We start from the raw sequence: 46,010 nt of genomic DNA, 5'->3' as shown, positions 1-46,010 counted from the left end.
CGGCCGCCCCGGCCGCGCCCGCCGCGCCCGCGTCGGCTCCGGTCAAGGCTGCGGCGCCCGTCGCCCCGGCCGCTCCGGCTCCGGTCGCTCCCGCCGCCCCTGCGGCCCCGGCCGCGGTCACCCCGGCCGACGACGGCGCGTACGTCACCCCGCTGGTGCGCAAGCTCGCCTCGGAGAACGGCGTCGACCTGGGCTCGGTCAAGGGCACCGGCGTCGGTGGCCGCATCCGCAAGCAGGACGTGCTCGCCGCCGCCGAGGCCGCGAAGGCCGCGGCTCCGGCCGCTGCCGCCCCGGCCGCCGCTCCCGCGGCCGCCGCCGCTTCGAAGGCTCCGGTCATCGAGGCGTCCCCGCTGCGCGGCCAGACCGTCAAGATGACCCGCATGCGCAAGGTCATCGGCGACAACATGATGAAGGCGCTGCACGGCCAGGCGCAGCTCTCCAGCGTGGTCGAGGTCGACATCACGAAGCTGATGAAGCTCCGTGGCAAGGCCAAGGACGCGTTCGCCGCCCGCGAGGGCGTCAAGCTGTCCCCGATGCCGTTCTTCGTCAAGGCGGCGGCGCAGGCGCTGAAGGCCCACCCGGTCGTCAACGCCCGCATCAACGAGGACGAGGGCACCATCACGTACTTCGACTCGGAGAACATCGGCATCGCCGTGGACTCCGAGAAGGGTCTGATGACGCCGGTCATCAAGGGCGCCGGCGGCCTGAACCTGGCCGGTATCGCCAAGGCGACCGCCGACCTGGCCAACAAGGTCCGGGCCAGCAAGATCACGCCGGACGAGCTGTCCGGTGCGACCTTCACCATCTCCAACACCGGCTCGCGCGGCGCGCTCTTCGACACGATCATCGTGCCGCCGAACCAGGTGGGCATCCTCGGCATCGGTGCCACCGTCAAGCGCCCGGTCGTCATCAACCACCCCGATCTCGGCGAGACCATCGCCGTGCGGGACATGACGTACCTGACGCTGTCCTACGACCACCGTCTGGTGGACGGCGCCGACGCCGCCCGCTACCTGACGACGGTCAAGGCCATCCTGGAGGCCGGCGAGTTCGAGGTCGAGCTCGGCCTGTAGTCGCCCGCATACGGCTGTAACACTCGTCTCATCAGCGAGTACGCCCCCGTCCGGAGGTTTCCGGGCGGGGGCGCAGCCGTATTGTCTAGTGGTCGTTGTCCTGTGATTAGGAGCCCTCATGACCGCGCCCGTCGTTCACTCGCTGCGCGAACAGATTCGCGAGCACATCGTGGAAGGCATCGTGAGCGGGCGCTGGAAGCCGGGCGAGCGGATCGTGGAGCGCAGGATCGCCGTCGAGCTGGAGGTCAGCCAGACGCCGGTGCGGGAGGCGCTGCGGGAGCTGGAGTCCCTGCGCCTCATCGAGTCCGCGCCCAACAAGGGCGTCCGGGTGCGGAACTTGACGGCCGCCGATCTGGAGGAGAGCTACCCCGTCCGGGCCGGTCTGGAGGCCATCGCCGCCGAGCTGGCGGCCGAGCGGCTCGCCGACGACTGCTCGGCCCTCGAACCCCATGTCGCGGCGCTGTACGAGGCCGACAGGGCCTCCGACGGCACCGGCCAGGTGCGGCACACCGTCGGCTTCCACCGCGAGCTGGTGCGGGCCGCGCACAACTCCGTGCTCCTGCACACCTGGGAGGGGCTCGGCATCGAGGTCTTCACCGCGCTTTCCATCCGCTGGCTGGGCACGGTGCAGCAGTCGTACGCGGAGGAGCACGAGGCGCTCGTCTCGGCGTTCCGCCGACGGGATCCGGCGATCGCGGAGCTGGTGAAGGCGCATGTGCTGGGGTGCGCGCCGCGGGCGTGAGGCGTGTGGCGGCGGTCGCGGTGGCGGTGGGGGCAGTCGCGGTGGCGGCGGTGGGGGCGGTCGCGCTCATTCTCCGATCACTGTGCTCATACGTCGCCCCACCTGCGTAAATCCTTCGATTTGAAGGCACTCCGTGCCTTTTGGCGCGGCACCCTGTGCCCACTTTTGTCGATCTGGGGAAGTTTTCCCTTCAAGACTTTGATCGATCATCGATCGCGGGCTTACAGTCGACGGCGGGCCCTCACCAGGGCCCTCGCCCTGTCCTGCCAAAGACCAAGGGCACCCCCGACCCTTTCCGTTTAGGGACCCCGCCCGACACGGGCACGGGAACCCCGTCCGACTCAGGAAGGCGGCGTCATGACCGACCCCCGCATCCAGCCGAGCGAGCTCGACCAGCTCCCGGACCGCGACCCGGAGGAGACCGCCGAATGGCAGGCCTCCCTGGACGCCGTGACCAAGGCGGCCGGGCCGCACCGTGCCGCGTATCTGATGCGCCGCACGCTGGAGCGCGCCGAGGGCGCGGGCCTGGCCCTGCCCAAGCTTCTTGAGACGGATTACGTCAACAGCATCCCCACCGCCACCGAGCCCGTCATCGACGGCGACGAGGCGATGGAGTCCCGCATCACCGCGTGGAACCGCTGGAACGCGGCCGCGATGGTCACCCGCGGCGCCAAGCACGGCGTCGGCGGCCACATCGCCACCTTCGCGTCGGCGGCCTGGCTGTACGAGACCGGCTTCAACCACTTCTTCCACGGCAAGGAGGGGGACGGCTCCGGCGACCAGCTCTACATCCAGGGCCACGCGTCCCCCGGCATCTACGCCCGCGCCTTCCTCGACGGCCGCCTCGGCGAGCAGCAGCTCGACAACTTCCGCCAGGAGTCGGGCGGCGACGGCCTGCCGTCCTACCCGCACCCGCGGCGGCTGCCCTGGCTGTGGGAGTTCCCGACCGTCTCCATGGGCCTCGGCCCGCTGTCGGCGATCTACCAGGCCCGCTTCAACCGGTACCTCACCAACCGCGGCATCAAGGACGTCTCGTCCTCGCACGTGTGGGCGTTCCTCGGCGACGGCGAGATGGACGAGCCCGAGTCGACGGCGGCCCTCGCACTGGCGGCGCGTGAGGAGCTCGACAACCTCACCTTCGTCATCAACTGCAACCTGCAGCGCCTCGACGGCCCGGTGCGCGCCAACTTCAAGATCGTGCAGGAGCTGGAGGCGCAGTTCCGCGGCGCCGGCTGGAACGTCGTGAAGTCGCTGTGGGGCAACGCCTGGGACGAGCTGTTCGCGCTCGACACCACGGGCGCGCTGGTCCGCCGCCTGCGTGAGGTCCCGGACGCGCAGGTGCAGACGTACCAGACGCGTGACGCCGCCTACATCCGCGAGGACTTCTTCGGCAAGGACGCGGCGCTCGTCGAGATGGCGAAGCTGCTGAGCGACGACAAGATCCTCGAGTGTTTCCACCTCTCCCGCGGTGGCCACGAGCCGCGCAAGGTCTACGCCGCGTACAAGGCCGCGCTGTCCCACAAGGGCGCGCCGACCGTCATCCTGGCGCAGACCGTCAAGGGCTTCACCCTCGGTGAGGGCTTCGCGTCCAAGAACGCGAACCACCAGATGAAGAAGCTGTCGACGGACGAGTTCAAGAACATGCGGGACCTTCTTGAACTGCCGATCAGTGACAGTCAGTTCGTGGACGGGGTCGTGCCCTACGGCCACCCCGGCGCCGACTCCCCCGAGGTCCGCTACCTCCAGGAGCGCCGCGCGGCCCTCGGCGGCCCGGCCCCGGCCCGCCGCACGCACGCCCTCGCGCCGCTGCCCGCCGCGGCCGACAAGACCTTCGCCTCCTTCGACAAGGGCTCCGGCTCCCAGTCGCTGGCGACGACCATGGCGCTCGTACGGCTGGTCAAGGACCTCGTACGCGACAAGGAGACCGGCAAGCGCTGGGTCCCGATCGTCCCGGACGAGGCCCGCACCTTCGGCATGGAGTCGCTGTTCCCCTCGCTCGGCATCTACTCGCCGAAGGGGCAGACGTACGAGCCGGTCGACCGCGACCAGCTCATGTACTACAAGGAAGCCAAGAACGGCCAGATCCTCAACGAGGGCATCACCGAGGCCGGTTCGATGGCGGACTTCATCGCCGCTTCGTCGTCGTACTCGACGCACGGCGAGGCGATGATCCCCTTCTACATCTTCTACTCGATGTTCGGCTGGCAGCGCACCGCCGACCAGATGTGGCAGCTCGGCGACCAGCTCGGCCGCGGCTTCCTCATCGGCGCCACCGCCGGTCGTACGACGCTGACCGGTGAGGGTCTGCAGCACGCCGACGGCCACTCGCCGGTGATCGCCGCCACGAACCCGGCCGCTCTCTCGTACGACCCCGCGTTCGCCTACGAGATCGCGGCGATCGTCAAGGAGGGTCTGCGCCGGATGTACGGCGAGGCCGCTCCGGGTGAGGACCAGGATGTCTTCTACTACCTGACCGTCTACAACGAGCCGATGCCGCAGCCCGCGAAGCCCGCGGGTGTGGACGAGGGCATCGTGAAGGGTCTGTACCGCTTCAACACGGCCGAGACCGCGGGGCTTTCCCCCGCCGCCAACGCCGCGCGGATCCAGCTCCTCGGCTCGGGTACGGCCATCCACTGGGTCCTCAAGGCCCAGCAGATGCTCTCCGAGGAGTGGGGTGTGGCCGCCGACGTGTGGTCCGCGACCTCCTGGACCGAGCTGCGCCGGGACGCCCTTGAGGCGGACGCGGCCGTGCTGCGCGGCGAGGAGCGCACGCCCTTCATCCGCCAGGCGCTCGACGGCGCCCAGGGCCCGGTCCTGGCCGTCTCCGACTACATGCGCCAGGTGCCGGACCAGATCGCCCAGTGGATCGAGCAGGACTACTCCTCGCTCGGCGCGGACGGCTTCGGCCTCTCCGACACGCGTGACGCCGCGCGCCGCCACTTCGGCGTCGACGCCGAGTCCATCGTCGTCGCGGCCCTTGCCCGCCTGGCCGTCCGCGGCGAGGTGCCTGCGGCCGCGGTCAAGGAGGCTCGGGCCAAGTACGGCCTGTAAGGCCTGCTGGGCCGGGGTTAGCCTCCGGCTCTGTACGCAGGGTGGGGTCCCGTCGGGGTGACGGGACCCCACCTTTGCGTTGCCCGTACGCCGGCCCCGGTGCCGGGCACCGTCGGGTGACGGCGCGCGGCATCATGGGAACATGCGCGCTGCCCGGCTCATCAAGATGGTGCTCCTGCTTCAGGCTCGGGCCTCCATGACCGCGGCCGAGCTCGCGGAGGAGCTCGAGGTCTCGGAGCGCACCATCACGCGGGACGCCCAGGCCCTGTCCGAGGCGGGTGTGCCCGTGTACGCGGACCGGGGCCGGACGGGCGGCTACCGCCTCATCGGGGGATACCGGACCCGTCTCACGGGGCTGGCCCGCAGCGAGGCCGAGGCCCTGTTCCTGTCCGGAGTCCCGGGCGCCCTGCGGGAGATGGGCCTGGAGGACGCCGCGTCCGCCGCCCGCCTGAAGGTCTCCGCCGCCCTGCTCCCGTCCCTGAGCGACGCCTCCCAGAACGCCTCCCAGCGCTTCCACCTCGACGCCCCGGGCTGGTTCAAGGAGACCCCGGCCCCGGCCCTGCTGCCCGCCGTCGCCGACGCCGTGTGGGACGACCGCCCCATGGTGGCCCGCTACCGGCGTCAGGACTCCGAGGTGGAGCGCGAACTGGAGCCCTACGGCCTCGTCCTGAAGGCAGGCGTCTGGTACCTGTGCGCCCGCGTCCCGGACTCCGGCTCCCACCGCGTCTACCGCATCGACCGCTTCACCTCCGTCGAACCCGCCGCCACCGACCGCTTCGTACGCGACGAGGAGTTCGACCTCCCCGCCTTCTGGGAGGAGCGCGCCGCCCAGTTCGCCCGCGCCATCCTGCGCGAGAAGGCCGTCCTCCGCCTGTCCCCGGACGGCGCCCGACAACTCCCCTACGTCACCGACCGCGCCGCCGCCCGCGAGGTCCTCGCGGACGCCGAACCCGACGACCAGGGCCGGGTCACCGTCACCCTGCCCGTCGAGTCCACCGTCGTCGCGTACTCCCAACTCCTCCTCCTCGGCCCCGAGGTCGAGGTCCTGGAGCCGCAGGAGCTGCGCGACCGCCTCGCGGCCACGGCGTCCCGGATGGCCGCGCTCTACCGCTGATCCGGGGCGCCGGTCACGCCGGCGCCCCGCCGCTCTACCGGTAGCCCGTCACGTCCGCCTCCTTGCTCTCCTGGTCCACCTCCGTGATGTACCGCCACGCGTCCGGCGCCGAGCCGTCCACGTCCGTGAAGCCGTACTCCTTGGCCAGGCCGCCGCTGGACAGGGACGCGCCGTTCCACCGCGCCACCTCGGGGTCCGAGGCCAGCGCGACCAGCGCCCGGCCCACGAACGTCGGCGTCTCGGAGATCGCGAAGTGCGGGTTCTGCTTGGTGCCCGCCATCCAGTCGTCCTCGGTGACCTTGAAGTATGTGTCGAGCATCGCCTCGGAGCGCAGCCATCCCGGTGTGAGGCACAGCGCCGTGCAGTCGTACCCCTCCAGCTCCTCCGCGAGCGCGCGGGCCATCCGCAGTGGGGCCGCCTTCGCCAGGTCGTAGTAGAACGGCTTGCGGTAGCGCCGGTTGTACTCCTCGGTGCCGTCGGTCACCTCGACGACGAGGCCGCCGGGGTTGCGGACCAGCAGCGGCAGCGCGAAGCGGCTGGTGACGATATGCGTCTCCATGCCCAGGCGGAGGATCCTGAGGCCCTTGTCCAGGTCGTGCTCCCACATCTTCTTGTCCCACTCGACATGCACGTCACCTCCCCAGATGTCGTTCACGAGGATGTCGAGGCGGCCCTGCTCCCGCTCGATCCGCTCCACGAGTGCCTGTACCTGCTCGGGGTCGAGGTGGTCGGTCGGCACCGCGATCCCCGTGCCGCCCGTGCCCGCCTCCGTACCGGCGGCGCCCACGAGTTCCGCCGTGCCCTCGATGGTCTCCTTGGTCCGGCCCACCTCGCTCGTGTGCGCCCGCGTCGTCCGCCCCGTCACATACACGGTCGCCCCGGCGCGGCCCAGCTCCACCGCCATGGCCCGCCCGGCCCCGCGCGTGGCCCCCGCCACCAGCGCGACCTTCCCCACCAGGCCGCCACCCGCCGCCGCCTGCCCGGCCGTCCCGGTCTCCCCTGCCGTCTCCGCCGCCGCCTTCTTGTCCGTCTTTTCCGTCGCCACTTCCGTCTCCACTCCGCCGTGCCGCCCGGCCGACGGCTGTGTGTTCTCCGTGCCCGACCGCTCCGTCTTCTCCATGCGTGGAGCCTCGCAGCGAATGCCGACATCTTCTGTCGGTCTTTCCACGGGCATGTGCACGCATAACGACACAGCAGCATTCCGGCGCACTCCGCGTGCGCCCCCACGCCCCAGGACCGATGCTTGACCCGTGATGGACGAGACGGAGTTCTGGGAGATCGTGGACAGCACCCGCGAGGCCGCCGAGGGCGACCCCGAGGACCAGGCCGAGCTGGTGATCGACAGGCTGCTGGAGTACGACCCGGACTCCGTCCTGGACTTCGCGCGGCACTTCGAGGCCCGCTACAACCGCGCCTACCGCTGGGACGTGTGGGGCGCCGCCTGGATCCTCCTGGACGGGGCGAGCGACGACGCCTTCGACTATTTCCGGTGCTGGCTGATCGGACAGGGCAGGGAGGTCTTCGAAGGCGCCGTGCACGACCCGGATTCGCTGGCCGACCTCCTCGACGACTTCGACGACGAGATCGACGGCGACGGCGAGGAGCTGGGCTACGCCGCCGACGAGGCCTACGAGCGGATGACCGGCACCGTCGCCCCCGACCTCGGCATCGCGCCCGCCCCGCCCGAGCCCGAGGGCACCTCCCTCGACTTCGAGGACGACCGCGTCCTCGCGGAGCGCTACCCCAAACTCTGGGAGCGCTTCGCGGCACGCTGACCCTACCCGGGCAGGGCGCCGATCAGGGCCGCCTCATACCGGGGCAGGCAGGCTCGGCCGGAACCCGCGGCGGACCTCAGAAGTGGGTGCCGCCGTCCACCCGTATCTCCGTCCCCGTGATGAACCCGCCGTCCTCACTGGCCAGCATCGCGACGACCGATGCCACCGTCTCCGGTCCCGCGAAGCCCTGCCCGATGGCCGGGGCCAGCTTCGTGAACAGGCTCAGGTCCGCGTCCTCGGGCAGGCCGGGGCCCCGGCTCCGCCCGCTGGCGCCGCTGCCGTCCGTCATGCCACTGGATATGGAGCCGGGCTGGACGGCGGTGAAGCGGATGCCCCGCTTCGCGTACTCGCTCGCGAGGGCGTGGGTCATGGACTGGATTCCGCCCTTGCTGGCCGCGTACGCCGCCATGTACGGATGGGCGAACGCCGCCGAGGTGGAGCTGAAGTTGACGACGGCGGCGTCCTTGCCGCGGAGCAGGGCCGGGACGGACTCGCGGATCATCAGGAACGTGCCGGTCAGGTTGATCCGCAGCACCTGCTCGAAGGCGTCGAGGCTCGTCTCGTGGGTGTGCGAGGAGCGCAGCACGCCGGCCGCGTTGACCAGCACGTCCAGGCCGCCGAGCGCGGTGACGGCGGCGGCGACGCCGGTGCGCACCGATGTCTCGTCCGCGACATCCACCACCAGCGTCGTCAGGCGGTCCGCGGCGGCGCCCGCCTTCTGCTCGGTGTCCTTCAGGCCCGCCTCGCTGACGTCGGCGGCCACGACCGTGCCGCCCTCGGCGAGCAGGCGCAGCACGGTGGCCTGTCCGATGCCCGAGCCGCCGCCGGTGACGAGGGCGCGGCGGTCGGCGTAGCGCGTGAGGTTCATGGGTCTCTCTCCGATCAGCAGCTCAGCAGCACAGGGGTTCAGCGGCGGGCAGCCGGGCCCCTCACGGGTCCGATGCGTTCGCTCTGATTTCAATGTACGCCCTCGTGGCACGTTTTGCCATACCGTCAATTCATGAATTCTCGGATCGTCGCGCGTAGGCTTCGAACGTGAGCACCCAACCGTCGCAGCCCACGCGAGCGCCGCAGCCTGCCCGCCCCTCACTGACCGAGCGCCGCAAGGCGGCCACGCAGCTCGACATCGCCCGCGCCGCCGCCGAGCTGTTCGCCGAGCGCGGCCCGGACGGCACCACGGCCGAGGAGATCGCGCACCGGGCCGGGGTGGCGCTGCGCACCTTCTACCGCTACTTCCGCAACAAGCAGGACGCCGTCGGCCCGCTCCTGGCCGGGGGCGCCGCGGCATGGCGGGCGCGGCTCGCGGACCTGGACGCCGAGGTGCCCACCGCCCTGGAGCGGTCCATCGCCGAGGCCCTCACGCCGGTGGACACGCGGGCGGACGAGTCCCTCGAGTGGACCCGCGGCCTGCTGCGCGCCGCACAGGACGACCCGGCCCTGCGCGCGGTCTGGTACCGGGTGAACCAGGAGTCCGAGGAGCAGTTGGTGCCCGTGCTCGCCAGGCTCGCGGGCGACGGCGCGGACGAGCTGGAGGTGCGGCTCGCCGCCGCGGCCGCCACCGACGCCATCCGCATCGCCCTGGAGACCTGGGCGGCCACGGACGACCCGCCCAGCGGTCCGCGCTCCCCCGCCGAGCTCGCGGTCCGCTGCCTGCGCGAACTGACCGGCGGGCTCAGCCTGTTGGCGCGCTGAGGCCGCCCGGCGCCGCCGGACCGGCCTCCCGTTCCTCCACCACGAACACCAGCAGCGCCACGTCGTCCCGCACCCCTCCGGAGAAGCGGACCAGGTCGCTCCAGATCGCGTCCGTGAACGCGGCCGGGTCGCCGCGCTCCGCCTCGAAGAGGGCGGGCAGCCGCTCCGCCAGCGGATAGAAGTCCCCGGCGGCGTCCCTCGCCTCGGTCACTCCGTCGGTCACGGTCAGCAGCCAGTCATCGGGGCGGAGTTCCACGACGACCGGTTCGGGCGGCGTCACCCCTGCGATGCCGAGCCCCAGCGGGGCACCCGGGGGAACCTCCAGTTCGGTGACCGCGCCGCCGCGCAGCAACAGCGGCGGCGGGTGGCCGCACGAGACGAGGCGCAGCTCACGGGCCGTGTCGTCGAACTCCAGGAGCACGGCGGTGGCGAAGAGCTCGCTGGGCTCGCCCGGTGCCGCGCCTTCTGAGCCTTCGGAGTCGATGACCAGGCGCCGGTGCAGGTCGGCCTCCCCGGCGTCGATGACGAGGCGCCGGTCGAGACGCGCGGCGACGCCTTCGAGGTCGTCCTGGTCGAGGACCGCCTCCCGGAAGGCGCCGAGCAGCGCCGCGACGGTCCCCACGGCCGCGAGCCCGTGCCCCTGCACGTCCCCCACCAGCGCCCGCACCCCGCAGGGCCCTCGGCGTACGTCGAAGAGGTCGCCGCCGACCAGCGTGCCGCGCTGCGCCGCCCGGTAAAGACCCGCGCAGCGCACCGGACCCACGCGTTCCGGCAGCGGCGGCAGCACCGCGAACTGGGCCGCCTCCGCGACCGTGCGGACCGTGACGAGCTGAGCGTCCCGCCGGCTGCGCACCCAGGAGAAGAGCACGCTGAGCAGCGCCACGAAGCCGACGGTCGCCGTATCGCTCTCCCCGGGGTGCCCCAGGTCGAAGTTCGGCAAGGACAGCAGCAGTAGCACGGTGCCGCCCAGGAGGGCCGTGGCGGCGGGACCGTAGGCGAGGGCTGCCAGCGGTGGCACGGCGGCGAGGAAGAAGCTGAGGTCGAGCGTCTTCGGAGTGAGCAGTTGGACGACGCACGTCGTGACCAGGAGCAGGGGCGCGGGCCAGCGTGCCCAGGGCGGTGTGGGCGCGCGGCGGGGCCAGCCGCCCTCCCCCACGTCCCGCCGCCTGGCCGCGGCCCTGATCATCGGTGCTCCTTCCCGGCGGACCGGTTCCCCGGCGGACCGGAGAACGAGTCCACGCTCCTACGCGCGCGTGGCGGGCGCACGCCGGGCCGGTCCGTCAGGTGTGCGGAGGGCCGCACGAGGAGGGGCAGGAGGGGTCAGCTTCAGGAGGGGCAACAGAGGCAGCAGGGGCAGGAAAGGCGCCCCCTTCAGAGGAAGCCCCCCTCAGAGACGGCCCCCCTTCAGAGAAGACGCCCCCTTCAGAGAGTGCGCCCCATAAGCACGTCGTCCACATACCTGCCGTCCAGGAGGAACTCACCGGGCAGCACACCCTCGGTCACGAACCCCTCCGACTCGTAGAGCGTGCGGGCCGCGGTGTTGTGCCCGAGCACCCGCAGCGTGATGCGGCGCGCGCCCTGCCGGCGTGCCTCCTCCACCACGGCCTGGAGCAGCCGCCGCCCCACGCCCTTGCCGCGCACCTCGTCCGCGACGACGAACCCCAGGATCTGGCGCACGTGCGCGTGCACGGCGAGCGGGGTCGGGAACCCGAGCCTTATATAGCCGACGACTTGCCCGTCCACTTCGGCGACCAAGTGGTCGCGGGGGCCGAACCGTTCGGAGAAGAACGGCTCGTACGGCGCCTGCGGACGCGGCTGTACGGAGTGCAGGGTGGACCAGTTGTCGCGGTCCACGCGCGCCAGTACGTCGGCGTCGTCGGCCCGCGCGGTGCGTATGTACGTCTGCTGCATGGGCGCCACTGTACGGCGGACGCATGACCGCACAGCCGCCTCTTTCACGGCAGGATGGCCCCATGGAGCAGCCCGCACAGCCCGAGCAGCCCGACCGCCCCGCCGAGCCCGGGAAGCCGCCACGCGTCGCCGTGGCGGGCGCCTCCGGGCTCATCGGCTCGGCTCTGGGGCGCTCGCTCGCCGCCGACGGTTACGAGGTGGTCCGCCTCGTCCGCCGGGCCCCGCGCGCACCCGACGAGGTGCGCTGGGACCCCAAGGAGGGGTACGTGGACGCCGCCGGGCTCGCGGGCTGCGACGCCGTGGTGAACCTGGCGGGCGCCGGCATCGGGAACCGCCGCTGGAACGACGCGTACAAGCGCGAACTGCGGGACAGCAGGGTGCTCGGCACCAGGACGCTCGCGGCCGCCGTGGCCGCCCTCGACGAGCCGCCGCGGGTCTTCCTGAACGCCAGCGCGATCGGCTACTACGGAGACACCGGTCAGCGCGCGGTGGACGAAACCGCTCCCTCCGGAGAGGGCTTCCTGCCCACCATGTGCGTGGACTGGGAACAGGCCGCCGCCGCGGCCCAGGACGCGGGCGTACGCACCGTGTTCACGCGCAGCGGTCTGGTCGTGGCGCGCGGGGGCGGGGCCTGGGGGCGGATGTTCCCGCTCTTCAAGGCGGGGCTCGGCGGGCGGCTCGGCAACGGGCGGCAGTACTGGAGCTTCATCGCGCTGCGCGACGAGGTGGCCGCGATGCGGCATCTGCTCGCGCGCGACGATCTGTCGGGGCCCTTCAACCTGACCGCGCCGCAGCCGGTCACCAACCGCGAGGTGACGGCCGCGATGGGCCGCGTGCTGCGGCGTCCGACGGTGTTCACCGCTCCCGCGCCGGTCCTGCGCGTCGTCCTCGGCGAGATGGCGGGCGACGTCCTGGGCAGCCAACGGGTGCTTCCCGCACGGCTTTCGGAGTCGGGGTTCTCCTTCGCCCACCCCGGGATCGAGGACGCGGTGCGAGCCGCGCTCGGCTGACGCCGACGGCCGGACGCATGGTGCACCGCCGGGCCTGCCGACGCCGCTCAGCCCGGCCCGACGGCACCGCTCCGCCAGGCGCCACGACCGCGCCCCACCCGGCCCCACGACCGTTTCCGATCGTCTCCGTCCACGCGTGCGACCGTCGTGCGACCATGCCCGGTCGATGCGCGACTCCCAGCGACCGTTTCGGCTCCTACCCTCAACCGGAACTCGGGGATTCCGGACCCCTGTCGAGGGCATAAGGCTCCCCAGCAGCCGACCGAGCCGCGCAACCTCCGGGAGGAGCACGTGCCAGAGCCTGCGCACCATGTGGATGTCGTCATCGTGGGGGCCGGGGTCGCGGGACTGTCGGCCGCCCATCGGCTGACCAGCGCCGGTGTAACGACCACCGTCCTGGAAGCCGCCCCTTACGTCGGTGGCCGGATGTCGACCGAGAAGGTCGACGGATTCCGGCTCGACCGGATCGGACAACTGCTCACCACGTCGTATCCGGAGCTGCGCCACACCCCCGGACTCGACGCACTCGTCCTGCGCCCCTTCTCGCCCGGGTTGCTCGTGCACAGCGCGGGCCGCCACCACCGCGCGGCGGAGCCGGCCGGCGGCAAGGGCGCCGGGGGCGCAAGGGGCGCACTCACCGCAGCGCGCGCCCTCGCGAGCGCCCCCCGGGTGCCGCGGCCCTCGCGCGGGGCACCGGGTTCCCCGCCCCGGAACCCGTCCAGGACCACACCCCGGCCGTCCAGGCCGCCGTCCCGCGGCGCGCCCCTGGGCGGCGCACTCGACCAGGCCCGCCTCGCCGCGGCGCTCGCCCGCATCGCGGCGACCCCCGTGCGACGGCTCCTCGCGCGCCCCGAACTGCCCGCAGCGGCGGGCCTGTCGGCGCGCGGGCTGCCCGCGCGCACCATCGACGGGTTCCTGCGCCCGCTGCTCTCGGCGCTGCTGTGCGACCCGGACCTGACGACGTCGAGCAGGTGCGCCGACCTCGCGCTGCACGCCTTCGCGCGCGGCCGCCTGTGCCTGCCCGAGGGCGGCGCCGACGCCCTGCCCGAGTTACTCGCGGCCGCGCTGCCGCCCGGCACCGTACGCACCGGCGTGCGCGTCACCTCGGTGTCCGCGAACCGCGTCAGCACCGCCGAGCACGGCGAGCTGTCCTGCGGCGGCGTGCTGCTCGCCACCGACGCCCACGCCGCCGCCGAGCTGCTGCCCGGTCTGCGCGTGCCGTCCTTCCACCCGGTCACCGTGGTGCACCACGCGGTGCCCGAACCACCGCTCGCCGAACCCGCGCTCCTCCTTGACGCCGACCGCCGGGGCCCGGTCGCCCACACGGCCGTCGTCAGTCTCGTCGACCCCACGCGCGCGCCCGAGGGCCGCACCCTGGTCTCCTCGACCGTCCTCGGGCAGCCCCCGGACGACCTGGAGGACACCGTCCTCGCCCATCTCGCGGAGCTGTACGGCACGCCGACCGACCGCTGGGAACTCCTCGGCGTCCACCACACGCGCGAGGCGGTGCCCGCGATGCCGCCGCCGCACGATCTGCGCCGTCCCGTACGGCTGTTGGCGGGGCTCTACGTGTGCGGCGACCACCGGGACACCAGCACGGTGCAGGGCGCGCTGCACTCCGGCCGTCGGGCGGCGCAGGCCGCGCTTGCCGACTTGGGGGTCGAACCGGCCTGCACCGAGGAGGTGCTACCGGCCGCCGCTTGAGGTCCACCCGCCTCGGGTGCCTCCCGCCCGCACACAGTGCTCCGACCTTTCGTCCCCACGGGCCTGCTCCCCCTGAGCCCCCGCGCCCCCCACGCGGGGGCTTCTCCCGGCCCCGGCCTTCCGTCCCGCGGTCTTGTCACCGCCTCAGTGCGGCACTACGGTCCCAGCGGACCCGGCCACCGGGTCGACCGAGCCGCAGGAGGCCTGACGTGCGTCGCACCTTGCCGGTGATCACTCTCATCCTCGGACTGTGTACGGCCCTATTCATGGGAGCTCTGCAGGTGCCCGCCGCGTCCGCCGCGTCCACCGCGTCCGCCGAAGGCCAGGAAACGTCACCGCCGGACACCGCCGGCGGCCCGGCCGTCGTCCCCCGCCCCTCCGACTGGACCGACCTCCCCGGGCTCACCCGACTCACCCACCACACCCGCATCCTGATCGACCCGCGCCAGGCCTCGGCGACCACGCTGCCGTCCGGCCGCGCCGAACTCCCGGGCCCCGCCCGCCAGTCCGTACGCGCCCTCGCGACCCAACTGCGTACGGAGATCGAGCAGGTCACGGGCCTCACACCCCGCATCGCCACGGACGGCCGTCCGGACCGGGACGACATCACGCTCACCCTCACCGCGGACCGAGCTCTCACCACAGACCGAGCCCCCACCGCGAACCGAGCGCCCCTCAGCGCCGAGGGCTACGACTTCGACAGCACCGGCCCCGTCCGCGTGAGCGCCGCCTCCACGCACGGCCTGTACTACGGCACCCGCACCCTCCTCCAGCTCCTGCGCACCACCGCCCCCGACCACCGCGCCGTCCCGCGCGCCCGCTCGGCCGACCGGCCCGCGCAGGCGGTCCGCATGGTGCACCTGGACGCGGGCCGCAAGTTCTGGCGCATCCCGTATCTGAAGAACCTCGTCCGCAGGATGGGCGACCAGAAGCTCAACACCCTGTTCCTGCACCTGTCGGAGTCCGAGGGCTTTCGCCTGGACAGCCCGAGGTTCCCCGGCCTCGCCGACCCCGCCCACAGCTACAGCCGCGCCGACATCGAGGACCTGAAGGCCTTCGCGGCCCGTCACCACGTACAAGTGATGCCGGGTCTCGAACTGCCCGGTCACGCCACCGTGATCAGCGAGGCGTTCGGCATCGGCTTCGGTGCCGGGCCCGGCGCGTGCACGGCGGCGCACACGCACTCCCATCTGACGCCCGACTGGATCATCGACATGACCAGCGAGAAGGCGATCGGCAAGAGCAAGGAGATCGTCGACGAGTTCGTGGGCTGGTTCGACGCGCCGCTGTTCTCCATCGGCGCGGAGGAGGTACCGGGGCAGCTCGCCGAGTGCCCGCGCGTGAAGGATCATCTCGCCGCCGCGCCCGACGTATCCACCCTCGGTGACCTGCTCAACCGCTACATCAACACCCTGGACGACGTGGTCACTTCGCACGGCAAGCGCACCGCCGTCTACAACGGCTCCGAGCATCTCGCCGCCCCGCAGCAGCGCGTGCACGCCCCCGTCGTCTTCATCACCTGGGAGGGCACGGGCGCGGAGCCCGCCATTCCGGGCCATGACGAGATCGCCATCGGCCCCTTCTACAACACGCCCAACAACTACCACCACAAGTACCCCGACGAGCCCTGGATGTACGACACGTGGGCTCCGAGCACCGCCCCCGACATGCTCGGCTCCGGCGTCGTGAACTGGGCGGACTACAACTTCTGGGCCGACGACGAGTACTTCGAGCAGCACATGGCGGGCGCCCGCGCGATCCTCGCCGACCGCACGTGGAACGGCTCCCCGACGCCGGACTCTCTCGCCGACTTCCGCGCCCGCGCGACCCGCATCGGCGATCCCCCGGGCACCACACCCGCAAGGACCCGCCCCCGGGTCCAGGACCGGCCGAGCCACCACTGGACCTTCGACGACGCCGCGTACCCGAAGGGCTGGACGTACGCAGGCAGCCCCGGCAACACGCTCTTCGCCGAGGACGTCGCGGGCGACCTGCCCGGCACCTCGTACATCATCGACAACCCCACGCCCGTGCCCGGCGTGCGCGGGCAGGCCTGGCGGTTCGACTCGGACCGGGACGGGGTGGGCTTCGGCGGCACGGATGTGGCGGAGCCTTGGACCGTGTCGGTGCGGGTCCGTGCTTCGTCCCGCACGGGCGACCAGGTGCTGCTGAGCTCCAAGGCCGGGGCCTTGAAACTCATGCAGCACGGCACGGGACGTGTGGGCTTCACCCGTTACGGAGAGGCCGACTTCAGCTTTCCGTACGTTCTGCCGCTGGACCGGTGGGTTCGGCTGACGTGGGTGGCCTCGCCCGGTCGCACGGTTCTGTACGTCGACGGGGAGCGGGTCGGGGCCGTCCCCGCCTCGATTCCGTTGCCGATGCGGTCCATCGGTACGGAGGGCGCCTCGCTGCGCGGGGACTTGGACGACCTCGTCACGTGGGACGTGGCGTTGGGGGCCCCGGCTGTCGCCCGCCTGCGGTGAGTTCGGCAGGGGGCGGACTCGGCGCGGCCGCCCCCAACCCCCCACTACCCCAGCGCCGCCACCCGGTCGCGGTACCCGCGCACAGGCGCCGCGTCCCGATACGGCTCCAGCCTGCGCTCGAAGTCGCGTACGTACTCCACCGCCCGCACCGAGCGCATCTCGCCCGCCGCCTGGGCCGCGTCCGCGCCGAGTTGGCAGGCCTGTTCCAGTTCGCCCAGGCCGAGGCGGGCCGATGCCAGGACGACGCGGCAGAAGAGGCGGCTGCGGGCGTAGCCGGGGGCGCGCAGTTGCAGTGAGCGCTCCGCGTGCTGGGCGGCCGCGCGGTACTGCTGGAGGTCGCGATTGCAGTGCGCGAACTCGTCGGCGAGCTGGGCCTCGTCGAAGAAGCGCGCCCAGTACGGGACGTCGTCGCCGGGCCGGGACGTCTCCAGGGCGCGCTCGGCCCGCACCATGGAGGCCGAGCAGGCCCGCACCTCCCCGAGCACTCCGTGCCCGCGCGCCTCCACGGCGTGCAGGAGCGCCTGGACGACGGGCGGCGCCGAGGAGCCCACGCCCTGCTGGGCGACCCGCGCGAGCTGCACGGCCTCGCGCCCGTGGCCGAGGTAGACGGCCTGGCGACTCATGGTGACCAGGACGTAACTGCCGTACGCGCGGTCGCCCGCGGCCTGCGACAGGCGCAGCGCCTGCACGAAGTACCGCTGGGCGAGGCCGTGGGCCGCGATGTCGTACGACGTCCAGCCGGCGAGCCGGGTCAGGTCGGCGGCGGCCGCGAAGAGCCGGCGCCCCGCCTGCTCGCCGTAGGTGCCGCGCAGCATCGGCTCGGCCTCGTGCTCCAGATAGCGGACCAGGGCCTGGCGGGCGTGCCCGCCGCCGTACGCGTGGTCGAGCGCGCGGAACAGCTCGCCGACCGAGCGCAGGGCCGCGATGTCGCCGCCGGTGACGCGGTGGCCGGGGCCGCGGTCGGTGTCGCGGCGCTGGCGCGGCACGATGGGGCGGCCCTGGGCGGGCACGCGCGGGGTCTGCTGGGGCTCGCCGCGGGCGACCCGGTCGTCGGCGCGGCCGATCAGCCAGTCCCGGCTGGGCACCACGAGCCCGGCCGGGGTGAAGGCGATCTTGCGCAGCTCGGCGTGGCTGCCGGAGTCCTTGCGCCACAGGCCGCCGACGATGTCGATGGCTTCCTCGGGCGAGGCGGCGAATTCCAGGCCCGCGTAGACCGGCGCGCACGCGTCGAGCCCGAGGTCCTGGGCGGACAGGCGGCGGCCCAGGCGCCGGGTGAAGACCTCCGCGATCAGCGCCGGTGTCGTACCGCGCGGCTGCTGGCCTCTGAGCCAGCGTGTCACCGATGTTTTGTCGTACCTGAGATCGAGACCGTGCTCGAGCCCTAGCTGATCGACGCGGCGCGCCAGGCCCGCATTGGAGAACCCGGCTTCCGCGATGAGCGCGGCTAGCTGGCGGTTGGGGGTGCGCTGCGGGGGTCGTTCCGTCATCAGCGGTGCGGTCTCCTGCCTTCCGGGCCTGCCTTGAGCAGCCCTTATGGCCTCGTGAACGGCGCGAATGTAGCGGCGCTGAAGGTCCTCATCGCGACCTTCAAGCTCCATTCATCCGATCGTGTGAGGATTGGCCGTAGAGCTGACGGGATTCCGCCGGACGTACAGTGGCAGGGGCACGATCCGTGCACGGTGAAGGTTTCCGTGCCAGGAGCGGGGCTGTGCACGCGGAGTGCACGGGGATGGTTCAAGGGAGGCACGTGCCGTGGGCGAGATGCGATTCAACCGGCTGGGTTTCGGCCCGGACTTCGTCGAGTACCAGGAGGCCTGGGACGAGCAGCGCCGGGTGCACGCCGCCCGGTTCGCCGACGAGGTGCCGGACACCTGTCTGCTCCTGGAGCACCCGCCGGTGTACACGGCGGGCCGCAGGACCGAGGACAGCGAGCGCCCGCTGGACGGCACCCCGGTCGTGGACGTGGACCGCGGCGGCAAGATCACCTGGCACGGTCCGGGCCAGCTCGTGGGCTACCCGATCCAGAAGCTGCCGCGTCCGGTGGACGTCGTAGCACACGTACGCCGCCTGGAAGACGCACTTATCCGAACGTGTGCCGACTTCGGTCTCGAAACCACGCGGGTCGAGGGGCGCAGCGGCGTATGGGTTCTGGGCGATCCGCTCGAGTCCCGTCCGGCGCTCGGCGGGCTCAGCCTCGACTTCGACCCGCGGCTTCAGGACGACGAGTTCGACCCCCGCCTGAACGGCCCGGAGTACGCGCCCTCCAACGCCGGCCAGCGCCGCGAGGACCGCAAGGTGGCCGCGATCGGCATCCGCGTCGCCAAGGGCGTGACGATGCACGGCTTCGCGCTGAACGTGAACCCGGACAACACCTGGTTCGACCGGATCGTGCCGTGCGGCATCCGCGACGCGGGTGTGACGTCGATCGCGCACGAGCTGGGCCGCGACATCACCATCGCCGACGTCCTGCCGGTCGCCGAGCGGTACCTGCGGGACGTACTGGAGAACGCGGAGCTGAAGCCGCGGGAGGTGGAGAAGCCGACGGACCAGGAGGCGAAGGCCACCGAGGAACCGGCGGAGCCGACGCTCGCCTGAGCCGTCGGGGCCTGACCTGACCGGCCCGGCAGGGCCTGAGGGACCCGTACGGGAATGCACCCCTTGGGCCAGAGGTTGGCCAGAAGTAAGCCCACAGACATGACGGGCGTACCCTGGTGTGCGCCGAAGAATCGAAGCTACAGGGAGCCGATGTGTCCGCAGTCGCACCCGACGGACGCAAGATGCTGCGCCTGGAGGTCCGGAACGCCCAGACCCCCATCGAGCGCAAGCCCGAGTGGATCAAGACCCGGGCGAAAATGGGCCCCGAGTACAACGCCCTGCAGAAGCTCGTGAAGAGCGAGGGCCTGCACACGGTCTGCCAGGAGGCGGGCTGTCCGAACATCTACGAGTGCTGGGAAGACCGCGAGGCCACGTTCCTCATCGGCGGCGACCAGTGCACGCGGCGCTGTGACTTCTGCCAGATCGACACCGGCAAGCCGCAGGCCCTCGACCGCGACGAGCCCCGCCGCGTCGGCGAGTCCGTCGTCACGATGGACCTGAACTACGCCACGATCACCGGCGTCGCCCGCGACGACCTGGAGGACGGCGGCGCCTGGCTGTACGCGGAGACGGTGCGCCAGATCCACGCGATGACGGCGGAGCGCGCCGAGGGCTACACCAAGGTCGAGCTCCTCATCCCCGACTTCAACGCCGAGCCGGACCAGCTGGCCGAGGTCTTCTCGTCCCGCCCCGAGGTGCTCGGGCACAACGTGGAGACGGTGCCGCGGATCTTCAAGCGGATCCGCCCCGGCTTCCGGTACGAGCGCTCCCTCGAGGTCATCACGAAGGCCCGCGAGGCCGGTCTTGTCACCAAGTCCAACCTGATCCTGGGCATGGGCGAGACCCGCGAAGAGGTCAGCGAGGCGCTGCGCGAGCTGCACGAGGCGGGCACCGAGCTCATCACCATCACGCAGTACCTGCGGCCCACGCCGCGCCACCACCCCGTCGAGCGCTGGGTGAAGCCGGCCGAGTTCGTGGAGCTGAAGCAGGAGGCCGAGGAGATCGGCTTCTCCGGCGTGATGTCGGGCCCGCTGGTCCGCTCCTCGTACCGCGCGGGCCGGCTGTACCAGATGGCGATCGAGCGGCGCGGGTCGTACGTGGCCTCGCAGGCCGTGTGAGTAGGCCCCAGGCCGTGTGAATCGGCGCACAAGCGACTACCGCCCAGTAGCGGCCGCAGCGACGCGGCCCATACCTTCCTCGCAGGTGAAGAGGAACGTATGGGCCGCGTCAGCGTTTTGGGGCTCCGCGTCAAGGCTTCATCGGCGTTTGACCGGTCGGTCACGCCCTGGTAACACCAATCAGTGACTCTGGAATTACCGCACGTACATCCTTACCCAGAGCCAGGCACCCCCGCGTAACCCAGAGCCAGGCACCCTCGTAGCGCTCCCCCGTCCACTGTCGCTTCCCGGAGGGCATCACCATGCAGGCCGCGCCCGTTCGCGCCACCGCCATCCCGTCCGTCACCGACGCGCTGCGCGCCGTCGAGTCGCTGCTCATGAGCGGCGGCCAGCGCACCGCGCGCCGCAACGCCTGGACGTCCGTCCTCGAGGACCGGCGCCGCGCCAAGGACCGGTTCGAGGCGCAGCGCGTGCTGGAAGAGGCAGGACCAACCCGCACGTCGTAGTCGCCTGCGGGGCCACGTAGACTTCGAGGCATGGCGAGGAAGGAAACCACCGCGGCGGCTTCGGCCGCGGAACCCGGGCGACTCAAGCAGATCGCTCTGACCTACAAGATGACCCGGCGGGCCGACTCCAAGATCGGTCTCATCATCGCGGCTGTGGGAATCGTCACCTTCGGTGTCTTCCTCGCGATCGGCTTCTGGCTCGGTCACCCCATCTATCTCGGCATTCTCGGCTTCATCCTCGCCTTCCTTGCGATGGCGATCGTCTTCGGACGCAGGGCCGAGCGCGCCGCCTTCGGGCAGATGGAGGGCCAGCCCGGTGCGGCGGCCGCGGTGCTCGACAAGATCGGCCGCGGCTGGACGACGACCCCCGCGATCGCGATGAACCGCAGCCAGGACGTGGTGCACCGCACCGTCGGCAAGGCCGGCATCGTCCTGGTCGCCGAGGGCAATCCGAACCGGCTGAAGGCGCTGCTGGCCGCCGAGAAGAAGAAGATGGCCCGCATCGTCTCGGACGTCCCGGTGCACGACGTGATCGTCGGCAACGGCGAGGGCCAGGTCGAGCTCAAGAAGCTCCGCACCACGCTTCTGAAGCTCCCCCGCGTCCTCCAGGGCCCGCAGGTCACGGCGACGAACGACCGCCTGAAGGCGATGGGCGACCTGATGAGCAACATGCCGCTGCCGAAGGGGCCCATGCCCAAGGGCGCGCGCATCCCGCGCGGCGGCCCGAAGATGCGCTGACGCTGCCGCTGTTCCTCTGAGTGGCCGCGTGTGCGTGGCCGCACCTGACTGGATACGTCGATGGGGCGCCCGGAACCGAGTGGTTCTGGGCGCCCCATCGACGTACGCAGAAGGTCATCGACGTACGCAGAAGGTTGGTGCCCGGTCCTAGATGCGGACCTGGGCCGCGCGGGCGAGGCGGTCGTGGAGGCCGCGGCCGTCGCGGTCCCAGATCAGCGCCGGGATGCCGATGCACAGCAGCGCGCTGCGGACGAGGACGCGGACGGGGCCGAGGCGGCCGCCGTCCTCGCTGACCACGCGCAGGCCGAGCAGGCGCTTGCCGGGGGTGCTGCCGACCGTGCCGACGGTCAGCACGCTCATCACGAAGAGCAGGCCGAGCGCCCAGTTGCCCATCGCCTGCGGGTTGCCGCGGGCGAGCAGGCCGTATGCGATGAGCAGGCACAGCCCCCAGTCGACGGCGATGGCGCCGATGCGGCGGCCGGGCCGGGCGATGGAGCCGGGGCCCTCCTCGGGCAGGCCGAGCCGCTCGCCGCGGTATCCGAAGTCGACGCCCGCGTCCTCGGCCGCCGCGCGGGGGCCGGAGAGCCACGATCCGATTACTTGCCTGTTGTCCACCCGTCCACGGTACTGCGCGGCGTTTCGTACGGGGGGTGCGGGTCGCGTTCGCACCCGGGCCGGTTAACTTCGGCGAAACAAATGGGTCACGCTTGAGAAATCCCCCGTCCCTATGGTCGGGTCCCAGCGTGTGCCACCGCACTGGCCGCACCAACGAGCTGCAACCCCGCTCCTTCCCGGGCGGGAACAGGAGGAGCTGGATGTTCCAGAACGCCGACGAAGCCAAGAAGTTCCTCGCGGACGAGGACGTGAAGTTCGTAGACGTCCGCTTCTGCGACCTGCCGGGCGTCATGCAGCACTTCACGGTCCCGGCCGAGGCGTTCGACCCGGACGAGCAGCTGATGTTCGACGGCTCCTCCATCCGCGGCTTCCAGGCCATCCACGAGTCCGACATGGCGCTCGTGGCGGACCTGACGACGGCCCGCGTGGACCCCTTCCGCCGCGACAAGACCCTCAACGTCAACTTCTTCATCCACGACCCGGTGACCGGCGAGCAGTACAGCCGCGACCCGCGCAACGTGGCGAAGAAGGCGGAGGCGTACCTCGCGTCGACCGGCATCGCCGACACCGCGTACTTCGGCCCCGAGGCCGAGTTCTACGTCTTCGACTCGGTCCGCTTCGAGACCACGGCGAACCGCTCGATGTACGAGATCGACTCCGAGGCGGGCGCCTGGAACACGGGCGCGCTCGAGAACAACCGCGGCTACAAGGTCCGCTACAAGGGCGGTTACTTCCCGGCTCCGCCGGTGGACCACTTCGCCGACCTGCGCGCGGAGATCTCCCTGGAGCTGGCCAATTCCGGCCTCAAGGTCGAGCGCCAGCACCACGAGGTGGGCACGGCGGGCCAGGCCGAGATCAACTACAAGTTCAACACGCTGCTCGCGGCGGCCGACGACCTGATGCTCTTCAAGTACATCGTGAAGAACGTCGCGTGGCGCAACGGCAAGACCGCGACGTTCATGCCGAAGCCGATCTTCGGTGACAACGGCTCGGGCATGCACGTCCACCAGTCGCTGTGGACCGGCGGCGAGCCCCTCTTCTACGACGAGCAGGGCTACGCGGGCCTCTCGGACACCGCCCGCTACTACATCGGCGGCATCCTCAAGCACGCCCCGTCGCTGCTGGCCTTCACGAACCCCACCGTCAACTCCTACCACCGCCTGGTCCCCGGCTTCGAGGCCCCGGTCAACCTGGTCTACTCGCAGCGCAACCGCTCCGCGGCGATGCGCATCCCGATCACGGGCTCCAACCCGAAGGCCAAGCGCGTGGAGTTCCGCGCCCCGGACCCGTCCTCGAACCCCTACCTCGCCTTCTCGGCCCTCCTCCTCGCGGGCCTCGACGGCGTGAAGAACAAGATCGAGCCGGCCGAGCCGATCGACAAGGACCTCTACGAGCTCGCCCCCGAGGAGCACGCGGGCGTCCCCCAGGTCCCCACCTCCCTCCCCGCGGTCCTCGACGCCCTCGAGTCGGACAACGAGTACCTCCAGGCCGGCGGCGTCTTCACGTCCGACCTCATCGAGACGTGGATCGACTACAAGCGCACGAACGAAATCGCCCCGATCCAGCTGCGGCCGCACCCGCACGAGTTCGAGCTCTACTTCGACATCTAAGACTCGGGGCAGGGCGACCTGGGACGAGGTTCTGGGAACCTGCTGTGACTTGTGGAAAGCCTTGCTGTTGAGGGCCGCCGTCCCGACTCCGGGGCGGCGGCCCTCAACGTTCTTGTGCACAGCAGGTCAGGCCCTGTGCTGATCAGGGTTCGAGCGAGGGTGCCCGTCCATCAGGGGCACTCGGCGACAACCTGGTAGAGGCCAGGGCTGGCGCTGGCGATTCGTTCGGCTTGGGAAACAGAAGCGAGCACGGTGGGGTTGGCGCCGGCGGCCTCGCATGCTTCGACGCTGTCCCAGTGTGCGATGTTGACGAGCTGGAATCGCGCGTCCGGCAACAGCGCGCGGTGCAGCCGGACGTCGCGGAACCCAGGCGCTGCACTCATCAGGGCCACGCGTTCGCGCCACTGCTCGATGAATTCGTCGACTTGGTCGGCGGATATTTCGATGACGTTGATGAAAGTAACGGCCTGATCAGTCATAGGAGGATTCCTTTTCTGTGATGACGCCCTGACAGCGCTGTCCGCTCACTGCTGCACGGATCCTCTCAGTCGCCCCAGCGGCTCGCGTCGAGGGTCATCTGCCAGGTGGTGCAGGGAAGTTCGGGGTGGAGCTGGTGGAGGATCTCGCCCGGCAAGCGGCAGGCTCCGCTTCTCTCCTTGGTCTGTTGACACTTGGCAAGGTTCCGGGAGGGGCGCCCCGTGCCCAGCAAGGTCCGTCGGGACCAGCTAGGCGGAGGAGGTCGCGCGGAATCGCGCGCGGTACGACGCGGGCGGCGCCCCGAGCACGCGCAGGAACACCCGCCGCATCGTCTCGTCCGTGCCGAACCCGCAGGTGCGGGCGATGGTGTTCACACCGGCGTCGCAGGATTCGAGCATCGCCTGCGCCGCCTCCACGCGGACGCGTTCCACGTACTGCCCGGGAGTGCCGTCGACTTCGCGGCGGAAGAGCCGGGTGAGGTGCCGTTCGCTGACGGCGAGCCGCTCGGCCATGGCGGCGAGGGTGTGGTTCCCGCCGGGGTCGGCCACCACGGCATCCAGTACCCGCCGCAGCCCGGCGTTGCGGGGCGGGGTCACCGCGCTGCGCACGCTGAACTGCGACTGGCCGCCAGGGCGTTGGAGGAAGACGACGAGATGCTTGGCCGCGGTACGCGCCAGCTCGGGGCCGTGGTCCTCCTCGACCAGCGCCAGTGCCAGGTCGATGCCCGCCGTCACCCCGGCGGAGGTGATGACCGGCCCGTCACGTACGTAGATGGCGTCGGGCTCCACCCGCACCCGCGGGAAGCGTCTCGCGAGCGTTTCGCACTCGGCCCAGTGCGTCGTGGCCCGCCGGCCGTCGAGCAGCCCGGCCTCCGCAAGGAGATACGCGCCGGTGCAGGCCGACGTCGTACGCCGCGTGCCCGTGCCGAGGCGGCGTACGTGCGCGACCAGCTCCGAAGGATGCCCGTGGCCGTGCACCGTCGGATAGCCCGGCACCATCACCGTGTCCACGGTCTCGGGGACGTCCTCCAGCGCCAGTTCGACCCCCAGCGGGATCCCCGTGTCGCTCACCACCGCACGCCCGGAGGGCGAGGCGAGCCGGACCCGGTAGCCGGTCCCGTGCAGCACCTGCACCGGACCGGCCACATCGAGCAGCACCACTCCGTCGCCCACGACCACGACCACATCGCTCTCGGTCTTCACGCTCCTCAGTCTCGGCGCCCGGCCGGTACGTCCTCAAGGACAAGCAGCCCACACATCCGGACATCCCCTTCCACGCGCCTTTGGCCCGAGGGGACAGTCATCCGGCCCGCGTTCCGCAGCCCGGAACCAGCGCATTCCTGACTCTGACCAACTCACTCCGCCACTCCCCGGCACCGACCGACCCAAGGAGCACACGACATGCAGCGCCGACACATTCTGCGTACGGGCGCCGCGGCCACGGCCGCGACCGCGCTCGGCCTCGGCACCTCCTCCACCGCCGCTTCTGCCGCCGCCCCCGCCGCCGAGCGGAAGCGCGAGCGCACCCGCGAACTGCGCGTGCACACAGTTCTGTTCGACGCCGTCGAGGAGCAGGACTTCGCGGGCCCCATCGAGGTGCTCGGCATCCTCGCGGACGCCGACAAGCACCGGATCAAGCAGAGCTTCGTCACCGCCGACGGCCCCCGCACCGTACGGACGTCGTCCGGAATGCACATCGACGTACGCGACCCCTGGGCCCCTCAGGACGCGGACGTCCTGCTCGTGCCGGGCGGGGGCTACGGGAAGGGGTCAGGGGTCGATGACGAGATCAAGCGCGGCGTACTGCCGCGCGCACTGGCCAAGGCCGAGCGGCCCGGGCTGATCATGGGCGGGATATGCACCGGCGTCATGGTCATGTCGGCGGCGAAGATCACCCGCGGCAGACCGTGCACGACGCATTTCGCTGCCCGCGAGGATCTCGCCAAGGAGGGCGGGAAGCTCACGTACGGGCGTGTCGTGGACGACGGGGACCTGATCACCTGCGGCGGCGTCACCTCGGGCCTCGACCTGGCCCTCTGGCTCGCCGAGCGCCTCTACGGCCCACAGGCCGCGCTGCGCGCCGAGATGATCCTGGAGTACGAACGCCGGGGCACCGTCTGGTGCGCGAAGAGCTGACCGCAGCGGGCAAGTTCTTCGCCGGGTGGCGGTCTCATCCGTCAACTTGGTGGCGGTGTACGCGGCCATCATGCCGTATGCGTTGCGGCCGTTCAGCGAGCTGCTGTCGGCGACCTGACGGCGGGTGCACCCGTTGTGCACCAACCCACTCAACGGCAGCCATTTGCCCTGACCAGGGACCCGTTGTAGCTGTACTTCGACATCTAGAAACGTTGCGGGCCTGAGCGGATTTCCGCGCTTTCAGGGTCTGCTGTGGGGCCGTCGGCCGTGTTCCTCCACCTCGGAGGAGCACGGCCGTTGCGTTACGCCCCTCCGCTCGGGAGCGGGGGTTTGGATGTCGGGCAGGTGTGTGCCGGTGCCGGTGCTGGGTGTTGTGGTGGTTCTTGGGGTGGTCGGGTGTACGGCTTCTTCGGCGGACAAGGCGTCGCGTGGGGGGGGGCGTACGGAGTCGGCGGGGGTGGCTTCCGCCGGTGAGCGGTCTGCGGCTGGTGGGGGTTCTGCGGGTCCTCGGGCGGGTGCCAGGGGGCGGCAGGGGTGTGGGACTTTGTTTATTTTGGGGCCTGTGACGTTTCCCGATCCTCGTGCGCCTGCCTATCGCGGGTCGGGGCCGCATCCCGTTGTCGCCGATGAGGCCGCCAAGTACTCGTGTCCGGTCACGTATCAGTACGTCGTCGGGCAGGCCGTCGAGATGGCTCAGGGCGTCAAGGACGAGACGTTGAGTCGGCGGTTGCGGCCTTGGGTCATGGGTTCCCCGAGGTGAGTAGCAGTCGGTGAAGACGGCGGCGGCCCGGGTGCGGGGGTCTCCCCCGGCACCCGGGCCGCAGGTGGGGCCGCCCGCCGGGGGCCCCGCCTTCTCAGTGGCGGCCGGTCGTCAGCACGTGCGGCCGACGTAGTGCGCGCCCTGGATCTTGCTCGCCGAGCCCAGCCACGTCTTGCCGGGGCCGACACAGCGCTCGTAGTCGGGCGCCAGGGCGACCCGGACATGGATGACGACGCGGGTGTCCGACGCGCAGTGGTTGTAGAAGGCGTCGGCGGAGGTCTCGTAGAAGCCGCACGGGTCCGCCGCCGCGGGCGTCGCGGTGACGGTCACCGCGCCCAGGGACGTGAACGCGAGGGCGGTGGCGGCGAGAGCGGTGGTCACCAGGCGACGGACGGACACGGGCAACTCCTTGGTCAAGGGGACTGGTTACGGCCCGGACCGATGCGTGGCCGGGCGTGATGTCCGCCTGAGGATCGCAGTCCCGCGTCGCGCCGAGTGATCTAAAGCCGTGGCTTTCACCTGGAGGAACGATCACTCGTACGTCGATCGGATGGATCTGTTCCGTTTGTGTGTGTGAGGGGGACCGAAGTCGTCTGTGGGGGGCTTTTACGTCGCTTCGGGGGACGTGAACGGCGCTGCGGCCTGGGTCCCGACCTGGGCCGCCAGCTTCTTCGGGGCCTGAACGCAGTAGCTCTCGCTGAGGAGTTCCGCCACCTCCGCCCAGTCCGTGTCCGCGTCCAGGCGCATGCCGACCACGTTCGCGCCCCAGGAGACGCGGAAGAACGGCGCCCCCGCGTTGGTCAGGGCCTCGAACTCCTCGTCGTGGGAGCGGAAGGTGAGGGTTGTGGTCAGCCCCTCGGGGGTGGTCAGTCCCCCCGTTGCGGCCGCCGTCGCGGCGGCTATCGCGCGGGCCGAGGGCGAGGACGACACGGACCAGTCCGTCAGGTACACGTGCGCGAAGGTGTTGGTGCGGATCCGCCAGCGGGTGCCCGTCCAGGCCGGTTCCTCGTACGTCTCGGGGAGGTTCAGGCAGACCTCGCGGAGGCGGGTGAGGACGTCCAGGGGGACTTCGGCGTCGACCATCCGAGGAGTCTAGGACCCGGCAGGTCCGGGGAACGGCGGCGACCGCAGGAAGCGGACCGACGGGTGGTCCAGCGGGTCCGTGGGGTCCGCCGCCGGCGTCACCCGCGCCCGCACCCCGTACACCTCCGCGATCAACCGCTCCGTGATGACCTCGGCGGGCGTGCCGTGCGCGTACGCCCTGCCCTCCTTCAGGACCAGGATCTCGTCGCAGAACATCGCGGCCAGGTTCAGGTCGTGCAGCGCGATCACCGTCGTCACGGGGAGCGAGGCGATCAGGTTCAGGAGGTCCAACTGGTGCTGGATGTCCAGGTGGTTGGTGGGTTCGTCCAGGAGGAGTTCGCGCGGGGCCTGGGCCAGGGCGCGCGCGATGTGGGCGCGCTGGCGCTCGCCGCCGGAGAGGGTGTGCCAGGACTGGCCCGCCCTGTCGGTCAGGGAGGTGCGGTCCAGGGCGTCCTCGACCGCCCGCTCGTCCGCGGCCGTGGTGGCCGACCACGGCCTGCGGTGCGGTACGCGGCCCAGCGCGACCACCTCTCGTACGGTCAATTCCACCTGCGTGGACGCGTGTTGGTCCACCACTGCCAGCCTGCGCGCCGTCTCCCTGCGGCCGAGGCGCGGCAGTGGGGTGCCGTCCAGGGTGACCACGCCCGACGCGGGCGCGAGGACGCCCGACAGGAGGCGCAGCAGCGTGGACTTGCCCGAGCCGTTCGGGCCGAGGAGGCCGAGCGTGGTGCCGGGGCGCGGGGTGAGGGTGATGCCGTCGACGATGAGGCGGCCGCCCGCCTTGTGGGCGACCCGGCCCGCCGCCAGACCCGTCGCGGGAACGGTTTCCCCGGTTGCTTCCGTTACTTCGGCTGTCTCGTACGTCACGTCGTCTTCCTCGTCCGGTACAGCACCACCACGAACGCCGGTACGCCGATCAGTGACGTCACCACGCCCACCGGTACCTCCTGGGGGTCGAGGACCGTGCGGGCGAGGGTGTCCACCCAGATCAGGAAGACCGCGCCCGCGAGTGCCGTCACCGGGAGCAGGCGCGGGTGGCCCGCGCCCACCACCGCCCGTGCCGCGTGCGGCAGTACGAGGCCCACGAATCCGATCGCCCCGGCGCTGCTGACCAGGGCCGCGGTGAGGAGTGCCGTCGTACAGAGCAGGATCAGGCGCACCCGTGCCACGTGGACGCCGAGAGTCGCCGCCGCGTCCTGGCCGAACGCGAACGCGTCCAGCGCCCGCGCGTGCAGCAGGCACACGGCGAGGGCGACGAAGAGGACCGCCGCGCACATCCACACGTCCGTCCAGGCCGCCCCGCTGAGCGAGCCGAGGAGCCAGAACAGTACGCCGCGTGTGGTCTCCGCGTCCGCCGCCGTGAGGACGACGAAGGAGGTCAGGGCGGAGAAGAGCTGCATCGCGGCCACGCCGGACAGGATCACCCGGTCCGCCGTGTCGCCGAGGGTGTGGCTGAGGAAGAGGACGAGCGAGAAGGAGAGGACCGCGCCTATGAACGCGCCCGCCGACACCGTCAGGACTCCCCCGCCGACGCCCAGGACCACCACGGCCACGGCGCCCGTGGACGCCCCGGACGAGACGCCCAGGACGAAGGGGTCCGCGAGCGGGTTGCGCAGCAGGGACTGGAGCACCACCCCGCACACCGCGAGGCCCGCGCCGCACACCGCCGCGAGGACCGTGCGCGGCATCCGCAGGTTCCACACGATGCCGTCGCGGATCGGCGTCAGCTCGGCCTCTCCCCAGCCGAGGTGCGCCGCCACCGCCGACCACACGTCGGGCACGGAGATGTCGGCGGGGCCGAGGGTGATCGCGAACGCGAGGGAGAGGAACAGTACGGCGAGGCCGGCGAGGGTGAGGAGGGCTGTGCGCAGGCGATCGCGGAGGCGCCTGCGCACACCGCCCGGGTCGTCGAGCCGTACGTCACCCGGTCCGTCGGACCGTACAGCGTCGGGCGCGGCCGTCCTCCCCGTGCTCACTTCGCCAGACCGAACTCACGCAGCCCCGCCGCCACTTGCTCGATCCCGTCGACCGTGCGGATGCCCGGGTTCAGGGCCTGCCCGCTCAGCAGCACGTACCGCTTCTTCTTCACGGCCGTGAGGTTCTTCGTGGCCGGGTTGGACTCCAGGAACCTGATCTTCTGGCGGGCGCTCTCGGCGGACTGGGACTTGCGGGTGAGGTCGCCGATGACCAGGACGTCGGGGTCGCGCTCGGCGATGGTCTCCCAGTTGATCTGGGGCCATTCGGCGCGGGTGTCGGCGAAGGCGTTCTTCACGCCGAGTTCGCGGGTGATGATGCCGGGCGCGCCGCAGCAGCCCGCGATGTACGGGGCCTCGGAGTTGGCGAACCAGTACATGACGCTGGTGCCGGAGGCGTCGATGGACTTGGCGGCCTTCGCCGTGCGGGACTTGAGGTCCGCGATCAGCTTCTTGCCGCGTTCGGGTACGTCGAAGACGCGCGCGAGGTCGCGGATCTCGCCGTACACGGTGTCCATGGTGAGCGTCTTGGTGCGGGTGCCGTCGTCGTCACCTGCGTTGTCCTTGCCGGCGCAGTCGGTGGGCGAGACATAGACGGGTACGCCGAGTTCGGTGAACTTGGCGCGGTCGGCGACGCCGCCCTTGCCGACCGTGTAGAGGAACGACGCGCTGACGAAGTCCGGTTCCTTGTCGAGGACCTTCTCCAGGGACGGGTAGCGGTCGGCGAGCCGCTCGACCTTGGCGTTCTCCTTCTCCAGGCCCTTGCGGACCGGGTCCGTCCAGGTGCCGGTGCCCGCCATGCGGTCGGCAAGGCCGAGGGAGAGGAGGATCTCGGTGGAGCCCTGGTCGAGGGAGACGGCCCGCTTCGGCGGAGCCTTCACCTTCGTCTGTTCGCCGCACGCGGTGAGCGTGACGGGGTAGCCCGCCCGCGCCTTGTCCGACGTCTTCGCGGGCGAACCGCCGCACGCGGTCAGCAGGACGAGGCCCGCGCTCAGCAGGGCGGTGAAAGGTATACAGCGGAGGCGGCGGACGCGAACGCGTCGCGTGGTCGAAGGCACACGTCTTCCCGAGTCTCAGGGCTCATGCGCGGAGCCTGGTCTGCGAACTCCGCCGCCCGTGCGGGCGGCGGTGCCAGCAGGTCTTCGGACTCGGGTTCGTCCGGGCGGGGCCGCCTTCCCGGGGGTCCGTGGACTCCCAGTGGCCGCTGGCCCCTCCCGTCCCCCTCACCGCTGCGCGTCAGTTCCGGACTTCCACCGGATTCCCCGGCCCGGGTGTACGGGCACGACTGGCGTGCGCAAGCTATCACCCCGGCGGGGCGTCACCCCTGGTCGGGGCGCGGCTCCCCGGCGTACGTACCGAAGGACCACAGGTTCCCCTCGGGGTCGGCGATCGCGAACTCGCGGCTGCCGTACGGCTGGTCCTCGATCTCGCGGACCACCTTCGCGCCGGCGTCGGTGAGGCGGCGGTAGAGGTCGTCGACGCGGTCGGTGACGACGTACGCCCCGAACGTGCCGGGTTCGCGGCACCACGCGGCGGCTTTCGGATCGTGACTGCCGAGCATGACCCCGCCGCCCTCGGGCCAGTCGAGCTGCGCGTGGGCGACGCGGTCGCCGTCCTCGTACACGGCGGTGCGCAGGAAGCCGACCGTGCCGACGAGGAAGTCGATCAGGGCGGGGGCGTCGTGGGCCTGGAGGGTGGGCCAGACGTCGGGGACGCGGCGGTTCGCTGCTGTTTGGTCGTTGTGCGTGGTCTGGGGTGCTTCGTTCGTGTTCATGTGTCCCAGTCTTCGCCGTTGGCGTGACCCCCGGCTTGGATATTCCGGCACTCCTCGGCCACCCAGGCGCTGGGGCTCGCGCCCGTGTACTGGCGGAAGTCCCGTACCAGGTGGGAGTGGTCGTAGTACCCGCAGTCGGCGGCGATCCGGGCGAGGTCGGGGCGTACGTCCGCGACGACCGCGCGCACGACGGCGGCCTTCGCGTGCTGGAAGCGGATGAGGCGGGCGGCCTGTTTGGGCGTGACGCCGGTCTCGGCGCGGAAGAGCGCGGAAAGGCGCCGCTCGCTGAGCGCGACGTGCGCGGACAGGCCGCGCAGGGTGCCCGCGCCGCGGTGCCGGGCCAGCCACGCCCAGGCCTCGCCGACCTCCGGGCGCACCGCCCCCGCGCGTTCGGCGTCGGCCGCGCGGCGGGCCAAGTAGGCGTTCAGGAAGGCGAATCGGTCACGCCAGTCGTCCTGCTCGCAGAGGCGTTCGCGTACGTCGGCGGCGAGACGGCCGAGTACGTCGGTGCCGTCGGTGACGAGCTGTCCGGCCAGCTCGGCGGCGGGCAGGCCGAGGAGCGCGCGGGCCGCGAGGGGGTGCACGGCGAGCTGGATGCCCGCCTCGTGCTCGGGCTGGACGACGTACGCGGGGCTCTGGTGCAGGCCGCCGACGACGATGTCCGTGCGGACGGCGTCGGGTCCTGTCGCCTGGGCGGGGCTGCGGCCGGTGGTGACGGGGCCGTCGAGGGAGAAGATCAGCGTGAGGTACGGGGACGGCAGGCCGCGGTGGAGGGCGGGGCGCTCGCCGCGCGTGCGGTAGCCGACGGCGGAGACGACGAGGCCGCCGGGCGGGGGCGCGGCGCGGACGAACTCGCGGGAGGCGGTGTCGCCGTCGCTCGACGTGTGGCCGTCCTTCGACGTGTCACCGTCCCTCGACGCGGTGTCCGAGGCCGTAGCCGCGCTGTCCGTAGCCGTGGGGCCCATGAACCCATTGTGCGCGGGCGCGGGCGGGCCTGTCGTCCCGTGCGGCTACCCGCGTCGCGCCGTCCCATGCCCGCCACGCACGGTGACCTCGATCATGGAATCCGGTAGCGGGTCCTCGTACCATGGCGCGCCGCTCCGGACGGGTCGGCGCAGCGCTTCGTGAGGGAACGGGAACCATGGCTATTCGGGCAAAGGGCAGGCTTGCGGTCGTCGGAGCGGCGGGGGCGCTGGCGGCGGCGGTGTTCGCGGGCGGGGCGCTGTGGCCCGACTCAGCCGACGCGAAGACCACGGGCGCGAAGGCGCCGAGCGCGTCCGCCCGCGCCGCCGCGACCGGGCTCAAGCACTGGCCCAAGCCGGTGGCCGCGAAGCTCGGCCGGGTCATCGCGGAGAACGAGGGGAAGGGCGCGTACGCCGTCTTCGACGCGGACAACACGACGTACCGCCACGACCTGGAGGAGGCCCTGCTTCCGTTCCTGGAGATGAAGGGCGTCCTGACCCGCAAGTCGATGGCCCCGTCCCTGAAGGTCATCCCCTTCAAGGACACGGCCACGCACAAGGAGAGCCTCTACAGCTACTACAACCGCCTCTGCGAGGTCGACGACCAGGTCTGCTACCCGTGGGCGGCGCAGATCTTCTCCGGCTTCACGCTGAAGCAGCTCAAGGGGTACGTGGACGACCTGCTCGCGTACGACAAGCCGATCCCGGCGACGTACTTCGACGAGCACGGGAAGGTGACGAAGACCGAGGTCGAGCGGCCCGAGTTCTTCCCCGGCATGCGCGAGCTCTACAAGTCGCTGCGCGCGCACGGGATCGAGGTGTACGTCGTCAGCGCGGCCAGCGAGGACCTGGTGCGGATGGTGCTCGCCGACCCGAAGTACGGGTACGGCGTGAAGCCGCAGAACGTCATCGGTGTCGGCCTGCAGCTCAAGAACCCGAGGACGGGGCAGGTCACCAGCGCCCGCAAGGAGATCGCCGAAGGCCGCTTCGGGCCCAAGGACCGGGCGCGCCTCGCCAAGTACGAGCTCACGCCGAACCTTTGGGCGCCCATGACCTGGTACCAGGGCAAGCCCGCCGCGATCTCCACGTACATCGACGAGTGGAAGAAGCCGGTGCTCGTCGCCGGGGACACCCCCGTGAGCGACGGGCCGATGCTGTTCCACTCGGCGGACGTGCGGCACGGGGGTGTCCGCGTGTGGGTCAACCGCAAGGACAGCTACATGAAGCAGCTGGACGGGATGAAGCGGAAGAACGCCGCGCGGCAGCGGGAGTTGGGGCAGCCGGTGACCGCGGACAAGCGGTGGCTGACGGTTACGCCTGAGCAGATCGGTTAGTTCGGGGCGGGAGTTCTGGCCGGTCCGGGGGTGCGTCGGTCCTCGTCAGCCTGCTCGCAGGCGGTCGAAGGCCGCGGCCGTCGTCGCGCGGTCCGCTCCGTCCGCGAGCAGTGCGTACAGGAGGATGCGGGCCTTCGGTCCGTCCAGGTGGCCCGCGGAGATCAGGCCGCGGGCAAGCAGGTCGGACTCCGATCCCGGGCCGTTGTACGTCTCGCTGAGGAGTGGGCCCGCGCCCGTGCGCGACGCCAGGACCACCGGGATGCGGGCGGCGACGGCCGTCAGGGGTTCCACCAGCCACTTCGGTACGTGGCCCGCGCCGAAGGCTGCCACGACCAGGCCGTCGAAGCGGTCGTCCACCGCCTCCAGGAGTTCGCCCTGGTCGCCGAGTGTGAGGGTGAGCAGGGCCACGCGGGCCGGGGTGCGCAGGCGCAGGGGCCGTTCCACGGTGGGGTGTGCGGGGCGCAGCAGGATGTGCGGGACGCCCTCCACCACCCGGCCCAGGGGGCCCGCGCCCGGGGAGGCGAAGGTCGTCGGGGATGTGGTGTGTGCCTTGCGTACGTGGCGGGCCGCGTGGATCTCGTCCGCCAGGACCGTGAGGACGCCCAGGTCTCGGCAGGTGGGGGCCGCGGCGGTCGCCAGGGCCGCGGCCAGGTTCGCGGGGCCGTCTGCGCCCGGGTGGTCCGGGCGGCGCATCGCTCCCGTGACGACTATGGGTTCGCGGGGCGCGCAGGTCACGTCCAGCAGGAACGCCGTTTCCTCCAGGGTGTCCGTGCCCTGTACGACGACCGCGCCGTGGCCCGCCGCTGTGGCCTCGTCCACCTTCTTGGCCAGGTCGGTGAGGTCGTCCAGGGTCAGGGAGGAGCCCGGGAGGCGGCGGACGTCTTGTAGCTCCACGGTCACGCCGGGCGGGACGGGGGCGGAGGCCAGGGTCTGGGCGCCTGTGAGGCGGGTGGTGCCGCCGCCTGACTGGGCGGAGATTGTGCCGCCCAGGGTGAATACGGTGACCGTTTTGGGCATGGGGTGGCTCGATTCTGTTGGGGTGCGGGTGGGTGGGCCCTGCGGGGCTCTCCCCAACCCCGCCCCTTCCCGAAACCAGGGGCTGCCGCCCCTGGACCCCGCTATCGGCCTGAACGGCCTCGTCCTCAAACGCCGGACGGGCTATTTCCCACCCACCCGCCCGAACTTGCACGACGGCACGCAGCCGGCACCACCAGCCCGTCCGGCGCTTGAGGACGAGGCGCGAAGCGCCGACAAGGGGGCGAGGGGCGAAGCCCCAGACGGGGAGCAGCGGCACAGGTGAGAACTCAGGTGCCCGGCGGGCCCGGCTCTGCCGGGATGATGCCCGCCGATATCGCGCCGCGCAGCGCCTCGTAGTCCCGGGTGTTCTGGGACACGTACCTCAGGGCGAATTCCGCGATCGCCCGGTCGAAGGTGTCCGTCGTGCCGAGGTACGCGGCGATGGCGATGCGGTCGCCGGAGCGGGCGTGGGCTCGGGCGAGGGCGGTGCCGCAGAGGCGGGCGTAGGCGTGGAGTTCGGCGGGATCGACGGTGGTGAGGTCCAGGGAGCCCTTCATGTCGCGGAGTTGGCGCCAGTAGTAGGCGCGGCCCTGGGGGCCGGTCATCCAGCCGAGGAAGATGTCGCCGGCGGCCTGGAGCAGCCGCTGGCCGGCGACGACCCGGTGGCCGGGGTGCACGTGCGGTCCTGACGGAAGGTGTTCCTCCAGGACCGAGTGCACCGCTTCCTTGATCTGGAGGAAGAGGGGGTCCCCGGAGTCGCGGCCGGTGAGCAGGACGATGAAGCAGCGGGTGCCGACGCTGCCGACGCCGACGACCTTGCGGGCCGCGTCGACGAAGCGGTACCGGTCGAGGAGGAGGCGGCGTTCCTCGGAGAGGGTGGAGCGGTAGTCGCCGAAGATCTTGCGCAGGGCGGCCATGTCGGGCGGGCCCGCGGGTTCGAGGAGCGGCGGGTCGTGGATGATGCGGCGCTGTCCGTCGACGAGTTCCGTGAGCTTGCCGAGGGCCTGGAGGCTGGTGCGGCGGCGGGCGCGGTCGAGGCGGGCCTCGGCGCGTTTGCGGCGGCGGGGCGAGTCGATGAGGGGCAGCAGGTCGTGGGCGTCCATGCGCTCGTACCAGACGTCGAGTTCGCCCTTGCGGGCCAGGCGGCGCATGCCTTTGCGGTACGCGGTGGTGGCGGCGAGGGCCGCGGCGTGGGCCCGGTCCTCGCCGTGGCCGTGCTCGCCCGCGGCGACGGCGACGCTGGCGGCGAGGCGTTTGACGTCCCACTCGAAGGGGCCGGGATACGTCTCGTCGAAGTCGTTGAGGTCGAAGAGCAGGCTGCGTTCCGGGGAGGCGAACACGCCGAAGTTCAACAGGTGGGCGTCGCCGCTGAGTTGGACGGTGAGGCCGGTGTGGCGCTGGATGGCGAGGTCGCCCGCCATGACGGCGGCGGCGCCGCGCAGGAAGGCGAACGGCGAGGCGGACATCCTGCCGTACCGGATCGGCAGGAGTTCCTGGACGCGGTCGGCGGCCTGGCGCTCCAGGACGGTCACCGGGTCGGCGCGGTCGGCCGACGGGATCCAGACCCCGTGCGAGGAGCGTGAGGCGCGCTTGCGGGCCGCCTTGCCGCGTTCCGCGCGCTCGGCCGGCGTGGTCATCGGCGAACCCCTCTCGGACGGACGGCGGCACGGGGTGGCCCCGGCCCGCCCGGGGCGGATCCCGCGGGTCCCGCACCCCGCGCTCCCGTCGGCTGCCGTGGCCTCTCTTGAGAAGCAGCCAATGCGGGGACGGGGTGCGGCGCATGCCGGGTACGCCGAACGAGTGAACAGGCGCCGCCCCACGGGCGTCACGCCGAGTCCCGGCCGAGTCCGAAGGTGGCCGGGGGTGACGCCCCGGCCCTTGTCCGGGGCCGGGGGCCCGCCTCAGCGGCTGTAGCGCATCAGCGCCCGCACCATGTGGCACGTGGTGTCCGACGGCGGGTGGATGCCCACCGTCTCGGCCATGGTCCGTATCCGTACGTTGCTCGCCTGGTTGGGGACGAGGACGCCCGAGTCGAGCAGGGCGATCGCCAGGCGCATGGCCTTGAGGCGGCGGTTGTGCGTGACGTACCAGTCGCGCGGGCGGCCGGGGGGCAGGGGGCGCTTCTCCAGCGGGACGTACGGCACGTCGCAGAGCGCGGGCCGGTCCGGGCGCGGTGCGCGCGACGAGCGCGCGGAGCGCTGGGCGGGAGACGTGCGGGAGCGGGTGACTGCGGACTTCGACGGCAGTGCGGCAGCGGGCACAGGCATCCTCCTGTCGCGGTTCAGGAACCCTCACGGGAACCTTCGAACATTGCTTCCATTCTACGTGCCGGCACTGACAACGGCCGCTCCCTCAGCCGCCAATCTTCCCTGGCCAGAGGGGGTTTGGGGTGGGAAGCGGGGCACGCGGCGAGAGTGTGTGGACCCGTGGTGCGGGTGGGGCGCGGGTAGCTTGTGGGGCATGGAGATCTGGATCAATCCCGCCTGCTCGAAGTGCCGCAGCGCCCTCTCACTGCTCGACGAGGAGGGCGTCACGTACACCGTGCGCCGCTACCTGGAGGACGTACCCACCGCCGACGAGATCCGCGCCGTGCTCGACCGCCTCGGCCTCGAACCCTGGGACATCACGCGCACCCAGGAAGCCGCCGCCAAGGAGCTCGACCTGAAGGACCGCGCGCGCTGGCCGCGCGACGCGTCCGGGCGCGACGCCTGGATCGAGGCGCTCGCCGCCCACCCCAAGCTCATCCAGCGGCCGATCATCACGGCGGCCGACGGCACGGCGGTGGTGGCGCGCTCGGAGGAGGCGGTACGGGACGCCATCTCCCGGTAGCCGTACGGGACGGCATCTCGCGGTAACCGATCGACGGCAGCAGGCAAACCGTTACATACCGACCCATAGGGTTGGGCGCTCCATCTGCGAAAGGCAGGTCACCGGGGAACGACACCGGAGGAGGAGCGCACCGTGCGGAGCTGGCAGTCCGGAGGCGTATACGGCACCGTCCTCGCGAGCGCCCTGCTCGCGGCCCTGCAGTCCGAGGGCACCCCCTACACGCCGTACTACGACGCGGCCTGGGTCATGGTCACCGCGGGCACGGCCGCGCTCGCGCACGGCTACGCCCAGCACATGGGCACCCACCGGCCGGGCAGCGGGATGCACCGCTGGCGTCAGCTCGCGTGGACGCTGGCCGACGAGTGGCCGGTGGTGATCGCCTGCTGGCCGACCGTCGCCCTGCTCGTCCTCGCCGGGATCATGGGCTGGCCCGAGAAGGACGTCACGTACGCGGGACTGACGCTGAACGCGTGCCTGCTCTTCGCCTGGGGCACCTTCGGCGCGCTGCGCGTGGGCTACCGCAGGCGGTCCGCCGTGCTCATCGGCATCGCGGACGCCACGATCGGGCTGCTGATCGCGGCCGCCAACGCCGTCATCAAGTAGCCGCGGCGGGCGGCACGAAGCGGTCCTGCGGGCCGTATGACGTGACTCCGGTCACTCACACCCCAGGTAACACGGGGTTCACAAACGGGCAACGGACGGGAAATCGCGGGTTGGCAGTCTGCCGACCATCACCACGGCCCGCAGCACCCGCACGTCTGCGCCGTACCAAGTGTCAAAGGATGAGGCCCGTGACCTTCAAGGCTGAGTACATCTGGATCGACGGCACCGAGCCGACGGCCAAGCTCCGTTCGAAGACGAAGATACTGGCCGACTCCCAGCGCGCCGCCACGGTCGCCGACCTGCCCATCTGGGGCTTCGACGGCTCGTCCACGAACCAGGCCGAGGGCCACGCCTCCGACCGCGTGCTCAAGCCCGTCGCCAGCTACCCGGACCCGATCCGCGGCGGCGACGACATCCTCGTCCTGTGCGAGGTGCTCGACATCGACATGACGCCGCACGCGTCCAACACCCGTGCCGCGCTCGCCGAGGTCTCCGAGCGGTACGCCGCCCAGGAGTCGATCTTCGGCATCGAGCAGGAGTACACCTTCTTCAAGGGCGCGCGCCCGCTCGGCTTCCCCGAGGGCGGCTTCCCGGCCGCGCAGGGCGGCTACTACTGCGGGGTCGGCGCGGACGAGATCTTCGGCCGCGACGTCGTCGAGGCGCACCTGGACAACTGCCTGAAGGCGGGTCTCGGCATCTCCGGCATCAACGCCGAAGTGATGCCAGGACAGTGGGAGTTCCAGGTCGGCCCGCTGTCTCCGCTGGAGGTCTCCGACCAGCTGTGGGTGGCCCGCTGGCTGCTCTACCGCACCGCCGAGGACTTCGGCGTCTCCGCGACGCTCGACCCGAAGCCGGTGAAGGGCGACTGGAACGGCGCGGGCGCGCACACGAACTTCTCCACGAAGGCGATGCGAGAGCGCTACGACGCGATCATCACCGCGTGCGAGTCGCTCGGCGAGGGCTCCAAGCCGATGGACCACGTCAAGAACTACGGCGCGGGCATCGACGACCGCCTCACCGGCCTGCACGAGACCGCCCCGTGGAACGAGTACAGCTACGGCGTCTCCGACCGCGGCGCCTCCGTGCGCATCCCGTGGCAGGTCGAGAAGGACGGCAAGGGCTACATCGAGGACCGCCGTCCGAACGCCAACGTCGACCCGTACGTCGTGACGCGGCTGATGGTCGACACCTGCTGCTCGGCGCTTGAGAAGGCCGGCCAGGTCTGACCCGATCCGCGCGTTCTACCGGATTTCGCTCGGGGCGTCCACCTACGTGGTGGGCGCCCCGAGCGCGTTGCCCAACACCCCTTCGCTCAGGGGGTGTTTCCGGCCAAGGGTGCGCCAAGGGTCCGTATCAACGTGTGAGAGGGATCCGCCGTACCCGTTCCCATCTGCTTCAATGGGGTCATGGGCAGCTTCCGGAACACCGCGACGGGTCACCGTGACCTTGAGCCTTTCTGGGACCTCGAGCCGTTCTGGCCCTCCCGGCAGCACCACGACTTCGACCGGGTGTGTTGCCGCGCGCTGAACGCGCGGGCCCTCTAAAGCCGTTCCCCGGCCTCCGGCCTGACGCGCACGACGTACGTCCTCGACGACCTCCTTCGCGCGAAAGAGCTGACGCATCCCATGGCGAACTCCCGTTACTTCTCCGGCTCCACCGTCTCCGGCGTCTCCACCGCCACCGCTTCCTCCGCCTCCACCGCTGCCGTTCCGGCCGCCGCGCGGATCTCCGCGCCATCGGCACGGGGGCGGCTGCGAGCCGTCGCCCCCGACGAGGTGGCGCAGGACTTCGACCTCGCCGACTTCTCCGGGTCCCTGCCGCCGGGCGCGACGCTGCTGCCCGCGCCCCAGCACACCCTGCCCACGCTGCCGGGCCGGCCGCCGATGATCGGCTACCTGGTCCTGCTGCCCGCCGGTCAGGAACACCTCGCCGCAGGGCCCGGCGCGGGCGTGTCCGAGCAGGCGGTCCAGGCCGACGGCAGCGGGCCCGTCCGCGTCGACAGCGCGCGGCGTGCCGCGCACGTCGACGGGCGGCCGCTGGACCTCACCTACCTGGAGTTCGAACTCCTCGCCCACCTCGTCGCGCACCCGCACCGGGTGCACACCCGCGATCAGCTCGTGACGACGGTGTGGGGGTACGGGCACGTGGGCGACGGGCGGACCGTGGACGTCCACATCGCCCGTCTGCGGCGCAAGCTGGGGGCCGAGCACCGGCAGGCGATCCAGACGGTGCGGCGGGTCGGGTACAAGTACGCGCCGCCGACCACCGGGTGACGCGTTCGCCCGCGAGTTCTCCTGCGAGCTAAAACCCGTTCCGCAACCGGCGCTCACCAGGGCAGAGTCCGTCCCATGAGACTTCTGATGCTGGGTGGTACGGAGTTCGTGGGGCGGGCCGTGACCGAGGACGCGCTCGCGCGCGGCTGGGACGTGACGGTGTTCCACCGGGGGCGGCACGCGGCGCCGGACGGGGCGCGGGCCGTCCACGGGGACCGTACGACGGCCGAGGGGCTCGCGGCGCTCGCCGCCGCGGACGGCCCTTGGGACGCCGTCGTCGACACCTGGTCCGGGGCGCCGCGTGCCGTACGGGACGCGGCGCGGGCGCTTGCCGGGCGGGCCGGGCGGTACGCGTACGTCTCCAGCGCGTCGGTGTACCGCTACCCCGGGGTTGCCGGGTCCGACGAGTCCTTCCCCGTGGTGGCGGGGGATCCTGAAGCGGACGCCGTCGCGTACGCGGAGGACAAGCGGGGCGGGGAGCTGGCCGCGGAGGGCGCCTTCGGCGCCGATCGGACGCTGCACGTGCGGGCCGGGCTCATCCTCGGTCCGTACGAGAACATCGGGCGGCTGCCGTGGTGGCTGAACCGGGTCGCCCGGGGCGGTCCGGTGCTCGCGCCGGGGCCGCGCGACGCGTCCATCCAATACATCGACGTACGCGATCTCGCCGCGTGGACGCTGGACGCGGTGGTGGACGGCCTGTCCGGGCCGTACAACCTCATCTGTCCCAAGGGGCACGTGACGATGGGCTCGTTGCTCGACGCGTGCGTTTCCGTGGCGGGGGCGCCCGGCGTGGAGCTCGTGTGGACGGACCCCGAGACGGTCCTCGCGGCGGGCATCGAGCCGTGGAGCGACCTGCCGGTGTGGCTGCCGCCGGGGGAGCTGTACGACACGATGCACGACACGAGCCCGGAGAAGGCCCTGCGGGCCGGGCTGCGGTGCCGTGAGGTCGCCAACACGGTTGCCGACACCTTCCGCTGGCTCCGGAGCCTCGGCGGGGTGGCCCCACAGCGCCCCGACCGGCCGTCGGTGGGCCTCGCCCCCGAGCGGGAGGCAGCGGCACTCACACCGTAGCCACCGGGTACGTGACGGCCACCGCCGCTCCGCGGCGGAAGTCTCCCACCGGGCCGCACGCGGGGAAACCCCACCCGCCCCGGAGGGGCAAGTGGGGCACCCCGGCGCCCGGCCGGGTTCAGGCGTGTTCCCGGGCCCGGGAGGACGTCGGCGCCACCGGCGCCGGAGCGGACCCATCGTGGGAGATGCGCGGCAGCCACCGCAGGTACCGCGGCGTGTGCCAGTTCCGCTCGCCGAGGAGGCTCATGACGGAGGGCAGCAGGACCATCCGGACGAGCGTCGCGTCGAGCAGGACGGCCACCCCGAGGCCAACCCCCATCTGCTGCATGTCCTGCATGGACAACGTACCGAAGACGGCGAACACGGCCACCATGATGACGGCGGCGCCGGTCACCGCGCCCGCGGTCCGGGTGATGCCCTCCTGGATGGCCTCACGGTTGCCGAGCCCCTGGTCCCGCGCCTCCCGGATCCGGGACACCACGAACACGTGGTAGTCCATGGACAGGCCGAAGAGGACGACGAGCACGAACAGCGGCATCCAGTTCTCGATGGCCCCGACCTTCTCCGAGCCGATCAGCGAGGCCCCCCAGCCGTGCTGGAAGACGGCGGTCATCACGCCGTACGCGGCGCCCACGGACAGCAGGTTGAGCGCGATCGAGGTCACGGCGATCACCACGGACCGGAAGCAGAACAGCATCAGCAGGAACGTGACGGCCGCGATGAAGGCGAACACCGGCACGATGCCCTCGCCGAGCTGGTCGGTGAAGTCCTCGGACTCGGCCAGGTCCCCGCCGACGTACGCGTCGACGGCTCCCCCGCCCCGTACGTCCCGTACGTCCTCACGGAGTGATGCGAGCGCCCGCTTGGCGTCCGCACCGGTCCCGCTCCCGGGCAGCGGCACCGCGATCTCGGCGACGTTCTGCCGCTCGTGGACGGTGAGTTCGGCGCCCTTGCCCGCCTTGTCGGTCAGCGTACGCAGTGCCGCACGCGCCGAAGCGGAGTCGATGTCGTCGGCCTTGGCCACGACGAGCGCGGGCGCGGGCCCGCCGGGGAACTCCCCGGTGATCTCGCGGAAGGACACCGACAGCGGCGCGTCGGAGCCGAACTGCTTCTCCAGGCCGAGCTGTTCGGTCTTCATGCCGAGCGCGGGCGCGGCCAGGGCGAGCAGCAACACGGTCGCGGCGACCGCGAAGAACTTGGGCTTGGCGAGGACGGGCTTGAGGAGCGATCCGGCGACGGAGCCGCTGGCGTGGGCGCCCTTCTTGGCGCGGCGGTTGAGGAAGGGGATGCGTCCGGCGTCGATGCGGTCGCCGAGCGAGGCGAGCAGCGCGGGAAGGACGGTCACGGAGCCGAGCATCGCCACGCACACGACCAGGATCGTGGCGACCGCGAAGCCCTTGAAGAGGAGAAGGCCGGACAGGAACATGCCCGCCATGGCCACCATCACGGTCAGGCCGGACACGAGGACCGCGCGCCCGCTGGTGGCGGCGGCGATCCGCAGCGCCGTCTCCGCGTCGTGCCCGGCGGCCCGCTCGTCGCGTTCGCGCCGCAGGTAGAACAGGCAGTAGTCGACGCCGACGGCGAGGCCCATCAGGAACATCACGGAGTACGTGGTCTCGGTCATGTTCACCGCGTGGCTGGCGAGGCCGAGCAGTCCGAAGGCGGCGACGCAGGCGGTCAGCGCGAGCCCGACGGGCAGCAGCGCGGCGACGACGGCTCCGAAGGCGACGAGCAGGATGCCGAGCGCGAGGGGCACGGCCGTGAACTCGGCCTTCGTCAGGTCGTCGGCGAGCAGGTCGTTGAGGTGCTTCTCGGAGCTGGCGTCGCCGAACTGGTGGACGGCGATGCCGCGTTCCGCGCCCGCGTCCTTCGCCTTCGCGACCGCGTCGAGGACCGGCTGCACCTGGTCGGCGGCGTCGTCGGACTTGCCCTTCATGTCGAAGCGCAGCAGCGCGTCCTTGCCGTCCTTCGAGGCCAGCGGCGGCTGGATCCTGTCGACCTTGCCGGTCCGGTCGAGCGCCCGCGACAAGTCGGCCGCCGCCTCCTTCCAGCCGTCGGCCGTCTTCGCGCTCACCATGACGAGCTCGCTCGCGGGCTCGTCGATGCCGGCGTCGTCGAGGATCTTCGACGCCCTGGCCGAGTCGCCGGTGCCCATCTCGTCGTCGGACGCCGTGACCGTACCGGTGGCGCCGCCGACGACCGTGGCGAGGACCACGAACACCAGCCAGCCGAGGATCGCCGTCTTGCGGTGGTGTGCGCTCCACACCCCGAGTCGTGCCGCGAGGTTCCGCCTCTTGGCGCTCATGTCCTTCGCCCCCAGTTGAGTAAGCGTGAAATAAGCCGAGCTGACGTGGATCACGCTAGAAATGGGCGCCGCTTCGCCCCAGCCGCCGAGCACCCCGATCGGTGAAGCACAGGGCGAGGCCCGGGGGTGGTGCTGGCAACACCCCCGGCCGGGTGCGGGGCCCAATGACCTGGGCGTCCGTGACCAGGGAGACTGTGGGAGCGCCCGACGCGTCGGCCGCGTACGGAACGCTTGAGGAGAGGGACACCATGAAGACATCGAGAGTGCGCGAGACACTGGTCGCGGGAGCACGCGGCCTGTATCTGGCGATCGTCTCGCTGGCCGGATCGATCACGCTCTTCGTGTTCGCGGTCCTGTCGATCGCCTTCATCGTGCTGGGGATCGGCGTCTTCACGACGCCCTGGGTCCTCACCGCCGTACGCAAGTTCGCGGACCTGCGCCGCGTCCAGGCCGGCGAGTGGGCGGACGTACACATCCCCTCGCCCTACCGGAAGTACCCCGCCGACCTGCGCTCCGGCGTGACCGGCCAGGTCGAGCGCTGCTCGCTGATGCTGAAGGACCCGGCGACCTGGCGGGACCTGCAGTGGCTCCTTGTCGACATGACCGCGGGCTTCGTCGTCGTGATCTTCGCGCCCGCGCTCGTGCTGTATCCGGTGTACGGCTGGGTGCTCGCCCTCGGCGTCTGGAAGCCGATCTACAACGCGGGCGGCGGCGAGTGGTACGGCTTCATCCACGTGAACTCGCAGATGGCGGCCAACGGCGCCGCCGCGCTCGGCACGGGGCTCGCCGTCCTGGCGCTGTTCGCCAACCCGGCCATCGTCCGCGGCCACTTCCTGCTCTCCCGTACGCTCCTCGCGCCCACCGCCTCCATGCGGGAGCGCGCGCTGACGCAGCGCGTGGACCGTCTGGAGGAGACCCGGCACGACGCCGTGGACACCTCCGCCGCCGAGCTGCGCCGCATCGAGCGCGATCTGCACGACGGCGCGCAGGCCCGCCTGGTCGCCATGGGCATGGACCTCGGCACCATCGAGGCGCTGGTCGAGAAGGACCCCGCCAAGGCCAAGGAGATGCTCGCCAAGGCCCGGCAGAACTCCGGCGAGGCCCTGACCGAGCTGCGCGACCTGGTCCGCGGCATCCACCCGCCGGTGCTCGCCGAGCGCGGCCTCGGCGACGCGGTGAAGGCCCTCGCGCTGCGCCTGCCGGTCGCCACCGACGTCGACGTGGACCTGGCAGGGCGGGCGGACGAGCCGGTGGAGGCGGCCGCGTACTTCGCGGTGAGCGAGACCCTGACGAACGCGGTGAAGTACGCGGAGGCGGACCGCATCTGGGTGGACGTGCACCACGAGCACGGCATGCTCCGCATCGCGGTCACCGACAACGGCAAGGGCGGCGCGGCCGTGGGCACCGGGTCCGGGCTGAGCGGGATCGAACGGCGACTCGGTACATTCGACGGCGTACTGGCCGTCAGCAGTCCGGTTGGCGGCCCGACCATGGTGACCATGGAGATCCCTTGCGAGTTGTCCTAGCCGAAGATCTCTTCCTGCTGCGCGACGGTCTCGTGCGGATGCTGGAGGCATTCGACTTCGAGATCGCGGCGGCCGTCGAGACCGGGCCCGAACTCACCAAGGCCCTGGCCGAGCTCCAGCCGGACGTCGCCGTCGTGGACGTCCGGCTTCC

42 protein-coding genes and 1 riboswitch (1 of these 43 only partly in view) are annotated in these 46,010 nt (G+C 71.6%); of the genes, 23 read left to right on the top strand and 19 right to left on the bottom strand.

From position 1 onward, the window contains the following. From sucB to IEY91_RS16330, 4 genes are all read left to right on the top strand, one after another. Positions 1-1,073 (top strand): 2-oxoglutarate dehydrogenase, E2 component, dihydrolipoamide succinyltransferase (gene sucB / locus IEY91_RS16345; protein ID WP_189174462.1); only part of this gene is annotated, 1,073 nt, incomplete at its 5' end. A 118-nt stretch (positions 1,074-1,191) separates the two neighbouring features. Beyond that, entirely contained in the window at positions 1,192-1,815 is a 624-nt protein-coding gene (locus tag IEY91_RS16340) for a GntR family transcriptional regulator (protein WP_087883774.1), read from the top strand. 357 nt (positions 1,816-2,172) lie between these two features. Beyond that, a complete protein-coding gene (gene aceE / locus IEY91_RS16335) occupies positions 2,173-4,866 on the top strand; it encodes a pyruvate dehydrogenase (acetyl-transferring), homodimeric type (protein ID WP_164325717.1) in 2,694 nt (897 codons plus the stop codon). Between the two features lie 142 nt (positions 4,867-5,008). Next, entirely contained in the window at positions 5,009-5,980 is a 972-nt protein-coding gene (locus tag IEY91_RS16330; RefSeq protein WP_189174461.1) for a helix-turn-helix transcriptional regulator, read from the top strand. Positions 5,981-6,014: 34 nt separating this feature from the next. Here IEY91_RS16330 and IEY91_RS16325 read toward each other — a convergent pair whose 3' ends face one another. Next, positions 6,015-7,100 carry an SDR family oxidoreductase gene (locus tag IEY91_RS16325; RefSeq protein ID WP_189174460.1) on the bottom strand — a complete coding sequence of 362 codons (1,086 nt, stop codon included), beginning with the start codon at positions 7,098-7,100 and terminating at the stop codon, positions 6,015-6,017. Positions 7,101-7,233: 133 nt separating this feature from the next. Here IEY91_RS16325 and IEY91_RS16320 point away from each other — a divergent pair, with 133 nt between their 5' ends. Continuing rightward, positions 7,234-7,755: a DUF4240 domain-containing protein gene (locus tag IEY91_RS16320; protein ID WP_189174515.1), complete on the top strand. Its 522-nt coding sequence runs from the start codon at positions 7,234-7,236 to the stop codon at positions 7,753-7,755. Positions 7,756-7,831: 76 nt separating this feature from the next. Here IEY91_RS16320 and IEY91_RS16315 read toward each other — a convergent pair whose 3' ends face one another. Beyond that, positions 7,832-8,623, bottom strand: a complete 792-nt coding sequence (locus IEY91_RS16315; RefSeq protein ID WP_189174459.1) for an SDR family NAD(P)-dependent oxidoreductase — start codon at positions 8,621-8,623, stop codon at positions 7,832-7,834. Between the two features lie 167 nt (positions 8,624-8,790). Here IEY91_RS16315 and IEY91_RS16310 point away from each other — a divergent pair, with 167 nt between their 5' ends. Then, positions 8,791-9,447 carry a TetR/AcrR family transcriptional regulator gene (locus tag IEY91_RS16310; RefSeq protein WP_189174458.1) on the top strand — a complete coding sequence of 219 codons (657 nt, stop codon included), beginning with the start codon at positions 8,791-8,793 and terminating at the stop codon, positions 9,445-9,447. On the opposite strand, the gene IEY91_RS16305 is transcribed toward IEY91_RS16310, so the two are convergent. Beyond that, a complete protein-coding gene (locus IEY91_RS16305; protein WP_189174457.1) occupies positions 9,428-10,633 on the bottom strand; it encodes a PP2C family protein-serine/threonine phosphatase in 1,206 nt (401 codons plus the stop codon). The genes IEY91_RS16310 and IEY91_RS16305 overlap by 20 nt on opposite strands. 236 nt (positions 10,634-10,869) lie before the next feature. Continuing rightward, positions 10,870-11,358 (bottom strand): GNAT family N-acetyltransferase, encoded by a 489-nt coding sequence (locus IEY91_RS16300; protein ID WP_164325711.1) that lies wholly within the window; start codon positions 11,356-11,358, stop codon positions 10,870-10,872. 62 nt (positions 11,359-11,420) lie between these two features. Between IEY91_RS16300 and IEY91_RS16295 the strand changes: the two genes are divergently transcribed. The 3 genes from IEY91_RS16295 (at position 11,421) to IEY91_RS16285 (ending at position 16,555) form a co-directional block, all read left to right on the top strand. Further along, the gene (locus IEY91_RS16295; protein ID WP_189174456.1) at positions 11,421-12,368 is read left to right on the top strand and encodes a TIGR01777 family oxidoreductase; all 948 of its coding nucleotides are present in this window, start codon (positions 11,421-11,423) and stop codon (positions 12,366-12,368) included. A 291-nt stretch (positions 12,369-12,659) separates the two neighbouring features. Then, entirely contained in the window at positions 12,660-14,072 is a 1,413-nt protein-coding gene (locus IEY91_RS16290; protein WP_189174455.1) for an NAD(P)/FAD-dependent oxidoreductase, read from the top strand. A 266-nt stretch (positions 14,073-14,338) separates the two neighbouring features. Further along, complete coding sequence (locus IEY91_RS16285; protein WP_189174454.1) at positions 14,339-16,555, top strand: family 20 glycosylhydrolase; 2,217 nt, start codon at positions 14,339-14,341, stop codon at positions 16,553-16,555. Positions 16,556-16,599: 44 nt separating this feature from the next. Here the strand turns inward: IEY91_RS16285 and IEY91_RS16280 are convergent, their stop codons facing one another. Further along, complete coding sequence (locus IEY91_RS16280; protein WP_164325707.1) at positions 16,600-18,042, bottom strand: NsdA family TPR-like regulatory protein; 1,443 nt, start codon at positions 18,040-18,042, stop codon at positions 16,600-16,602. A 265-nt stretch (positions 18,043-18,307) separates the two neighbouring features. On the opposite strand from IEY91_RS16280, the gene lipB reads away from it, so the two are divergent. The 4 genes from lipB (at position 18,308) to IEY91_RS16260 (ending at position 21,512) form a co-directional block, all read left to right on the top strand. Beyond that, positions 18,308-19,150: a lipoyl(octanoyl) transferase LipB gene (gene lipB / locus IEY91_RS16275; RefSeq protein ID WP_189174453.1), complete on the top strand. Its 843-nt coding sequence runs from the start codon at positions 18,308-18,310 to the stop codon at positions 19,148-19,150. A 152-nt stretch (positions 19,151-19,302) separates the two neighbouring features. After that, complete coding sequence (locus IEY91_RS16270) at positions 19,303-20,268, top strand: lipoyl synthase (protein WP_164325705.1); 966 nt, start codon at positions 19,303-19,305, stop codon at positions 20,266-20,268. Between the two features lie 302 nt (positions 20,269-20,570). Beyond that, positions 20,571-20,774 (top strand): SCO2195 family GlnR-regulated protein, encoded by a 204-nt coding sequence (locus IEY91_RS16265; RefSeq protein ID WP_164325704.1) that lies wholly within the window; start codon positions 20,571-20,573, stop codon positions 20,772-20,774. A 30-nt stretch (positions 20,775-20,804) separates the two neighbouring features. Next, the gene (locus tag IEY91_RS16260; RefSeq protein ID WP_164325703.1) at positions 20,805-21,512 is read left to right on the top strand and encodes a DUF4191 domain-containing protein; all 708 of its coding nucleotides are present in this window, start codon (positions 20,805-20,807) and stop codon (positions 21,510-21,512) included. A 147-nt stretch (positions 21,513-21,659) separates the two neighbouring features. Here IEY91_RS16260 and IEY91_RS16255 read toward each other — a convergent pair whose 3' ends face one another. After that, positions 21,660-22,127 carry an RDD family protein gene (locus tag IEY91_RS16255; protein WP_164325702.1) on the bottom strand — a complete coding sequence of 156 codons (468 nt, stop codon included), beginning with the start codon at positions 22,125-22,127 and terminating at the stop codon, positions 21,660-21,662. Between the two features lie 200 nt (positions 22,128-22,327). On the opposite strand from IEY91_RS16255, the gene glnA reads away from it, so the two are divergent. Beyond that, the gene (gene glnA, locus IEY91_RS16250; protein WP_164325701.1) at positions 22,328-23,737 is read left to right on the top strand and encodes a type I glutamate--ammonia ligase; all 1,410 of its coding nucleotides are present in this window, start codon (positions 22,328-22,330) and stop codon (positions 23,735-23,737) included. Between the two features lie 170 nt (positions 23,738-23,907). On the opposite strand, the gene IEY91_RS16245 is transcribed toward glnA, so the two are convergent. Both IEY91_RS16245 and IEY91_RS16240 read right to left on the bottom strand, forming a co-directional pair. Next, the gene (locus tag IEY91_RS16245; protein WP_164325700.1) at positions 23,908-24,216 is read right to left on the bottom strand and encodes an antibiotic biosynthesis monooxygenase family protein; all 309 of its coding nucleotides are present in this window, start codon (positions 24,214-24,216) and stop codon (positions 23,908-23,910) included. Positions 24,217-24,462: 246 nt separating this feature from the next. Further along, the gene (locus IEY91_RS16240) at positions 24,463-25,416 is read right to left on the bottom strand and encodes a GlxA family transcriptional regulator (RefSeq protein WP_189174452.1); all 954 of its coding nucleotides are present in this window, start codon (positions 25,414-25,416) and stop codon (positions 24,463-24,465) included. 198 nt (positions 25,417-25,614) lie between these two features. On the opposite strand from IEY91_RS16240, the gene IEY91_RS16235 reads away from it, so the two are divergent. Next, positions 25,615-26,349: a DJ-1/PfpI family protein gene (locus IEY91_RS16235; RefSeq protein WP_189174451.1), complete on the top strand. Its 735-nt coding sequence runs from the start codon at positions 25,615-25,617 to the stop codon at positions 26,347-26,349. Positions 26,350-27,220: 871 nt separating this feature from the next. Here the strand turns inward: IEY91_RS16235 and IEY91_RS16230 are convergent. The 7 genes from IEY91_RS16230 to IEY91_RS16200 all read right to left on the bottom strand — a co-directional run bounded on the left by IEY91_RS16230 (position 27,221) and on the right by IEY91_RS16200 (position 32,904). Further along, entirely contained in the window at positions 27,221-27,508 is a 288-nt protein-coding gene (locus IEY91_RS16230) for a DUF6355 family natural product biosynthesis protein (protein WP_164325697.1), read from the bottom strand. Between the two features lie 207 nt (positions 27,509-27,715). Then, positions 27,716-28,192, bottom strand: coding sequence for an MmcQ/YjbR family DNA-binding protein (locus tag IEY91_RS16225; RefSeq protein ID WP_189174450.1), 477 nt, complete (start codon positions 28,190-28,192; stop codon positions 27,716-27,718). A 9-nt stretch (positions 28,193-28,201) separates the two neighbouring features. Continuing rightward, positions 28,202-29,059, bottom strand: a complete 858-nt coding sequence (locus IEY91_RS16220; RefSeq protein WP_189174449.1) for an ABC transporter ATP-binding protein — start codon at positions 29,057-29,059, stop codon at positions 28,202-28,204. Next, the gene (locus IEY91_RS16215) at positions 29,056-30,087 is read right to left on the bottom strand and encodes a FecCD family ABC transporter permease (RefSeq protein WP_229697002.1); all 1,032 of its coding nucleotides are present in this window, start codon (positions 30,085-30,087) and stop codon (positions 29,056-29,058) included. The genes IEY91_RS16220 and IEY91_RS16215 overlap by 4 nt, the downstream gene beginning before the upstream one ends. Before the next feature lie 77 nt (positions 30,088-30,164). Further along, entirely contained in the window at positions 30,165-31,223 is a 1,059-nt protein-coding gene (locus IEY91_RS16210) for an ABC transporter substrate-binding protein (RefSeq protein WP_189174448.1), read from the bottom strand. 58 nt (positions 31,224-31,281) lie between these two features. Beyond that, a riboswitch (cobalamin riboswitch) is annotated at positions 31,282-31,470 on the bottom strand. 13 nt (positions 31,471-31,483) lie between these two features. Next, complete coding sequence (locus tag IEY91_RS16205) at positions 31,484-31,939, bottom strand: VOC family protein (RefSeq protein ID WP_189174447.1); 456 nt, start codon at positions 31,937-31,939, stop codon at positions 31,484-31,486. Then, positions 31,936-32,904 carry an AraC family transcriptional regulator gene (locus IEY91_RS16200; protein WP_229696990.1) on the bottom strand — a complete coding sequence of 323 codons (969 nt, stop codon included), beginning with the start codon at positions 32,902-32,904 and terminating at the stop codon, positions 31,936-31,938. The genes IEY91_RS16205 and IEY91_RS16200 overlap by 4 nt, the downstream gene beginning before the upstream one ends. A 176-nt stretch (positions 32,905-33,080) precedes the next feature. On the opposite strand from IEY91_RS16200, the gene IEY91_RS16195 reads away from it, so the two are divergent. Further along, the gene (locus tag IEY91_RS16195; protein ID WP_189174446.1) at positions 33,081-34,235 is read left to right on the top strand and encodes an HAD family hydrolase; all 1,155 of its coding nucleotides are present in this window, start codon (positions 33,081-33,083) and stop codon (positions 34,233-34,235) included. Between the two features lie 45 nt (positions 34,236-34,280). Here the strand turns inward: IEY91_RS16195 and IEY91_RS16190 are convergent, their stop codons facing one another. The 3 genes from IEY91_RS16190 to IEY91_RS16180 form a co-directional block, all read right to left on the bottom strand. Further along, positions 34,281-35,252, bottom strand: a complete 972-nt coding sequence (locus IEY91_RS16190; protein ID WP_189174445.1) for an asparaginase — start codon at positions 35,250-35,252, stop codon at positions 34,281-34,283. A gap of 287 nt (positions 35,253-35,539) precedes the next feature. After that, entirely contained in the window at positions 35,540-36,889 is a 1,350-nt protein-coding gene (locus tag IEY91_RS16185; RefSeq protein WP_189174444.1) for a DUF2252 domain-containing protein, read from the bottom strand. 264 nt (positions 36,890-37,153) lie between these two features. After that, the gene (locus tag IEY91_RS16180) at positions 37,154-37,513 is read right to left on the bottom strand and encodes a hypothetical protein (RefSeq protein WP_373287953.1); all 360 of its coding nucleotides are present in this window, start codon (positions 37,511-37,513) and stop codon (positions 37,154-37,156) included. Between the two features lie 199 nt (positions 37,514-37,712). Between IEY91_RS16180 and IEY91_RS16175 the strand changes: the two genes are divergently transcribed. The 5 genes from IEY91_RS16175 to IEY91_RS16155 all read left to right on the top strand — a co-directional run bounded on the left by IEY91_RS16175 (position 37,713) and on the right by IEY91_RS16155 (position 42,028). Beyond that, positions 37,713-38,081, top strand: coding sequence for an arsenate reductase family protein (locus IEY91_RS16175; RefSeq protein WP_164325690.1), 369 nt, complete (start codon positions 37,713-37,715; stop codon positions 38,079-38,081). A 132-nt stretch (positions 38,082-38,213) separates the two neighbouring features. Next, positions 38,214-38,684, top strand: a complete 471-nt coding sequence (locus IEY91_RS16170) for a hypothetical protein (RefSeq protein WP_189174442.1) — start codon at positions 38,214-38,216, stop codon at positions 38,682-38,684. Between the two features lie 188 nt (positions 38,685-38,872). Continuing rightward, the gene (glnII, locus tag IEY91_RS16165) at positions 38,873-39,910 is read left to right on the top strand and encodes a glutamine synthetase (protein ID WP_164325688.1); all 1,038 of its coding nucleotides are present in this window, start codon (positions 38,873-38,875) and stop codon (positions 39,908-39,910) included. 399 nt (positions 39,911-40,309) lie between these two features. Further along, a complete protein-coding gene (locus IEY91_RS16160; RefSeq protein WP_189174441.1) occupies positions 40,310-40,957 on the top strand; it encodes a winged helix-turn-helix domain-containing protein in 648 nt (215 codons plus the stop codon). A 75-nt stretch (positions 40,958-41,032) separates the two neighbouring features. Next, positions 41,033-42,028, top strand: coding sequence for an NAD-dependent epimerase/dehydratase family protein (locus IEY91_RS16155; RefSeq protein WP_189174440.1), 996 nt, complete (start codon positions 41,033-41,035; stop codon positions 42,026-42,028). A gap of 118 nt (positions 42,029-42,146) precedes the next feature. On the opposite strand, the gene IEY91_RS16150 is transcribed toward IEY91_RS16155, so the two are convergent. Beyond that, positions 42,147-44,333, bottom strand: a complete 2,187-nt coding sequence (locus tag IEY91_RS16150) for an MMPL family transporter (protein WP_189174439.1) — start codon at positions 44,331-44,333, stop codon at positions 42,147-42,149. Positions 44,334-44,581: 248 nt separating this feature from the next. Between IEY91_RS16150 and IEY91_RS16145 the strand changes: the two genes are divergently transcribed. Both IEY91_RS16145 and IEY91_RS16140 read left to right on the top strand, forming a co-directional pair. After that, positions 44,582-45,859, top strand: coding sequence for a sensor histidine kinase (locus IEY91_RS16145; protein ID WP_189174438.1), 1,278 nt, complete (start codon positions 44,582-44,584; stop codon positions 45,857-45,859). Continuing rightward, positions 45,844-46,010, top strand: the 5' portion of a protein-coding gene (locus IEY91_RS16140) for a LuxR C-terminal-related transcriptional regulator (RefSeq protein WP_164325684.1). It continues 484 nt past the right edge of the window; 167 of the gene's 651 nt are visible here — the first part of the coding sequence; it begins with the start codon at positions 45,844-45,846; its stop codon lies beyond the right edge, outside the window. Before IEY91_RS16145 ends, IEY91_RS16140 begins: the two co-directional genes overlap by 16 nt.

The sequence above is a fragment of the Streptomyces lasiicapitis genome (assembly GCF_014646335.1).
Classification (GTDB): Bacteria; Actinomycetota; Actinomycetes; order Streptomycetales; family Streptomycetaceae; genus Streptomyces; species Streptomyces lasiicapitis.
This window is presented reverse-complemented; position numbering and strand designations above follow the sequence as displayed.

What these genes read in the sequence shown, in the direction of transcription:
- IEY91_RS16340 (WP_087883774.1), top strand. Translation starts at nt 1,192, where the DNA reads ATGACCGCGCCCGTCGTTCACTCGCTGCGCGAACAGATTCGCGAGCAC.
- aceE (WP_164325717.1), top strand. Translation starts at nt 2,173, where the DNA reads ATGACCGACCCCCGCATCCAGCCGAGCGAGCTCGACCAGCTCCCGGAC.
- IEY91_RS16330 (WP_189174461.1), top strand. Translation starts at nt 5,009, where the DNA reads ATGCGCGCTGCCCGGCTCATCAAGATGGTGCTCCTGCTTCAGGCTCGG.
- IEY91_RS16325 (WP_189174460.1), bottom strand. Translation starts at nt 7,100, where the DNA reads ATGGAGAAGACGGAGCGGTCGGGCACGGAGAACACACAGCCGTCGGCC.
- IEY91_RS16320 (WP_189174515.1), top strand. Translation starts at nt 7,234, where the DNA reads ATGGACGAGACGGAGTTCTGGGAGATCGTGGACAGCACCCGCGAGGCC.
- IEY91_RS16315 (WP_189174459.1), bottom strand. Translation starts at nt 8,623, where the DNA reads ATGAACCTCACGCGCTACGCCGACCGCCGCGCCCTCGTCACCGGCGGC.
- IEY91_RS16305 (WP_189174457.1), bottom strand. Translation starts at nt 10,633, where the DNA reads ATGATCAGGGCCGCGGCCAGGCGGCGGGACGTGGGGGAGGGCGGCTGG.
- IEY91_RS16300 (WP_164325711.1), bottom strand. Translation starts at nt 11,358, where the DNA reads ATGCAGCAGACGTACATACGCACCGCGCGGGCCGACGACGCCGACGTA.
- IEY91_RS16295 (WP_189174456.1), top strand. Translation starts at nt 11,421, where the DNA reads ATGGAGCAGCCCGCACAGCCCGAGCAGCCCGACCGCCCCGCCGAGCCC.
- IEY91_RS16285 (WP_189174454.1), top strand. Translation starts at nt 14,339, where the DNA reads ATGGGAGCTCTGCAGGTGCCCGCCGCGTCCGCCGCGTCCACCGCGTCC.
- IEY91_RS16280 (WP_164325707.1), bottom strand. Translation starts at nt 18,042, where the DNA reads ATGACGGAACGACCCCCGCAGCGCACCCCCAACCGCCAGCTAGCCGCG.
- IEY91_RS16265 (WP_164325704.1), top strand. Translation starts at nt 20,571, where the DNA reads ATGCAGGCCGCGCCCGTTCGCGCCACCGCCATCCCGTCCGTCACCGAC.
- IEY91_RS16260 (WP_164325703.1), top strand. Translation starts at nt 20,805, where the DNA reads ATGGCGAGGAAGGAAACCACCGCGGCGGCTTCGGCCGCGGAACCCGGG.
- glnA (WP_164325701.1), top strand. Translation starts at nt 22,328, where the DNA reads ATGTTCCAGAACGCCGACGAAGCCAAGAAGTTCCTCGCGGACGAGGAC.
- IEY91_RS16245 (WP_164325700.1), bottom strand. Translation starts at nt 24,216, where the DNA reads ATGACTGATCAGGCCGTTACTTTCATCAACGTCATCGAAATATCCGCC.
- IEY91_RS16235 (WP_189174451.1), top strand. Translation starts at nt 25,615, where the DNA reads ATGCAGCGCCGACACATTCTGCGTACGGGCGCCGCGGCCACGGCCGCG.
- IEY91_RS16225 (WP_189174450.1), bottom strand. Translation starts at nt 28,192, where the DNA reads ATGGTCGACGCCGAAGTCCCCCTGGACGTCCTCACCCGCCTCCGCGAG.
- IEY91_RS16205 (WP_189174447.1), bottom strand. Translation starts at nt 31,939, where the DNA reads ATGAACACGAACGAAGCACCCCAGACCACGCACAACGACCAAACAGCA.
- IEY91_RS16200 (WP_229696990.1), bottom strand. Translation starts at nt 32,904, where the DNA reads ATGGGCCCCACGGCTACGGACAGCGCGGCTACGGCCTCGGACACCGCG.
- IEY91_RS16195 (WP_189174446.1), top strand. Translation starts at nt 33,081, where the DNA reads ATGGCTATTCGGGCAAAGGGCAGGCTTGCGGTCGTCGGAGCGGCGGGG.
- IEY91_RS16190 (WP_189174445.1), bottom strand. Translation starts at nt 35,252, where the DNA reads ATGCCCAAAACGGTCACCGTATTCACCCTGGGCGGCACAATCTCCGCC.
- IEY91_RS16185 (WP_189174444.1), bottom strand. Translation starts at nt 36,889, where the DNA reads ATGACCACGCCGGCCGAGCGCGCGGAACGCGGCAAGGCGGCCCGCAAG.
- IEY91_RS16175 (WP_164325690.1), top strand. Translation starts at nt 37,713, where the DNA reads ATGGAGATCTGGATCAATCCCGCCTGCTCGAAGTGCCGCAGCGCCCTC.
- IEY91_RS16160 (WP_189174441.1), top strand. Translation starts at nt 40,310, where the DNA reads ATGGCGAACTCCCGTTACTTCTCCGGCTCCACCGTCTCCGGCGTCTCC.
- IEY91_RS16155 (WP_189174440.1), top strand. Translation starts at nt 41,033, where the DNA reads ATGAGACTTCTGATGCTGGGTGGTACGGAGTTCGTGGGGCGGGCCGTG.
- IEY91_RS16150 (WP_189174439.1), bottom strand. Translation starts at nt 44,333, where the DNA reads ATGAGCGCCAAGAGGCGGAACCTCGCGGCACGACTCGGGGTGTGGAGC.
- IEY91_RS16145 (WP_189174438.1), top strand. Translation starts at nt 44,582, where the DNA reads ATGAAGACATCGAGAGTGCGCGAGACACTGGTCGCGGGAGCACGCGGC.